Origin of the sequence: Rhodococcus sp. AD45-ID (assembly GCF_003023755.1) — a bacterium.
In the GTDB taxonomy this organism is placed as follows: Bacteria; Actinomycetota; Actinomycetes; order Mycobacteriales; family Mycobacteriaceae; genus Rhodococcus_F; species Rhodococcus_F globerula.
The window spans coordinates 527829-585499 of the sequence record NZ_PYHL01000002.1 but is presented as its reverse complement, the minus strand read 5'-3'; the positions used below and the strand labels follow the sequence as shown (position 1 = coordinate 585499).

General features: G+C 62.6%; 50 protein-coding genes and 2 tRNA genes (2 of these 52 cut by a window edge). 19 read left to right on the top strand and 33 right to left on the bottom strand.

Annotation, left to right across the window (positions count from 1 at the left end; translation table 11 throughout):
* The 3 genes in view from C7T36_RS18960 to C7T36_RS18950 are tightly spaced (at most 9 nt apart) and all read right to left on the bottom strand, a layout consistent with a single transcriptional unit that may run on beyond the window.
* On the bottom strand, positions 1-160 hold the 5' portion of the coding sequence (locus C7T36_RS18960) for a uracil-DNA glycosylase (protein WP_033236570.1). 533 nt of this gene lie to the left of the window's left edge; only the first 160 of its 693 coding nucleotides appear in the window; it begins with the start codon at positions 158-160; its stop codon lies off the left edge, out of view.
* The gene (locus C7T36_RS18955) at positions 160-681 is read right to left on the bottom strand and encodes a gamma carbonic anhydrase family protein (protein ID WP_045067171.1); all 522 of its coding nucleotides are present in this window, start codon (positions 679-681) and stop codon (positions 160-162) included. Before C7T36_RS18955 ends, C7T36_RS18960 begins: the two co-directional genes overlap by 1 nt.
* A gap of 9 nt (positions 682-690) precedes the next feature.
* A complete protein-coding gene (locus C7T36_RS18950; protein ID WP_258190632.1) occupies positions 691-1701 on the bottom strand; it encodes a thiamine-phosphate kinase in 1011 nt (336 codons plus the stop codon).
* Positions 1702-1828: 127 nt separating this feature from the next.
* Between C7T36_RS18950 and C7T36_RS18945 the strand changes: the two genes are divergently transcribed.
* On the top strand, positions 1829-2425 hold the full coding sequence (locus tag C7T36_RS18945; RefSeq protein WP_045067923.1) for a DUF3515 domain-containing protein: 597 nt from the start codon (positions 1829-1831) through the stop codon (positions 2423-2425).
* Between the two features lie 49 nt (positions 2426-2474).
* Here C7T36_RS18945 and C7T36_RS18940 read toward each other — a convergent pair whose 3' ends face one another.
* Genes C7T36_RS18940 through C7T36_RS18930 form a run of 3 tightly spaced genes read right to left on the bottom strand, consistent with a single transcriptional unit; the run spans position 2475 to position 5783 of the window.
* Entirely contained in the window at positions 2475-3581 is a 1107-nt protein-coding gene (locus C7T36_RS18940; RefSeq protein WP_045067170.1) for a D-alanine--D-alanine ligase family protein, read from the bottom strand.
* A 55-nt stretch (positions 3582-3636) separates the two neighbouring features.
* Positions 3637-4788, bottom strand: a complete 1152-nt coding sequence (locus C7T36_RS18935) for a cystathionine gamma-lyase (protein WP_045067169.1) — start codon at positions 4786-4788, stop codon at positions 3637-3639.
* Entirely contained in the window at positions 4785-5783 is a 999-nt protein-coding gene (locus C7T36_RS18930; protein ID WP_033236574.1) for an NAD(P)H-dependent glycerol-3-phosphate dehydrogenase, read from the bottom strand. Before C7T36_RS18930 ends, C7T36_RS18935 begins: the two co-directional genes overlap by 4 nt.
* Positions 5784-5953: 170 nt before the next feature.
* Between C7T36_RS18930 and cofC the strand changes: the two genes are divergently transcribed.
* The 3 genes from cofC to C7T36_RS18910 all read left to right on the top strand — a co-directional run bounded on the left by cofC (position 5954) and on the right by C7T36_RS18910 (position 9917).
* The gene (gene cofC / locus C7T36_RS18920; protein ID WP_033236612.1) at positions 5954-6658 is read left to right on the top strand and encodes a 2-phospho-L-lactate guanylyltransferase; all 705 of its coding nucleotides are present in this window, start codon (positions 5954-5956) and stop codon (positions 6656-6658) included.
* A 215-nt stretch (positions 6659-6873) separates the two neighbouring features.
* A complete protein-coding gene (locus C7T36_RS18915; protein WP_230590374.1) occupies positions 6874-8982 on the top strand; it encodes an RNA degradosome polyphosphate kinase in 2109 nt (702 codons plus the stop codon).
* Positions 8983-8993: 11 nt separating this feature from the next.
* Positions 8994-9917, top strand: coding sequence for a bifunctional NUDIX hydrolase/histidine phosphatase family protein (locus tag C7T36_RS18910; protein WP_045067168.1), 924 nt, complete (start codon positions 8994-8996; stop codon positions 9915-9917).
* 111 nt (positions 9918-10028) lie between these two features.
* On the opposite strand, the gene C7T36_RS18905 is transcribed toward C7T36_RS18910, so the two are convergent.
* The 3 genes from C7T36_RS18905 to leuC form a co-directional block, all read right to left on the bottom strand.
* On the bottom strand, positions 10029-10712 hold the full coding sequence (locus C7T36_RS18905; RefSeq protein ID WP_033236577.1) for an HU family DNA-binding protein: 684 nt from the start codon (positions 10710-10712) through the stop codon (positions 10029-10031).
* A gap of 157 nt (positions 10713-10869) precedes the next feature.
* Complete coding sequence (leuD, locus tag C7T36_RS18900) at positions 10870-11478, bottom strand: 3-isopropylmalate dehydratase small subunit (RefSeq protein WP_033236578.1); 609 nt, start codon at positions 11476-11478, stop codon at positions 10870-10872.
* Between the two features lie 27 nt (positions 11479-11505).
* A complete protein-coding gene (gene leuC, locus C7T36_RS18895) occupies positions 11506-12918 on the bottom strand; it encodes a 3-isopropylmalate dehydratase large subunit (protein WP_033236579.1) in 1413 nt (470 codons plus the stop codon).
* A 182-nt stretch (positions 12919-13100) separates the two neighbouring features.
* On the opposite strand from leuC, the gene C7T36_RS18890 reads away from it, so the two are divergent.
* The 3 genes from C7T36_RS18890 to C7T36_RS18880 all read left to right on the top strand — a co-directional run bounded on the left by C7T36_RS18890 (position 13101) and on the right by C7T36_RS18880 (position 14632).
* Positions 13101-13802 carry an IclR family transcriptional regulator gene (locus C7T36_RS18890; protein WP_033236580.1) on the top strand — a complete coding sequence of 234 codons (702 nt, stop codon included), beginning with the start codon at positions 13101-13103 and terminating at the stop codon, positions 13800-13802.
* 77 nt (positions 13803-13879) lie between these two features.
* Positions 13880-14389, top strand: a complete 510-nt coding sequence (locus C7T36_RS18885) for a pyridoxamine 5'-phosphate oxidase family protein (RefSeq protein WP_045067166.1) — start codon at positions 13880-13882, stop codon at positions 14387-14389.
* 30 nt (positions 14390-14419) lie between these two features.
* The gene (locus C7T36_RS18880; RefSeq protein ID WP_033236582.1) at positions 14420-14632 is read left to right on the top strand and encodes a DUF5302 domain-containing protein; all 213 of its coding nucleotides are present in this window, start codon (positions 14420-14422) and stop codon (positions 14630-14632) included.
* Between the two features lie 142 nt (positions 14633-14774).
* Here the strand turns inward: C7T36_RS18880 and C7T36_RS18875 are convergent.
* The 10 genes from C7T36_RS18875 to C7T36_RS18830 all read right to left on the bottom strand — a co-directional run bounded on the left by C7T36_RS18875 (position 14775) and on the right by C7T36_RS18830 (position 25569).
* Positions 14775-14847, bottom strand: a tRNA-Glu gene (locus tag C7T36_RS18875).
* 122 nt (positions 14848-14969) lie between these two features.
* Positions 14970-15041, bottom strand: a tRNA-Gln gene (locus C7T36_RS18870).
* Between the two features lie 153 nt (positions 15042-15194).
* Complete coding sequence (gene gltX, locus C7T36_RS18865; protein ID WP_033236583.1) at positions 15195-16670, bottom strand: glutamate--tRNA ligase; 1476 nt, start codon at positions 16668-16670, stop codon at positions 15195-15197.
* Positions 16671-16762: 92 nt separating this feature from the next.
* The gene (locus C7T36_RS18860) at positions 16763-17923 is read right to left on the bottom strand and encodes an alkane 1-monooxygenase (RefSeq protein WP_045067164.1); all 1161 of its coding nucleotides are present in this window, start codon (positions 17921-17923) and stop codon (positions 16763-16765) included.
* Positions 17924-18271: 348 nt separating this feature from the next.
* The gene (locus C7T36_RS18855) at positions 18272-19045 is read right to left on the bottom strand and encodes a fumarylacetoacetate hydrolase family protein (protein WP_033236584.1); all 774 of its coding nucleotides are present in this window, start codon (positions 19043-19045) and stop codon (positions 18272-18274) included.
* 100 nt (positions 19046-19145) lie between these two features.
* Positions 19146-20159: a 3-isopropylmalate dehydrogenase gene (locus tag C7T36_RS18850; protein ID WP_033236585.1), complete on the bottom strand. Its 1014-nt coding sequence runs from the start codon at positions 20157-20159 to the stop codon at positions 19146-19148.
* Positions 20160-20231: 72 nt separating this feature from the next.
* Complete coding sequence (serA, locus tag C7T36_RS18845) at positions 20232-21824, bottom strand: phosphoglycerate dehydrogenase (RefSeq protein ID WP_033236586.1); 1593 nt, start codon at positions 21822-21824, stop codon at positions 20232-20234.
* Between the two features lie 250 nt (positions 21825-22074).
* Positions 22075-23076 carry a ketol-acid reductoisomerase gene (ilvC, locus tag C7T36_RS18840; RefSeq protein WP_172937779.1) on the bottom strand — a complete coding sequence of 334 codons (1002 nt, stop codon included), beginning with the start codon at positions 23074-23076 and terminating at the stop codon, positions 22075-22077.
* A gap of 52 nt (positions 23077-23128) precedes the next feature.
* Positions 23129-23632: an acetolactate synthase small subunit gene (gene ilvN, locus C7T36_RS18835; RefSeq protein ID WP_033236588.1), complete on the bottom strand. Its 504-nt coding sequence runs from the start codon at positions 23630-23632 to the stop codon at positions 23129-23131.
* Entirely contained in the window at positions 23629-25569 is a 1941-nt protein-coding gene (locus C7T36_RS18830; RefSeq protein ID WP_033236589.1) for an acetolactate synthase large subunit, read from the bottom strand. The genes ilvN and C7T36_RS18830 overlap by 4 nt, the downstream gene beginning before the upstream one ends.
* A 267-nt stretch (positions 25570-25836) precedes the next feature.
* Here C7T36_RS18830 and C7T36_RS18825 point away from each other — a divergent pair, with 267 nt between their 5' ends.
* Together C7T36_RS18825 and ilvD are read left to right on the top strand one after the other, a co-directional pair.
* Positions 25837-26364: a PH domain-containing protein gene (locus tag C7T36_RS18825; protein WP_045067163.1), complete on the top strand. Its 528-nt coding sequence runs from the start codon at positions 25837-25839 to the stop codon at positions 26362-26364.
* A gap of 114 nt (positions 26365-26478) precedes the next feature.
* On the top strand, positions 26479-28320 hold the full coding sequence (gene ilvD, locus C7T36_RS18820; RefSeq protein ID WP_045067162.1) for a dihydroxy-acid dehydratase: 1842 nt from the start codon (positions 26479-26481) through the stop codon (positions 28318-28320).
* Positions 28321-28380: 60 nt separating this feature from the next.
* Here the strand turns inward: ilvD and C7T36_RS18815 are convergent, their stop codons facing one another.
* From C7T36_RS18815 to C7T36_RS18795, 5 genes are read right to left on the bottom strand one after another with little or no spacing between them, the layout of a single operon-like run.
* The gene (locus tag C7T36_RS18815; protein ID WP_045067160.1) at positions 28381-29277 is read right to left on the bottom strand and encodes an STM4011 family radical SAM protein; all 897 of its coding nucleotides are present in this window, start codon (positions 29275-29277) and stop codon (positions 28381-28383) included.
* The gene (locus C7T36_RS18810; RefSeq protein WP_045067158.1) at positions 29274-30614 is read right to left on the bottom strand and encodes an STM4012 family radical SAM protein; all 1341 of its coding nucleotides are present in this window, start codon (positions 30612-30614) and stop codon (positions 29274-29276) included. Before C7T36_RS18810 ends, C7T36_RS18815 begins: the two co-directional genes overlap by 4 nt.
* On the bottom strand, positions 30611-31465 hold the full coding sequence (locus C7T36_RS18805) for an STM4013/SEN3800 family hydrolase (protein ID WP_239654711.1): 855 nt from the start codon (positions 31463-31465) through the stop codon (positions 30611-30613). Before C7T36_RS18805 ends, C7T36_RS18810 begins: the two co-directional genes overlap by 4 nt.
* On the bottom strand, positions 31462-32604 hold the full coding sequence (locus C7T36_RS18800) for an STM4014 family protein (protein ID WP_239654710.1): 1143 nt from the start codon (positions 32602-32604) through the stop codon (positions 31462-31464). Before C7T36_RS18800 ends, C7T36_RS18805 begins: the two co-directional genes overlap by 4 nt.
* Positions 32570-33523 carry an STM4015 family protein gene (locus C7T36_RS18795; protein WP_045067921.1) on the bottom strand — a complete coding sequence of 318 codons (954 nt, stop codon included), beginning with the start codon at positions 33521-33523 and terminating at the stop codon, positions 32570-32572. Before C7T36_RS18795 ends, C7T36_RS18800 begins: the two co-directional genes overlap by 35 nt.
* Before the next feature lie 395 nt (positions 33524-33918).
* Between C7T36_RS18795 and C7T36_RS18790 the strand changes: the two genes are divergently transcribed.
* Positions 33919-35454, top strand: coding sequence for an amino acid permease (locus C7T36_RS18790; protein ID WP_106939774.1), 1536 nt, complete (start codon positions 33919-33921; stop codon positions 35452-35454).
* A gap of 91 nt (positions 35455-35545) precedes the next feature.
* Here the strand turns inward: C7T36_RS18790 and C7T36_RS18785 are convergent, their stop codons facing one another.
* Positions 35546-36379 (bottom strand): DoxX family protein, encoded by an 834-nt coding sequence (locus C7T36_RS18785; protein ID WP_045067153.1) that lies wholly within the window; start codon positions 36377-36379, stop codon positions 35546-35548.
* An 89-nt stretch (positions 36380-36468) separates the two neighbouring features.
* Between C7T36_RS18785 and C7T36_RS18780 the strand changes: the two genes are divergently transcribed.
* From C7T36_RS18780 to C7T36_RS18770, 3 genes are all read left to right on the top strand, one after another.
* Positions 36469-37629, top strand: coding sequence for a sorbosone dehydrogenase family protein (locus C7T36_RS18780; RefSeq protein WP_045067152.1), 1161 nt, complete (start codon positions 36469-36471; stop codon positions 37627-37629).
* Positions 37630-37738: 109 nt separating this feature from the next.
* Positions 37739-39274 (top strand): HNH endonuclease signature motif containing protein, encoded by a 1536-nt coding sequence (locus C7T36_RS18775; protein ID WP_045067151.1) that lies wholly within the window; start codon positions 37739-37741, stop codon positions 39272-39274.
* A gap of 125 nt (positions 39275-39399) precedes the next feature.
* Entirely contained in the window at positions 39400-40446 is a 1047-nt protein-coding gene (locus tag C7T36_RS18770) for an NAD(P)-dependent alcohol dehydrogenase (protein WP_033233154.1), read from the top strand.
* 81 nt (positions 40447-40527) lie between these two features.
* Here C7T36_RS18770 and gatB read toward each other — a convergent pair whose 3' ends face one another.
* The 4 genes from gatB to C7T36_RS18750 form a co-directional block, all read right to left on the bottom strand.
* Positions 40528-42039 carry an Asp-tRNA(Asn)/Glu-tRNA(Gln) amidotransferase subunit GatB gene (gene gatB, locus C7T36_RS18765; RefSeq protein ID WP_033233153.1) on the bottom strand — a complete coding sequence of 504 codons (1512 nt, stop codon included), beginning with the start codon at positions 42037-42039 and terminating at the stop codon, positions 40528-40530.
* Positions 42040-42064: 25 nt separating this feature from the next.
* A complete protein-coding gene (locus C7T36_RS18760) occupies positions 42065-43096 on the bottom strand; it encodes an ATP-dependent 6-phosphofructokinase (RefSeq protein ID WP_033233152.1) in 1032 nt (343 codons plus the stop codon).
* A gap of 107 nt (positions 43097-43203) precedes the next feature.
* Positions 43204-43866 (bottom strand): response regulator transcription factor, encoded by a 663-nt coding sequence (locus C7T36_RS18755; RefSeq protein WP_033233151.1) that lies wholly within the window; start codon positions 43864-43866, stop codon positions 43204-43206.
* 9 nt (positions 43867-43875) lie between these two features.
* Positions 43876-45084, bottom strand: coding sequence for a sensor histidine kinase (locus C7T36_RS18750; protein WP_045067150.1), 1209 nt, complete (start codon positions 45082-45084; stop codon positions 43876-43878).
* Positions 45085-45251: 167 nt separating this feature from the next.
* On the opposite strand from C7T36_RS18750, the gene C7T36_RS18745 reads away from it, so the two are divergent.
* The 3 genes from C7T36_RS18745 to C7T36_RS18735 are packed head-to-tail and all read left to right on the top strand — an operon-like array spanning position 45252 to position 48092.
* Positions 45252-45935 (top strand): hypothetical protein, encoded by a 684-nt coding sequence (locus C7T36_RS18745; protein WP_106939773.1) that lies wholly within the window; start codon positions 45252-45254, stop codon positions 45933-45935.
* Positions 45932-47215 carry an alpha/beta-hydrolase family protein gene (locus tag C7T36_RS18740; RefSeq protein WP_045067147.1) on the top strand — a complete coding sequence of 428 codons (1284 nt, stop codon included), beginning with the start codon at positions 45932-45934 and terminating at the stop codon, positions 47213-47215. The genes C7T36_RS18745 and C7T36_RS18740 overlap by 4 nt, the downstream gene beginning before the upstream one ends.
* Positions 47216-47240: 25 nt before the next feature.
* Positions 47241-48092 (top strand): spermidine synthase, encoded by an 852-nt coding sequence (locus C7T36_RS18735; RefSeq protein ID WP_033233197.1) that lies wholly within the window; start codon positions 47241-47243, stop codon positions 48090-48092.
* Between the two features lie 8 nt (positions 48093-48100).
* On the opposite strand, the gene C7T36_RS18730 is transcribed toward C7T36_RS18735, so the two are convergent.
* The 3 genes from C7T36_RS18730 to C7T36_RS18720 form a co-directional block, all read right to left on the bottom strand.
* Positions 48101-51112 (bottom strand): bifunctional [glutamine synthetase] adenylyltransferase/[glutamine synthetase]-adenylyl-L-tyrosine phosphorylase, encoded by a 3012-nt coding sequence (locus C7T36_RS18730; protein WP_033233147.1) that lies wholly within the window; start codon positions 51110-51112, stop codon positions 48101-48103.
* Positions 51112-52452 carry a glutamine synthetase family protein gene (locus C7T36_RS18725; protein ID WP_033233146.1) on the bottom strand — a complete coding sequence of 447 codons (1341 nt, stop codon included), beginning with the start codon at positions 52450-52452 and terminating at the stop codon, positions 51112-51114. Before C7T36_RS18725 ends, C7T36_RS18730 begins: the two co-directional genes overlap by 1 nt.
* Before the next feature lie 107 nt (positions 52453-52559).
* The gene (locus C7T36_RS18720) at positions 52560-54143 is read right to left on the bottom strand and encodes an alpha/beta hydrolase (protein WP_033233145.1); all 1584 of its coding nucleotides are present in this window, start codon (positions 54141-54143) and stop codon (positions 52560-52562) included.
* A 196-nt stretch (positions 54144-54339) separates the two neighbouring features.
* On the opposite strand from C7T36_RS18720, the gene panB reads away from it, so the two are divergent.
* Genes panB through pip form a run of 3 tightly spaced genes read left to right on the top strand, consistent with a single transcriptional unit; the run spans position 54340 to position 56642 of the window.
* Positions 54340-55185, top strand: a complete 846-nt coding sequence (gene panB, locus C7T36_RS18715; RefSeq protein ID WP_033233144.1) for a 3-methyl-2-oxobutanoate hydroxymethyltransferase — start codon at positions 54340-54342, stop codon at positions 55183-55185.
* 54 nt (positions 55186-55239) lie between these two features.
* On the top strand, positions 55240-55671 hold the full coding sequence (locus C7T36_RS18710; protein ID WP_033233135.1) for a lipoprotein: 432 nt from the start codon (positions 55240-55242) through the stop codon (positions 55669-55671).
* Complete coding sequence (gene pip / locus C7T36_RS18705; protein WP_045067144.1) at positions 55671-56642, top strand: prolyl aminopeptidase; 972 nt, start codon at positions 55671-55673, stop codon at positions 56640-56642. The genes C7T36_RS18710 and pip overlap by 1 nt, the downstream gene beginning before the upstream one ends.
* Before the next feature lie 7 nt (positions 56643-56649).
* Here pip and C7T36_RS18700 read toward each other — a convergent pair whose 3' ends face one another.
* A protein-coding gene (locus tag C7T36_RS18700) for an RNB domain-containing ribonuclease (protein ID WP_045067143.1) crosses the window boundary here: on the bottom strand, positions 56650-57671 show its 3' portion. It continues 430 nt past the right edge of the window; the window shows 1022 of its 1452 coding nt (coding positions 431-1452); the start codon falls outside the window, past its right edge; it ends in the stop codon at positions 56650-56652.

The window sequence follows — 57671 nt, the reverse complement described above, 5'->3', positions numbered from 1 at the left end:
CCTCGAACGGATTCGTGAACGCGCGCAGCACATTCTCGCGCGCGGGCAGAAACTCGCGGCCCGCTGCGGTCTCGTTGTCGAGGAACTTCTGCATCAGAGCGATCTGCTCCGAAACCGGTTCCAGCGCTGTGGCCCAGCCGGATTCGATGTGAGTGTCCATCAGTCGAGCCTGCGTAGGGCGCCGCGATAATGTGCAGCGTTGGCAGAGTAGTTCGCGACATTCGCTTCGAGATGACCGAGCGGAACTTCGTAGCCTTCGCGAATCTTGGCGGGCACCCCCAAAGCCATGCTGCGCGGTGGCACTACGAATCCGCGCGCGATCACGGCGCCGGCTCCGACTATCGACCCTGCCCCGATCACCGAACCGTTGAGCACGATCGACCCGGATGCGATCAAGCACCCTTCTTCGATCGTGGAACCCTCGATATGCGCGTTATGACCCACAACACAGCCCGCACCGATAATCGTGGGTTCGGTAACCGTGCAATGAATCACGGTGCCGTCCTGAATGTTCGATCCAACACCCACCGAGATGGTCCCGTAGTCACCACGCAGTACGGCCTGCGGCCAGATCGACGTTCCCGCAGCGAGGCTCACATTGCCGATCACCACCGCGTCCGGGTGTACGTACGCGTCCGGATGAATATCCGGAACCTTGTCTCCTAGTGCATAAACAGCCATGAGGAGAACCTATACCGCGGTGGTGCCCGTGGCCGAAAAGCTGTGCCAGCCGCCGCCGGATTCACGCAGTTCTCCGTCCACAACAACTCCGGCGCCGGCAACGATCTCCCCGATGACCGTCCACCCCGACGGCAGGTCTTCACCGGCTGCAAAGGTCGCGGCAAAACCGTGATCTTCGCCACCGGAGAGAATCCACTCCAGCGGATCGAGTTTCAGCGCGGCCGCAGCTTTCGGTACGTCGGCCGACGTCGGTACAGCACCCGAATCGATGCGGACCTGGACTCCTGACGCAGACGCGAGGTGGCGAAGATCAGCGACGACCCCGTCCGAGATGTCGGTCATGGAGTGAGCAGTATCGGCCGCTGCCCATGCGGACTCGTACGGCGGGACCGGAACACGATGGAGCGCGAGAAGATCCGGAAACGATCGATCGCCGGCGAGCAGCAGCGCCAAACCTGCTGCCGAACAACCGAACAATCCGGCGACGGCAACACGGTCACCCACCTGGGCGCCGGCCCGCGTGACTGCCCGCCGTCCACCCAAATCTCCGAGTACCGTCACCGAGACAACAATGTCCTGCGACTGCACCAGATCCCCGCCGACAATGCCCGCACCCAGATCCGTTGCGGCATCCCAGATTCCGGCGGAGATTTCGTCCATGACGTCGACCGGAGTCGACGGTGGGCAGCCCAATGACACGGTGAAGGCGCTCGGCCGCGCACCCATCGACACGATGTCGGCAGCATTCTGTGCCACCGCTTTACGTCCCACGTCGCGCGGCGGCGACCAGTCCAGCCGAAAATGCCTTCCCTCGACCAGCATGTCCGAGGAAATGACAACCCGGCCGTCGGGTGCGGTCACGATCGCCGCGTCGTCGCCGGGACCCAACTCCGTCGTCAGCGGTTGAATTCGACCGACAAGGGAGCGGGCAATCACGTCGAACTCCCCCACCTGCGCAACCGTGCGGGGCGATGAAGATGCCTGTTCGTTCGAGGTCGATCCTGATGACGAGATGAGCACTCCCTTTTTCTCAGCGCAGATCGGACCAAAAGCGTCCTGCGGTACCGTCAAAGCAGTGGCAATTCTACCGATGCGCACGCGAGCTCCCCAGCAACAACCGAACCCGGAACCGAACGAAGAACTGAGCATGTCTGAGAACACGTCCCCCGAGACGAACGACCATGGCGATAACGACCTCGACGAGGTCGAGCGTCGTAGCCCGGCATTGATTGCCACCGCCATCGCACTGCCAGTGGCCCTGATCGTCGGGTTGGTGATCGCCGCCGTGGTCGCCGGAAAGAACCCGACGCTCGAACCGGTGGCACTCGGCCCGGTTCCGGCACCCAACGCGGAGTCCGAGACCTGCGTTTCGCTGCTTGATGCTCTCCCCGAGGACATCGGCGACTTCACCAAGGCCGAACTTGTCGAACCCGCACCCGCCGGCGCCGCTGCGTGGCAGCGCAGCGAGGGTGAACCGATCGTCCTGCGCTGCGGACTCGACCGCCCCGCCGAATTCGATCAGGCCGCGGCACTTCAGGTAGTCAACGGCGTCCAGTGGTTCCAGATCTCGGGTACCGACATCGGCCTGGCGGCCAGCACCTGGTTTGCCGTCGACCGCGGCGAATACATCGGGATCACCGTTCCCGACGGCACCGGCCCCACTCCGATTCAGGAAATCTCGGACACCATCTCTGCGACAATCCCGCAGCAGCCGCTCGACCCGGCGCCGATCCCGGTTCCCTGACGGACAGGGCCGGTAATCCCGGCCCCTGTCCGTCAGCGCAACACGTCCGTCAGCGCAATCCGGTCCCGCGGGCGAGCGCAGTGTCGACCAACGTCGAAAGCAAAGTGCCGTAATCGATTCCGGTCGCTTTCCACATCTTCGGATACATCGAGATGGACGTGAATCCTGGCATCGTGTTGATCTCGTTGATCACCGGCCCGTCCTCGGTGACAAAGAAGTCCACGCGTGAGAGCCCCTGGCAATCGAGTGCGGTGAACGCGCGCACGGCCAACTCGCGAATCTGATCGCTGACAGCCGCGTCCACATGTGCGGGGACGTCGAATTCGCAGACGTCGTCGAGATACTTGGTGTCGAAGTCGTAGAACGCGTCCGAGTCACCGTCGTCGGCGGGCATCCGGATCTCTGCGACCACACTCGCCTTGACGTCACCGCTGGGGAATTCGAGCACACCGCATTCGACTTCCCGCCCGATGATCGCGCCCTCGATGATCACCTTCGGATCGTGCAGGCGAGCATGAGCGATCGCGCCCTCGAGGCCGTCCCACCCGGTGACTCGCGTGATGCCGATCGACGATCCACCGCGAGCCGGCTTCACGAAAACCGGAAGCCCCAACTGATCCTTCTGCTCGTCGGTCAGTGTCGCCGTTCCCGGGCGCAGGACCACCTGCGTACCGACCGGCAACCCCTCGGCGGCAAGCAGTTTCTTGGTGAATTCCTTGTCCATACCGGCGGCGCTAGCCAGCACACCGGGACCGACGTAGGGAATTCCGGCCATTTCCAGGAGACCCTGGATGGTGCCGTCCTCGCCGTAAGCACCGTGCAGGACGGGAAATACGACGTCGACAGTTGCCAGGACAGAACCCACGTCGGTTCCGTCGAGCGCCAGCAGCGCACCGGAACGCGTCGGGTCAGCAGTCAGTGTCAGCGCCGTCCCGTCCTTGTCGACTGTGGGCAACTCGCGACCGTTGATGGCCAGCGATTCCGGATCGGTGGAACCGAGAACCCAGGCCCCGTCGGCGGTGATGCCGATCGGCACGACGTCGTAGCGTTCCGGATCGAGGTGCGCGAGGACGCTCCCGGCGGATACGCACGACACGGAATGTTCATTGCTCCGGCCACCGAAGATCACGGCTACCCGGGTGCGGCTGTTATTCACGCGTCAAACCGTACCGTCGAATCGACTTCGGCACGCGCTCGGGCCAGTGGATAATTTACCGACCGGACGTCAGTCCACCGAGGGCGCGCTGTATATCCGTCAACAAATCTTCGGTGTCCTCGATGCCGCACGAGATCCGGACAAACCCTTCGCTGACCTGATCTCCCCACCGAGCTCGCCGATCAGCTGTGGTGTGGATGCCACCGAAACTGGTCGCAGAAGTAACAAGTTCACTTGCCGAGACAAAGGAATGGAAAGCCGCCGCGGATTCCAATTCGATGCTCACCAGACCGCCGAACCTGTGCATCTGCTCCGACGCAACGACGTACGACGGATCGGTGTGCAGCCCCGGGTAACGGACGGACATGACAGCCGGATGGCCGGACAACATGTCGGCGAGCGCCTGAGCATTGTCACAGTGTCGGCCGAATCGCAGGCCGGCCGTTCCGAGACTGCGATGCGCCAGCCATGTTTCGAATGGACCGAGCACCGTCCCGGACAGCAGACGCTCGCGCTCGACCTTCGCGGCTATGTCCGCGTCGGCCGTGGCGATGTAACCCATCAACAGATCGCTGTGCCCGCTCAGCGCTTTTGTTCCGCTGGCCACCACGACGTCCGCTCCCAGTTCGAGAGGACGTTGACCGAGCGGAGTCGGGGTCGTGTTGTCCACCACAAGGATTGCTCCGACGCGGTGGCACACCACGGCCAACGCCCGAAGATCGACAACGTCGAGCATCGGATTGGACGGCGTCTCCGCGACCACGACAATGCGTCCCGGCAACCCAGACAGCAACTCCGGGAAACTCGCATCACCCATGCCCGTCGTCGACACCTCGCGAACGCCGATGCCCAGTAGAGCCAGGGCTTCCTCCGCGTAACGACGCACCTGGTAATAGCCGTCCGACGGAACGACGACGGTATCGCCGGCCTGAAGTAGGCTGCGCAACGTCACCGTGACGGCCGACATTCCTGACCCTGTGACAACGACGTGATCTGCACCTTCAAGGATGCCGAGCGCCGCCTCGAGGCCACGCCACCCCGGATTCGATGCCCGGGCATACGTGTCGCTCTCGCTCCCCTCGTCCTCCGAAAGCTGGTACGGCGCAGCAAATACCGGACCCAACTGCATGGGCTGACCAGGGCTGTGCGCACTCCCGACGCTGCTCACGCACCGGGTGGAATCGCCGTAGCCGTCTGCTGACGTCATTCCGGCTTGGTCCGCCGGCCGAGCAGTTGGCCGATCGCCTCGCTGACCGCTATCCCCTCGTGGCAGACGCGGTGGACGGCATCGGTCAACGGCATTTCGACGTCGTATCCGGCAGCGAGTGCGCGCACGGACGTGCACGATTTCACGCCCTCGGCTACCTGACCGTTGGTGGCCTGCTGCGCCGATTCCATGGAGCCGCCGCGGCCGAGGTGCTCACCGAACGTCCGGTTTCGTGACAGCTCCGACGTGCACGTCGCAACGAGATCGCCGACGCCGGCCAACCCCGAAAACGTGGATGCCTGGCCACCGAGCGCGACGCCCAGTCGGATCGTCTCGGCCAGTCCGCGCGTGATGATGCTGGCAACAGTGTTGTCGCCGAAACCGCTGCCTGCCGCCATGCCGCATGCCAACGCGATCACGTTCTTGCACGCGCCGCCGATTTCACAACCGATCACGTCGGAGTTGGTGTACGGCCTGAAATATCCTGTGGCACAAGCATCTTGAAGTGCCAAGGCACGGGAAGAATCGGTGCAGGCGATGACCGTCGCCGCCGGTTGACGGCTCGCGATCTCACGCGCGAGATTCGGTCCGGACAGCACGGCGACACGGCCGGGTTCGACGCCGGTAACCGACACGATCACCTGGCTCATCCGCATCAAGGTGCCGGTTTCGATGCCCTTGGCCAGACTCAACAGGGTGGCATTCGGACCTATCGAATCCTTCCACTGCTCGAGGTTCCCCCGCAGCGACTGCGACGGGACCGCCAGAACGACGAAGTCTGCTCCCTCCATCGCTTCCTCGTGACGATCCGTCGCACGAATCGACTCGGGCAGCGCGATACCGGGTAGGTAGTCACTGTTCTCGTGCGTCGCGTTGATCCTGTCGGCGACTTCCTTCCGGCGAGCCCACATCGTCACCTCGGTGCCGGCCTCGGCCATGACCTTCGCCAGCGCCGTTCCCCATGAGCCTGCACCCAATACTGCTGCCTTACTCACACAGTCACCTCGTCTACCCCTCGTGACGTTCGCCAAGACGCCGGTTGTGTTGCGACCCGGCAATGAAATCGCCTGCACAGACTATCGCCCGGACCGAACTGGAGTCGCCAGACGCCCCGGTGAGACAGGCAGAGACAGACATGTCGGCAACCGACTGGCAAGATCGAAGGATGACCAGTGCGAGGCCGAGCGCAACCAGATCGGAACGTCCGCGCCCGATGCATGCCATTGTCGCGGTGAAGGACCTCCGATCCGCGAAGTCCAGGCTGGCCGCCGAACTCGACGTCGACGCCCGTGCCGATCTTGTTCTCGCGATGCTTCACGACACTCTCACCACGGTTACGGGTGTACCTGCCATCGACGGCGTCACTGTCGTGACTCCGGATCCGACAGTCGCCGCACTCGCGTACGCCGCGGGAGTAAACGTGTACGCCGATCCAGATTCGAGTAGGTCCACCGAGAATTCACTCAACTCTGCCCTCGACGCAGCGGCCACGCACATCCGCACCGAACATGGCACTGTGGATCTTGTTGTCATCCAAGCGGATCTTCCGTCGCTCCAACCAGACGAACTGCTCGAAGCCCTCGACGCCGCCCGCGCCGGTGGCCGTTCCATCGTCGTCGATCACCACGGAACCGGGACCGCGGCCCTGTTCTCGTGTGATCCCGATCTGCCGCTCGATCCACGATTCGGCCCCGAATCCGCGCGTGGCCACACGGATTCCGGCGCCAGGCGTCTCACCGGAGAGTGGCCGGGCCTTCGCACCGACGTCGACACCGCAACAGATCTCGACACCGCCCGCGCACTCGGCGTCGGACCGGCAACACTCGCGTCGTTGACACGCTTCCATCGCGCCACGTCCAAAACGCATTGACCTTTTTCGATCATCAATTGTCGAAGCGCGCAATTGTGGGGGATGATCGACAGGTGAGCAACGGCGAAGCACTCGAGCACCGCAAGTCCGCAAACAACGTAGAGACCACACCGCCAGAACTTGGCGACACCAACACCGCAAAAACCGGTGACGGGCAGCAGCCTTCGACACCGCAGCCTTCGGCGCGACCACCGGTCAGTGGATCGCCGACGCACATACCGAGTGCGCCGCCGGCAGCCACGAAGGCAATTCCCGCAGTCCTTCTCGGTGGCTTACCCGAAGACCGCTACCTCAACCGTGAACTCAGTTGGCTCGACTTCAACGCCCGCGTTCTCGCGTTGGCAGCCGACGAGTCACTCCCCCTCCTCGAACGCGCAAAGTTCCTCGCTATCTTCGCGTCCAACCTCGACGAGTTCTTCATGGTTCGTGTTGCCGGTCTCAAGCGCCGCGACGAAACCGGTCTGTCCGTCCGCTCTGCCGACGGACTCTCACCGCGCGAACAGTTGGCTCTCATCGCGCAGCGGACACAGGAACTTGCCGACAAGCACGCACACGTCTTTCTCGATTCCGTTCGCCCTGCCCTAGCGGCAGAAGGAATCTCGATCGTTCGCTGGTCCGACCTCAGCGACGACGATCACGAACGCCTCTCGGTGCATTTCACCGAACAGGTGTTCCCCGTTCTGACTCCACTCGCCGTCGACCACGCGCACCCCTTCCCGTACATCAGCGGGCTGAGTCTCAACCTCGCAGTGACGGTGAAGGATTCCCTGACGGGCGGTGAGCACTTCGCCCGAGTGAAGGTTCCCGACAACGTCGGCCGCTTCGTTCGCGTCAAGAGCACCACCTCGTCGATCGACTCGTTCATCCCGTTGGAAGAGCTGATCTCGGCGCACCTCGATGTTCTGTTCCCCGGAATGGAAATCGTGGAGCACCACGCCTTCCGGATCACACGCAACGCCGACTTCGAGGTCGAGGAGGATCGCGACGAGGACCTCCTGCAGGCGCTGGAGCGCGAACTTGCCCGTCGCCGTTTCGGATCACCGGTCCGTCTCGAAGTTGCCGACGACATGACCGAACACATGCTCGACTTGTTGCTTCGTGAACTCGACGTCGACCCCGCCGACGTGATCGAGGTTTCCGGTCTGCTCGACTTGTCCTGCCTCTGGCAGGTTTACGCCGTCGACCGCCCGGCCCTCAAGGACGCACCTTTCGTTCCGGCGACGCACCCGGCGTTCGGTGAACGCGAAACACCCAAGAGCGTGTTCTCCACTCTTCGTGATGGCGACGTACTCGTCCATCACCCGTACGACTCGTTCTCCACCAGTGTTCAGCGATTCATCGAGCAGGCGGCCGCCGACCCGCAGGTTCTCGCGATCAAGCAAACCCTCTACCGAACGTCCGGTGATTCACCGATCGTCAACGCGCTCATCGACGCCGCTGAAGCCGGCAAGCAAGTTGTCGCTCTCGTCGAGATCAAGGCTCGCTTCGACGAGCAGGCCAACATCAAGTGGGCTCGCAAACTCGAACAGGCCGGCGTGCACGTCGTCTACGGCCTGGTCGGACTCAAGACTCATTGCAAGACATGCCTCGTGGTTCGGCGTGAAGGCTCGACTATCCGGAGGTACTGCCACATCGGTACCGGCAACTACAACCCCAAGACTGCGAGGTTGTACGAGGACGTCGGATTGTTCACAGCCGCACCGGAGGTCGGCGCCGACCTCACGGACCTCTTCAATTCGCTGACCGGCTACTCCCGCAAGACCAACTACCGCAACCTTCTGGTCGCGCCGTACGGTGTGCGCCGCGGAATCGTCGAACGTATCGAAGCCGAGATCGAGCACAAGCTGGCCGGGCGTGACGCTGCCATCCGCATGAAGGCGAATGCACTTGTCGACGAACAGGTTATCGACGCGCTGTACCGGGCATCCAAGGCCGGCGTGCCCGTGGAGATCGTGGTTCGCGGAATCTGCGCGCTCAAGCCCGGAGTACCGGGACTGAGCGACAACATCGAAGTACGTTCCATTCTCGGACGATTCCTCGAGCACTCACGCATGTTCCATTTCCGGGCCGCCGACGAATTCTGGATCGGCAGCGCAGACATGATGCACCGCAACCTCGATCGCCGAGTGGAGGTGATGGTTCAGGTTACGGATCCCAAGTTGGCGAAGCAGTTGGGCGACATCTTCGATTCCGCGCTCGACCCACGCACCCGTTGCTGGGTACTCCATCCCGACGGAAGTTGGGTCGCCTCCCCCGAACACGGCGAAGATGTACGCGAGCATCAACATGCGTTGATGCGCAGTCGCACATCCAGCGGATCCTGACGGTCGCTGCCATGGCTGACAAACCTGTCAAAGCGAATATCTTTGCCGCCGGCGCAGTGTTATGGCGAAAGGCTCCCGATAATCCGGAGGTCGTCGAAATCGCCGTTGTTCATCGCCCTAAATACGACGACTGGTCTTTTCCCAAAGGCAAACTCGACCCGGGTGAAACATTCCTGACGGCCGCTGTTCGTGAAGTGCAGGAAGAAACGTCGATCACCGGCCGCTTCGGACGTCACCTCGGTGGTGTCACCTATCCGGTTCCTGGGCACCGCAAACTCAAGCGCGTCGAGTATTGGGCCGCAGAAGCCGTCGACGGAGATTTTGGTCCGAACAGCGAAGTGGACGTTCTGCACTGGCTTCCGATCGACGAAGTCCCTGACCATCTCTCGTATCCGATGGATCGGATGATCCTGCGCCGCTTTGTCTCCGCACCACCCGATACCCGAACCGTGCTGCTGGTCCGTCACGCAAAAGCGGGAAGTCGCAAGCGGTACAAGGGCGACGACACACTTCGCCCCCTCGAGGCCAAAGGCAAGGAACAGGCTGCGGCCTTGGCGTCGCAGTTACGCATTTTCGGTGCGGACACCGTCTATTCTGCCGACCGAACTCGCTGCATCGAAACTGTGATGCCGCTCGCCGAGGCTCTCGGAGTGGAGATCGGGATCGAACCACTTCTGAGCGAAGAAGGATACGCGGAAGATCCAGAAGCTGCCCGTGCGCGGGTACTCGAGATTGCCTCTGCAGGCGGCACACCGGTCATCTGCAGCCAAGGAGGCGTCATTCCGGATCTGATGGCCTGGTGGAGCGAATCAGCGGGTGTAACACTGCCCTCAGCGCGCAACCGCAAGGGCAGCACCTGGGTTCTCTCGCTCGTGGGCGACCGACTGATCGCGGCTGATCATCTCGACAGCCCGCTCCCGAAAGTCACCAATTAGAAAAGAGTACTGAAAACAACGCAAGAGGCGCGGCCCGCGATCGTCATCGCGGGCCGCGCCTCTTGCTTTTACTGCTTGCTTTCCAGCGTCAGGCTTTTCGCCCGAGCGCGACTACTTGGAAGCGCGCTTGGCCGGAGCCTTCTTGGCCGGAGCCTTCTTGGCGGCCGGAGCCTTCTTGGCGGGAGCCTTAGCGGCAACCGTCTTCTTGGCTGCGGTCTTGGCCGGAGCCTTCTTGGCGGGAGCCTTAGCGGCAACCGTCTTCTTGGCTGCGGTCTTGGCCGGAGCCTTCTTGGCGGGAGCCTTGGCGGCAACCGTCTTCTTGGCTGCGGTCTTGGCCGGAGCCTTCTTGGCGGGAGCCTTAGCGGCAACCGTCTTCTTGGCTGCCGTCTTTGCCGGAGCCTTCTTGGCTGCCGTCTTCTTGGCTGCTGCCTTCTTAGCTGCTGCCTTCTTGGCTGCTGCCTTGGTGGCCGGTGCTGCTACGCCGCGCTTGACTGCCGGGCCGCTGGCCGGAAGCTTCTGGCCGCCAGCGATAACCGCCTTGAACTGTGCGCCCGGACGGAAAGCCGGAACCGACGTCGGCTTGACCTTGACGGTCTCGCCCGTACGCGGGTTACGTGCGACACGTGCCGCACGACGACGCTGCTCGAAGACACCGAAGCCGGTGATGGTCACGCTCTCGCCACGGTGGACGGCGCGGACGATGGTGTCCACGACGTGCTCCACTGCATCGGTTGCTGTGCGCCTGTCCGAACCCAGCTTCTCAGTCAGAACATCGATGAGCTCTGCCTTGTTCATTGAAATTCCTCCGCAAATAATGGTCCACCGTAGGACCGACTGAGAACTACGGTAAACCTGATAACGGCAAGAGTCTATGTGCCACGCCAATTCTCAATCAACGTAGCCCCGAAATCGTGACCTATTTCTCTTCTTGCCCGCTATCCCTGACTTCCGTTCAGCCCTGGGAAATTTGGGCCGGGAGGGTAGTCGGTTTCCATGACGGCCTTGACTTTTCGAACTCGGAAATCGCCTCTACCTGGCGCAATGTCAGTCCGATGTCGTCGAGACCCTCGAGCAGACGCCACCTTGTGTAGTCGTCAATACTGAAGGGCACCACCGTTGTTCCGGCACTCACTGTCCGGTTCTCGAGGTCGACGGTCAATTCCAGTCCGGGCTGTTCTTCGAGCAATTTCCACAGCAGTTCGACGTCGCTCTGCTCCACCTGCGCGGCCAGCAGGCCCGCTTTTCCGGCGTTGCCGCGGAAGATATCTGCGAAGCGCGACGCGATCACAACGCGAAAACCGAAGTCGGATAGCGCCCAAACGGCATGCTCTCGCGACGAACCTGTTCCGAAATCCGGACCGGCAACCAGGACACTGCCCTTGTCGTACGGCGCGTGATTGAGGATGAAGTTCGGATCGGTGCGCCAGCCGGCGAACAATCCGTCCTCGAACCCGGTGCGCGTCACGCGTTTCAGATAAACAGCCGGAATGATCTGGTCGGTGTCGACGTTCGAGCGCCGCAGCGGTACGCCGATTCCCTTGTGCGTGCTAAAGGATTCCATCAAAATTCTCCTCGAGTGTTAGGTACGTCAGACCAGATCGGACGGTGCCGACAACGTTCCACGGACGGCGGTGGCGGCAGCGACGAGCGGAGAAACCAGATGTGTCCGCCCGCCTTTGCCTTGACGGCCTTCGAAATTCCGGTTCGACGTCGAAGCCGAACGCTCGCCCGGCGCCAACTGATCCGGGTTCATACCCAGGCACATCGAGCAGCCGGCCTGGCGCCACTCTGCTCCTGCGGCAACAAAGATGTCGCCAAGGCCTTCACTTTCGGCCTGCGCGCGCACCCGCATCGAACCGGGAACGATCAGCATCCGAACACCTTCTGCGACATGGCGACCCTCGAGAACGCCGGCGACCTCACGCAGATCTTCGATTCGACCGTTGGTGCAGGAACCGACGAAGACGGTGTCGACCGAGACCTCACGCAGCGGCATTCCGGCGTCGAGTCCCATGTAGGTGAGCGCCTTCTCGGCTGCCTGACGTTCGTTCTCTTCGACGATTTCTTCCGGATTCGGAACACGGTCACCGAGCGGCGCACCCTGTCCCGGGTTGGTTCCCCACGTGACAAAAGGCGTCAGAGCACTGGCGTCGATGTGGACTTCGTTGTCGAATTCCGCTCCGTCGTCGGTCTTCAGCAGTTCCCAAGCAGCCACTGCTGCATCCCAGTCCGCGCCGGTCGGCGCGTGCGGACGTCCCTTGATGAACTCGTACGTGATCTCGTCCGGGGCGATCATGCCGGCACGTGCACCGGCCTCGATCGACATGTTGCAGATGGTCATACGCGCTTCCATCGACAGTTTCCGGATCGCCTCGCCGCGGTACTCGAGGACATATCCTTGGCCACCGCCGGTGCCGATCTTGGCGATGACAGCAAGAATCAGGTCCTTACTCGTGACGCCAGGCGGCAATTCACCGTCGACGGTGATCGCCATCGTCTTGAAGGGGCGCAACGACAATGTCTGCGTTGCCATCACATGCTCGACCTCGCTGGTGCCGATTCCCATTGCGAGAGCGCCGAAAGCGCCGTGGGTCGAGGTGTGCGAATCGCCGCACACGACGGTGGTTCCCGGCTGAGTCAGTCCGAGCTGTGGGCCGACCACATGCACAATGCCCTGATCCAGATCGCCCATGCGGTGCAAGCGAACTCCGAACTCTTCACAATTTCGGCGCAGAGTGTCGACCTGTGTCTTGGAGACAGGATCGGCGATCGGCTTGTCGATGTCGATCGTCGGGACGTTGTGATCCTCGGTGGCGATCGTCAGATCGGGACGGCGCAACTTCCGTCCGGCCAACCGCAATCCGTCGAATGCCTGCGGGCTTGTCACTTCGTGGACGAGGTGGAGATCGATGTAGATAAGGTCGGGATTCTGTCCCTCGCCTTTCACTACAACGTGGTCGTCCCACACCTTCTCGGCGAGAGTGCGTGCTTTCTGTGCCATGTCTTCCACCTCTGTACGTAGCCTCGCGTCGGCGAACTACGGGCTGGCCCGCCGCGCGTGAAATGTAAGTCCGACAGCCCAACAGTTCTCATGCTGCGCATCAAATTCTCGAAAGTGGATGCTGCTGACCTGTCGAAGATCATGCGCTACTATCCCACTATGCGAGAACTTGGTATCGACCTATGAGACAGCATAGCGGCATCGGCGTGCTGGACAAAGCAATGGGCGTGCTCCATGCAGTAGCCGAGGAACCGTGCAGCCTCTCCGAACTCTGTGCGCGCACAGGCCTGCCAAGGGCCACCGCACACCGCCTTGCCGTCGGCCTCGAGGTCCATCGACTTCTCGCCCGCGACTCCGACGGCCTGTGGTGCCCCGGCCCCGGCCTCGCCGAATTGGCTGCCACTGCCAATGATCCTCTGATCGCCGCGGCGGGGCTCATCCTCCCCCGCTTGCGTGAGATCACCGGCGAGAGCGTGCAGCTGTACCGACGCGAAGGTACGGCACGCGTCTGCGTCGCATCGATGGAACCGCCGACCGGCTTGCGTGACACCGTCCTGGTCGGCGCGCGCCTGCCGATGAATGCCGGCTCGGGTGCCAAGGTCCTTCTCGCATGGGCAGATCCGCAGACTCAGCGCGCGGTTCTGGCCGACGCGACCTTCGGAGAGCGCGTACTTCTCGAAGTTCGCCGGCGGGGCTGGGCACAGAGTGCGGCCGAGCGCGAACCAGGAGTTGCCAGTGTGGCGGCGCCGGTACGGGACAGCTCCGGCACTGTCGTGGCGGCGATTTCGGTATCCGGACCGATCGACCGGATGGGTAGGCGCCCGGGCGCACGGTGGGCAGCCGACCTTCTCGCGGCGGCAGAAGCGCTGCACAAGCGCCTGTAATCGGACACGTAATCATGTAATCCGTGCCACAGTAAGAACTTCAGGAGTACCCGCAGCCCGAGGAGATCACTGCCGTCATGACCGGAAAACAACGCAGCCAGATCACGATGACGGAGTCCGAAATCTCGGACTTCGTCGAAAAGAGCCGTACTGCAACGATGGCCACGCTGAGCGGCGACGGCATGCCGCACCTCATCGCGATGTGGTTTGCGATCGTGGACGGCGAGATCTGGTTCGAGACCAAGGCCAAATCCCAGAAAGCCGTTAACCTACGACGCGACCGGCGGATGTCGGTCTTGATCGAGGACGGTCTCACGTACGACACTCTCCGCGGCGTCTCGATGGAGGGCGTCGGAGAAATAGTCGACGACCCCGACGCCTTGTTCGCGGTCGGCATCAGCGTCTGGGAGCGGTACACCGGGCCTTACTCCGACGATCTACGACCAGCAGTCGACGCCATGCTCCACAAACGCGTCGCGGTACGCTTCATCCCCGAGCGCACACGGTCCTGGGACCACCGCAAACTCGGAATGCCGGCGATGCCGTTGTCCGGGTCTACAGCTCCCGCTCCTGAAGGCGTAGCTTGACCACAGGCCCAAAATCCAAGGAGCACACAGATGAGCGAGCAGGACAGTACCAATCCGGAATCCGAAACGACGTCTGAATCGGAAACACCGGCGGAGGCCAACAAGCGCAAGTTCCGCGAAGCACTCGAGCGCAAGAACCACAGCAACGCCACTGCAGCCGATCATCGCGACGGTCAGTCGAAGGTCCACAGCACGCATGGTTCCGCTGATCACAAACGCGAATTCCGTCGCAAGAGCGGATAGGCACGCGGCCATCCCGAAGATGAGATGACAATCACCCCAGTCGATTTCGACTGGGGTGATTGTTTTGTGGCGCCACTGTTCACTGATTGAGCGCATAACAAGAAAGACCCTCCGATCAGATGATCGAAGGGTCTTTCTTTTGTAGCCCCGACGGGATTCGAACCCGCGCTACCGCCTTGAGAGGGCGGCGTCCTAGGCCGCTAGACGACGGGGCCAGGACACGCTTTAAGCATGTTCTATTTTTTCGCACTTCAAGAACTTCCCTTTCGGGCTGTTCTCTGGAAGCTCAGCAAGCTTAGCTTGTCTGAGTCCGGCTGCAAAATCGACCGGATTTTCGCTGGGGTACCAGGACTCGAACCTAGAATGGCGGTACCAGAAACCGCTGTGTTGCCAATTACACCATACCCCAAAGGTCTTGCTTGGCCTTGCTCGCTCCGCTTCGCTGTAATGCTTGGCGGCTCGTCTCCGGCCGAAAAGAAGATTACCAGTACCCCCGCCCCAAATACCAAATCGTATGGTCACGGGACGTTTTTACTTCATTTCCGGCCGGAGACAATCCTATTTAGGCGCTTACTGCTGCCCTACCGGCACGCAACCGGGCAAGAGAGACGTCGCGACCGAGCAATTCCATCGACTCGTACAGCGGAGGGCTGATGTGAGAGCCCGTAATCGCCACCCGGACCGGAGCGAAGGCCTTACGCGGCTTGAGCTCCAGATCCTCGATGAGCGCCTTCTTGAGGGCTTCCTCGATACTTGCCGCCGTCCACTCCGAGACAGCGTCGAGTGCAGCAAGAGACGCGTCCAGTACCGGACCCGCATCTTCCTTCAGGTTCTTGGCCGCAGCAGCAGGATCGAGAGCAAACGACGCCTCGTCGACGAACAGGAACTTCAGCAGATCCCACGCGTCGGACAGAACGACGATGCGGGTCTGCACGAGGTCCGCCGCAACAGTGAACGTCGCTTCGTCCACGTCGGCACTGATGTGGCCGTGCTCGACCAGGAACGACTTCAGTCGGGCCGCGAAGTCGGCCGGCTCGAGCAAGCGAATGTGCTCGGCGTTGATCGCGTCGGCCTTCTTCTGGTCGAACCGTGCCGGATTGGAATTGACCTTGGAGATGTCGAACGCCGCAACCATCTCGTCGAGCGAGAACACGTCGTGGTCGTCCGCGATACTCCATCCGAGCAGAGCCAAGTAGTTCAACAGCCCCTCGGGGATGAACCCGCGGTCACGGTGAATGAACAGGTTGGACTCGGGGTCACGCTTGGAGAGCTTCTTGTTGCCCTGACCCATCACGAAGGGAAGGTGACCGAAGGACGGCGTGAAATCCGCAACACCGATCCGGATCATCGCCTCGTACAGAGCCAACTGCCTCGGAGTGGACGAGAGGAGGTCCTCACCGCGCAGAACGTGCGTGATCTTCATCAACGCATCGTCGACGGGATTGACCAACGTGTAGAGAGGAATGCCGTTGCCGCGCGTCAACGCGAAGTCCGGCACCGTTCCGGCCTTGAACGTGGTCTCGCCGCGAACGAGGTCGTTCCACGTCAGGTCGTGATCAGGCATCCGAAGGCGAACTACCGGCTTACGTCCGTCTGCGATGTACGCCGCGCGCTGCTCGTCGGTGAGATCCCGATCGAAATTGTCGTAGCCGAGCTTCGGATCGCGTCCGGCTGCCTTGTGCCGCGCTTCCACCTCTTCGTTGGTCGAGTACGACTCGTAAGCCTCGCCCGCCGCAAGCAACTTTGCGACGACGTCGAGATGCAGATCACGACGCTCGGACTGGCGGTACGGCGCATGCGGCCCACCGACCTCGGGGCCCTCATCCCATGTCAGACCCAGCCAGCGCAGGGCGTCGAGGATCGCCTGATAAGACTCTTCGCTGTCCCGTTGAGCATCGGTGTCTTCGATGCGGAACACGAAGGTTCCACCGTGATGTCGTGCGAACGCCCAGTTGAAAAGGGCGGTGCGCACCAAACCCACGTGCGGGGTTCCGGTGGGTGACGGACAGAAACGGACGCGTACTTCGCTGTTGGTCATGGCTCACTTGGCTCGGCGATGATGGATGGTCGTACTACAGATTAGTCCCGCCGACTCTTCGTTTTCCCTGAAAGTGGTGAGCGCGCCAACCGTCAGCGCCCGGGGAGCACGTTTATCCGGCTCATGTCGCCGTCGTAATACGCAAGAAGTCGCTTGTCCATGATCGAGCGCCACAACGGCGGGACCCACGCACAGACGATCATGACCGCGTATCCCGCCGGCAACTGCGGTGCGTCGGCGGCGCTGCGAAGGCTCTGGTAGCGCAAACGCGGATTGGCGTGATGATCACTGTGACGCTGCAATTGATAGAGGAACAAATTGCTCACGACATGGTCGCTGTTCCAACTGTCCTCCGGTGAGCAGCGAACGTAGGTACCGTCGTCACGCTTGGCACGGAGCAACCCGTAATGCTCGAGGTAGTTCGCTGTTTCCAGGAAGGTGAATCCGGCAATGGCCTGCACAACGAGCCACGGCGCGATCTCCCAGCCGAATACCGCGATGAGCGAGCCGAACAACACCACACTCATCGCCCATCCATTGAGGATGTTGTTCTTGTAACTCCAGGTGCTCACTCCCGCACGTTCGAGGCGAGCGCGCTCGATCTGCCACCCGGAGCGCAGCCCCCCGATAACGCTCCGCGGCAAGAAGAACCAGAAATTCTCGCGGTACCGCGAACTTGCGGGATCTTCGGGTGTTGCCACCCGCACGTGGTGACCGTGATTGTGTTCGACAAAAAAGTGGCCGTAGAAAGACTGCGCCAGTGCGATTTTGGCCAACCACTTTTCGAGCTTCTCACTCTTGTGGCCCATTTCGTGCGCCGCGTTGATACCAACGCCGGCAACGACTCCGACGGTCATCGCGAGCGCGAACTTCTCCCCCGACGCCATCGGCGAATTCACCCAGCACCAGCACGCAAACACGAGGCCGATGTATTGCAACGGCAGAAACAGGTACGTGCACCAGCGGTAGTAACGATCGGCCTGCAACTCCGGAATCTTCTCGTCCGGCGGACTGTTCCCGTCCTCACCGGCAAGCAGATCGACAAGCGGAATCACAATCACGATCAACCAGGCCCCGACAGCCCAGAACAGACCCAGCGTCAGCTTCTCTACCAGGAACCATGCCGCGAACGGACTGAGCGGTACCAGTAGACCTAGCGGCCACAGATATCGCTTCTTGTCGCGCCACTTCGGTGCTGCGGACTCACTCGGCCCGATCGACCGAGTGCGCCGGTACGCAGTAAAGGCGCCCATGTGCCACAGCCTCCATTTTCCGAAATCTCATTAATACCCCACTGGCATCACACCAGTTATCGACCAGAATACGGATGAACGTTACATTGGCAAACCCAGGGTTATCATCTATACGATTTGCCCTTTTAGTCGTATTTGTTCCTATTCTGGCGATAAACATGCAGGTAAAAATACGCATTCAGGAACTTCTCATTGCGCGTCCGTAACGCTGATTGGACGCAATTGTGATGATAACTACCTCATAACTATTTCACTCGTCTGCAAGGCGGGACAGACAGTTATCAAACCGACAAGAAATCGAAAAGGGGCCTCACCCGTACGGATGAGGCCCCTGATCGAACGTGATGGTCAGCGTTTTGCGATCACCGGGTTGGTGAGCGTGCCGATCCCGGACACCGTGACCGAGACGGAATCGCCGTCAACGATCGGTCCGACCCCGGCCGGGGTGCCCGTGAGGATGACGTCGCCCGGGAGCAGAGTCATGACAGCCGAAATCCACTCGATGATCTTCGGAATGTCGTGCAGAAGGAAAGCAGTGCTGCTGTCCTGCTTGACTGCGCCGTTGACCTCGGTCTTGATGTCGACGTCCGACGGATCCAAAGCCGTTTCGATCCACGGACCGAGCGGGCAGAACGTGTCATGACCCTTTGCTCGGGTCCACTGACCGTCGTGGCGCTGGTGATCGCGCGCAGACACGTCATTGGCAACGGTGTATCCGAGAACAACACTCAGGGCCTTTGCGGCCGGAACGTCCTTGCACGGCTGCCCGATGACGATCGCGAGTTCACCCTCGAAATGCACTTCGGTTGAACTGGGCGGCAACACGATCGGCGCACCGGGGCCGACGATGGATGTGTTGGGCTTGAGGAAGATCACCGGATCTGCCGGCGCCTCGCCGCCCATCTCGGCAACATGATCCGCATAGTTCTTGCCGATGCAGATCACCTTGCTGGCAAGGATCGGCGCCAACAGGCGCACATCGGCTAGTGGCCAACTACGGCCGGTAAAGGTGGGGTTCCCGAACGGGTGCTCGGCAATTTCCTTGGCGACGAGGGCATCCTCTTCACCTTCGATACTGACAAACGCAACACCATCGGGACTGGCAATTCGACCAAGACGCATGTTGGCAAGTCTATCGGGATGCCGGAAACGACTGACGCGCGCAAGCCGTAAGGCTTACGCGCGTCAGAGCCGTGAGACGAATCTTACAGAGCGGCGGTGCTTACAGTGCTGCAGTAATGCGGTCGCCGATCTCGGTGGTGGAGATCGGGCCGTCGCCGCGGGTAGCCAGGTCAGCAGCGACCACAGCCTCGACGCGAGCGGCGTCGTCCTCGCGTCCGAGATGGCGAAGAAGCAGTGCGGCAGAGAGGATCGCGGCGGTGGGATCTGCGATTCCCTTGCCGGCGATGTCCGGGGCACTGCCGTGAACGGGCTCGAACATCGACGGGTTGGTACCGGACGCATCGATGTTTCCGCTTGCGGCCAAACCGATTCCGCCGGTCACCGCGCCGGCCAGGTCGGTGATGATGTCACCGAACAGGTTGTCCGTCACGATGACGTCGAAGCGCGACGGGTCGGTCACCATGTAGATGGTGGCAGCGTCGATGTGGCAGTACGCCGTCTCGACGTCCGGGAACTCCGCTCCGACGGTCTCGATCGCACGCGTCCAGATCGCTCCCGCGTTGGAAAGCACGTTGGTCTTGTGGATCAGCGTGAGGTGCTTGGAACGCGTCTGCGCCAACGCAAATGCGTAACGAACAACACGCTCGGCGCCGAACCAGGTGTTGATCGACACCTCGGTCGCGATCTCGTGATCGGTGCCGACGCGGATGGCGCCGCCGTTACCGGTGTACGGGCCCTCGGTGCCTTCACGAACCACGACGAAGTCGATCTCGGGCTGCGCCGCGAGCGGCGACGTGGCACCCGGGTACAGCTGCGCCGGACGGAGGTTGACGTGATGATCGAGCTGGAAACGCATGTTCAGCAGCAAACCGCGCTCGAGGATGCCCGGCGCAACGATCCGCGGATCGCCGATGGCGCCCAACAGGATTGCGTCGTGCTGACGGATCTGGTCCAGCTCGTCTGCAGGCAGCAGTTCACCGGTGGCGTTGTAGCGACGGGCACCGAGATCGTATTCGGTGGTTTCCAGATCGGGGACCAACTTGCCGAGCACCTTGAGTGCTTCAGCTGTGACCTCGACACCGATTCCGTCACCGGGAATGACCGCAAGCTTCATTGAATCCTCATTCGGTAGAACTGTGCGCCTTCATCAACCGCAAGGGTTGACAAAGGCGCACAGTGAAAACAATCAGGAAAGGTCGACCTGGGCAACGCGGGCGTCGAGCTGCGAGACGATTGCCTCGACATCGGCGTCGGAGACAACCTTGTCGACGCGCAGGATCGCCGTTGCGCCTTCGCCTTCGGCGTCCTGGCTCAGTGCTGCGGCGAGGATGTCGATGCCGGAGTTACCGAGGACGGTACCGAGCACACCGAGAACACCCGGGCGATCGCCGTAGTGGACAACGATGTTGTGACCCTCGGCGCGCAGGTCGAAGCTGCGGCCGTTGATGCTGACGATCTTCTCGACCTGCTGCAGGCCGGTGAGTGCGCCCGTGACGGAGGTGACGGTGCCGTCGGCGGCAACTGCACGAACCTCGACTGCGCTGCGGTGAGCGAGTGCCTCGGAGTGCTTTTCGACGGACACGGTGACGCCGCGCTGCTCGGCGAGTGCCGGAGCGTTGACGAACGTGACAGCCTCGTCGCTGCTTGCGGAGAACACGCCGCGCAGAGCAGCGAGGCCGAGGATGTCGACGGTTTCAGCGGACAGCTCGCCGGAGGCGACAACCTGGACCGTCTGAACAGCTTCGGGAGACAGCGTCGCAGCAAGGAGACCGAGCTTGCGGACGAGCTCGAGCCACGGAGCAACTTCTTCGCCGACCGGGCCACCGGAGACGTTGACTGCCTCGGGGACGAAGTCGCCGGCCAGAGCCAGGAGAACGCTCTTGGCGACGTCAATGCCTGCACGGTCCTGAGCTTCGGACGTCGAAGCACCGAGGTGCGGGGTGACGACGACGTTCTCGAGGCCGAAGAGCTTGGAGTCGGTGCAAGGCTCGGTGTTGAACACATCGAGACCGGCGCCGCGAACCTTGCCGGAGACCAGAGCGTCGTACAGCGCATCTTCGTCGATCAGTCCACCGCGAGCGGCGTTGACGATGATGACGCCGTCCTTGGCGCGGGAGAGACGCTCGGCGTTGATCAGGCCGGCCGTTTCCTTGGTCTTGGGGAGGTGAACGGAGATGAAGTCCGCACGCTCGACGAGCTCGTCGATGGTGACCAGTTCGATGCCGAGCTGCGCTGCGCGAGCTGCGGGCAAGTAGGGGTCGTACGCGATGATGGTGGTTTCGAACGCGGCGAGACGCTGTGCGAACAGCTGGCCGATGCGGCCGAGGCCGACAACGCCGACGGTCTTGCCGAGGATCTCGACGCCGTTGAACTTGCTGCGCTTCCAGGTGCTTTCGCGCAGGGTCTTGTCTGCGGCGGGGATCTGGCGAGCCGTCGACATGAGCAGAGCAACTGCGTGCTCGGCTGCCGAGTGGATGTTGGAGGTCGGTGCATTGACGACCATCACGCCGCGCTCGGTGGCTGCGGGGATCTCGACATTGTCCAGGCCGACACCGGCGCGGCCGATGATCTTCAGCTTGGTGCCTGCGGCCAGAACCTCGGCGTCGACGGTGGTGGCGGAGCGAACAAGAATCGCGTCGGCATCGGGCACAGCTGCGAGCAGGGCAGCGCGGTCGGGTCCGTCGACCCACCGCACCTCCACACCGTCGCCGAGTGCCTCGACTGTGGACGGCGCGAGCTTGTCTGCGATCAGAACAACGGGGCGGCCAGGCTGGCTCACGTGCAAACTCCCTGATTAGGTGGGTGTGGGGGTGGTTTAACCCCCAGTAGTTTAGTGCGCGCCGTCTCGGCGTCCACAACTCGGTAGGCAATACCACATAGTGGACACTTTTGCGGGCGAATTCTCAATGAGAATTACGGCGGGCTTCAGTTGGCCCGGCAAAGACCTCCGGCCCAATGCCACTCCGGTCCAAGATAATTGGACCGAAGCAGGCATCAGGCCGGAGTGAAGACAAGCTGAAACAGCTTGATTACGCCGTTTCGGTGATCGGACGATCGACCCAGCTCATCAGGTCGCGCAGCTTCTTGCCGGTGACCTCGATGGGGTGCTCGGCGTTAGCCTTGCGCAGGCCTTCGAGTTCGGTGTTGCCGTTCTCGACGTTGGCAACCAGACGACGGGTGAACTCGCCGGACTGGATGTCGGCCAGGATCGCCTTCATGCGCTCCTTGGTGCCTGCATCGATGACGCGCGGGCCGGACAGGTAGCCACCGAACTCAGCGGTGTCGGACACCGAGTAGTTCATGCGGGCGATGCCGCCTTCGTACATGAGGTCGACGATGAGCTTGAGCTCGTGCAGAACCTCGAAGTACGCCATCTCGGGTGCGTAGCCGGCCTCGACCATGACCTCGAAACCGGTCTTGACCAGTTCCTCGGTGCCACCGCAGAGCACAGCCTGCTCGCCGAAGAGGTCCGTCTCGGTCTCTTCCTTGAACGTGGTCTTGATGACGCCTGCGCGCGTTCCACCGATGCCCTTGGCGTAGGACAGAGCGAGAGCCTGGCCTTCACCCTTGGGGTCCTGGTCGATTGCGATGAGCGCGGGAACACCCTTGCCGTCGACGAACTGACGACGCACCAGGTGGCCGGGGCCCTTGGGCGCAACCATGCCGACGGTGACGAACTCCGGAGCCTTGATCAGGTCGAAGTGAATGTTCAGGCCGTGACCGAAGAACAGCGCGTCGCCGTCCTTGAGGTTGGGCTCGATGTCATTGGTGAAAATGCTTGCCTGGGCGGTGTCCGGTGCGAGCACCATGATGACGTCGGCCCACTCGGAAACCTCTGCCGGCGTGCCGACCGTCAGGCCTGCTTCTTCAGCCTTGTCGCGGGACTTGGAGCCCTCCTTGAGGCCGATGCGGACCTCGACACCCGAGTCGCGCAGGCTCAGCGAATGGGCGTGGCCCTGGCTTCCGTAGCCGATCACAGCAACCTTGCGGCCCTGAATGATCGACAGATCGGCATCGTCGTCGTAGAACATCTCGACTGCCACAGTTCTCAACCTCTCCTTGGATTATTACGTGTCTAAAGTACTAGCGGGTGGCCGTGATCGACTTCGGCCCTCGACCGACTGCCACGACCCCGGACTGAACGATCTCCCGGATACCGTACGGATCAAGCATCCGCAGCAGTGCATCCAGCTTGGACCGGGTACCGGTCGCCTCGATGGTGACGGACTCCGGGGAGACGTCGATTACCTTGGCGCGGAACAGGTTCACCGTTTCGATGACCTGGGTGCGCACGCTTGCATCTGCGCGCACCTTGATGAGCACAAGCTCGCGAGCGACGGAAGCATCACCGTCTTGCTCGACGATCTTGATGACGTTGATCAGCTTGTTGAGCTGCTTCGTCACCTGCTCGAGGGGGAACTCGTCGACCGTGACGACGATGGTCATTCGAGAGATCTCGGGGATCTCGGTGCCGCCCACCGCGAGGGATTCGATGTTGAATCCACGGCGGGAGAACAGGGCGGAGACGCGAGCGAGCACGCCTGGCTTGTCCTCGACGAGAACGCTGAGGGTGTGGGTGGTGCTCACTGCTGGTCCTCCCCTGTGCCCGCGGCGGGTCCGGCTTGCTCGCGCGACATGGCTTCATGGATGACGGCGGGCTCGGCTACTGCCTCGTCGTCGTCGAACAGCGGCCGGATACCCCGGGCCGCCATGATCTCGTCATTGCTGGTTCCAGCGGCGACCATCGGCCACACCTGTGCGTCGGCGGTGACGATGAAGTCGATCACGACAGGCTTGTCGTTGATGGACTGCGCCTCACGGATCGCAGCTTCGACGTCCTCTTCGCGCTCGACACGAATTCCGTGGCAGCCCAAGGCTTCTGCGAGCTTGACGAAGTCCGGGATGCGGATGGCGCCGTGCGTTCCCAGGTTGGTGTTGGAGTAGCGCTCTTCGTAGAAGAGTGTCTGCCACTGACGAACCATGCCGAGGTTGCCGTTGTTGATGAGGGCGACCTTGATCGGGATACCCTCGAGCGCGCAGGTGGCCAGTTCCTGATTGGTCATCTGGAAGCAGCCGTCACCGTCGATGGCCCACACCTCGGTGTCCGGCATGCCCATCTTTGCGCCCATGGCAGCGGGAACCGCGTAGCCCATGGTGCCGAGTCCACCCGAGTTGAGCCACGTGCGCGGCTTCTCGTAGCTGACGAACTGGGCTGCCCACATCTGGTGCTGGCCGACGCCGGCGCAGTAGATGGCGTCCGGTCCGGCGAGCTTGCCGACGGTCGAGATGACGAACTCGGGGCTCAGCTGACCGTCGGTGGGACGGTCGTAGCTCAGCGGGTATGTACGACGGATGTCGTTCAGGTACGCCCACCATTCGGTGAGTTCGAACGTGGTGCCCGTGGCCATGTCGGCACGGATGGCCTCGATGAGTTCGGTGATGACCTCTTTGCAGTCGCCCACGATCGGGACGTCGGCGTAACGGTTCTTGCCGATCTCGGCCGGGTCGATGTCGGCGTGGATGACCTTGGCATCGGGAGCAAAGGAATTCAGCTGACCGGTAACGCGGTCGTCGAAGCGGGCGCCGAGTGTGATCAGCAGGTCGCTACGCTGCAGTGCTGCCACTGCGGCAACAGTGCCGTGCATTCCGGGCATGCCGCAGTTGAGATCGTGGCTGTCCGGGAACGCGCCGCGGGCCATCAGCGTGGTGACCACGGGAATGCCCGTCAGCTCGGCGAGTTCGAGCAGCTCGGCAGAGGATTCGGACTTGATGACGCCGCCACCGACGTAGAGGACTGGAGACTTGGCGTCGGCGATCAGGCGCGCAGCTTCGCGGACCTGCTTGCCGTGCGGCTTGGTGACCGGACGGTATCCGGGCAGGCGCATCTCCGGCGGCCACGAGAACGTGGTCTGAGCCTGGAGGATGTCCTTGGGGATATCGACCAGGACCGCGCCGGGGCGACCGCTCGATGCGAGGTAGAAAGCCTCGGCCATGATGCGCGGGATGTCGATACCGTCGGTGATCAGGAAGTTGTGCTTCGTGATCGGCATGGTGATACCGGAGATGTCGGCTTCCTGGAAGCCGTCGGTACCGATCAGCGAACGCGCGACCTGTCCGGTGATGGCCACGATCGGAACGGAGTCCATCTGAGCATCGGCCAGCGGCGTGACCAGGTTGGTTGCACCGGGACCCGAAGTGGCCATGCAGACGCCGACCTTGCCGGTGGCCTGCGCGTAACCGGTGGCGGCATGGCCTGCACCCTGCTCGTGGCGCACAAGTACGTGACGGACCTTGACCGAATCGAAGAGCGGGTCGTACACAGGCAGCACGGCACCGCCGGGGATGCCGAATACCGTGTCGACCTCGAGCTCTTCGAGGGCGCGAACGACAGACTGCGCGCCCGTTACCCGCTCCGGGGGGAGCTGGCGACGGGTAGCCGTCTGCGATGCGGCAGCCGCGGTAGTCGGGCTCGGTGTCCCTGACTTGCGCGGCGTGGGTTGAGGCCGTGCTGTTGGTGCGCTCACTGGGAAATCCTCTGATTTGGCTCCGGGCAACAAAAAACCCCCGTCAGCATCTGCTGAGCGAGGGTGGCGCGTCGTTATCTGGTGAGTTGAAAATTATCGACTCAGGCGACGACGCGCCGGTCGATTACGAGCAACTCATTCTGTTTCACGCACTCGACAGTAGAGGCGCTAGTCGCGAACGGCAAACTTGGTGAGTCAACCGTCCCAGAATCTGAGATACATCGGCTGCAATGCGAAGATGTAGAGGTGTCAACTTCGCAGCAGCCCGTGCCACCGGTTCAATCATCCCACACGCCGAAACCACTTCGGCACGTCATCCGCATTTCGCAGCTCGCCTACATGGCGTGCGCCTTCCTGCTCTTCGCGGTCAGCTTCCCGATCTTCGGCTGGCCCGCAGCATTCAGCTGGTTGCTGATCCTGCCGATCATCGCCGTCTACTTCGTCGCCCGGGTCCGCACCACCGTCAGCCCCGACGGCCTCGAGGTTCGTTCGATGTTCTCCAGCCGCACGCTGAGCTGGGACGAGGTCAAGGGCTTCCGTTTCCCGAAGCGCAGCTGGGCCCGCGCCGAACTGACCGACGGAACAGAGGTGACACTGCCAGCCGTCAGCTTTGTCCGGCTCCCCGAAATTGCGATCGCCAGCGGTGGTCGCATCACCGATCCCTACGCGGCAGCGGCAGACGCCTTCGACGCCGAAGAAGCGGAACGGGCCGAACAGTCCGCAAGCGGCAGCGCCCCTGAGCCCGAATCCGAATCCGAGCCGTCGAACGACCAGCCCGAATCAGAACAGAAGTAGCACGCGAGTAGCGTTGAATCGCCCTCGCTTCAATTCTTTTCGCCGCGTAAGCACACAGCCCTGTTGTTCGCGCAGCAGAAGTAGATCAGCAACGATCACATAAGGAACACGCCCATGCCCCCGTTGAGGTCACGCACCACCACCGTCGGACGTAATGCTGCCGGAGCCCGTTCCCTGTGGCGCGCCACAGGAATGACGGATTCCGACTTCGGTAAGCCGATCGTCGCCGTAGCGAACTCGTACACCCAGTTCGTACCCGGCCACGTGCATCTCAAGAACGTGGGCGAGATCGTTGCCGAGGCCATTCGTGAGGCCGGCGGCGTCGCTCGTGAGTTCCACACCATCGCCGTCGACGACGGTATCGCCATGGGCCACGGCGGAATGCTCTACTCACTCCCGAGCCGCGAGATCATCGCCGACTCGGTCGAGTACATGGCAAACGCCCACACGGCCGACGCATTGGTGTGTATCTCCAACTGCGACAAGATCACTCCCGGCATGCTCAACGCCGCGATGCGTCTGAACATCCCGACGGTCTTCGTGTCCGGCGGACCGATGGAGGCCGGTAAGGCAGTGGTTGTCGGCGGCGTGGCCCAGGCCCCCACCGACCTCATCACCGCAATTTCCGCCTCCGCCAACGACGCCGTGTCGGAAGAAGGCCTCGACGAGGTCGAGCGCAGTGCGTGCCCGACATGTGGATCCTGCTCGGGCATGTTCACGGCCAACTCCATGAACTGCCTCACCGAGGCCCTCGGTCTCGCCTTGCCGGGCAACGGCTCCACGCTGGCAACCCACAAGGCTCGTCACGCACTCTTCTCTCGCGCGGGCACCACCGTGGTCGAGGCTGCCCTGAAGTACTACCGCGACGGCGACGAGTCGGTTCTGCCGCGCAACATCGCGACCCCGGCAGCGTTCCGCAACGCGATGGCTCTCGACGTCGCCATGGGCGGTTCCACCAACACCGTCCTGCACACACTGGCAGCGGCACAGGAAGGCGAGGTCGACTTCGACCTCGACACCATCGACGCGATCAGCCGCAAGGTGCCGTGCCTGTCCAAGGTCTCCCCCAACTCGGACTACCACATGGAAGACGTCCACCGCGCCGGGGGAATCCCGGCGCTGCTCGGTGAGCTTCGCCGCGGCGGACTCCTCGAAACCGACGTCTCGACCGTGCACACCAAGAGCTTCGACCAGTGGCTCGACGATTGGGACATCCGCTCCGGCAAGGCAACAGACGAAGCGATCGAACTGTTCCATGCTGCTCCCGGCGGCGTGCGCACCATCGAACCGTTCTCGACGGACAACCGGTGGTCTGCCCTCGACACCGATGCTGCCGGTGGCTGCATCCGCGACGTCGAGAACGCCTACACCGTGGAAGGCGGCCTGGTCGTCCTGCGCGGCAACATCGCCGTCGACGGCGCAATCCTCAAGACGGCCGGCATCGACGAGGAACTGTTCTCGTTCCAGGGCCCGGCTCTGGTCGTCGAGTCGCAGGAAGAAGCCGTCTCGGTGATCCTGCAGAAGAAGATCAAGGCCGGCGACGTCCTGGTCGTGCGTTACGAAGGACCAAAGGGCGGACCGGGCATGCAGGAAATGCTGCACCCCACCGCTTTCCTCAAGGGCGCAGGCCTCGGCAAGGAATGCGCGTTGATCACCGACGGCCGCTTCTCCGGTGGCACATCCGGTCTGTCCATCGGCCACATCTCCCCCGAGGCTGCTGCCGGCGGAGTTATCGGCCTGGTGCAGAACGGCGATCAGGTTCGCATCGACGTCGCGTCCCGCACGCTCGAGATCCTGGTCGACGACGACGTACTCGCCGATCGTCGCGCCAAGATGGAAGCCTCGGAGCGTCCGTGGCACCCCGTTGACCGTCAGCGCACCGTCACCACCGCCCTGCGCGCCTACGCTGCGCTGGCAACGTCGGCTGACAAGGGCGCGGTTCGGTACGTCCCGTAGATAGCAGAAGCTAGCGAAGATCCCTGGCAGCGTTGATAACGCGGCCGGGGATCTTCTGTTTCACCGCACTACGTGCAGGGGTAACTGCCTGCTCACACGCGCACTCGTCAGCGTGGCCGGTATGCGCTCGAGCACTCCCCCGGCGAAAGCGTCGTAGAGCGGCAGCGATTCGAGATGCACGTAGCCGATGTGACAGTCACACATCGTTTTTGGACATTCTCGTGCGGTCAGTGTTTGCTCGAGACTGCCGTCGTAGAGATTACCGATCACCTCGGGAACAAAGTGGCACCGCCGAATGGTGCCGTCACCGTCGACGGAAATGACGGATTCTCCGGTTCTGCAAGCTTTTCCGACGCTCGGATGCGGGTTCCGGCTGTAGGGAAAAAGCGGGTCCAGTTCGGTCCAGACCTGCGCTTCATCATCCGAATACACCCGCCCCTCGGCTGCATTCACCCACAGGTAGACATTCTCGGGCAGTTTCTGGCGCAGCTCACGGGCAAGATCGAGATGCTCCGGGAATCCGACGACTCCAACCGAATAGCGGATGCCACCTCCGTCGAGTTCCCGGCATTTCACAAGAAATCTTTCGAGCGAGATCTGTCCCGGATGAAATGTGCACCACAGCGCCAGCGTCGACGGGTCTGCGTCGGCAAGCCACGTGGTGCGAGCGCTGAGATTGGTTTGTATCGCGACCCGTTCGACGTGGGGCAACCAACTCAGTTCCGCGAGAGTGCGCCGATACCAGGACCGCACCAGTGCCTCACCCCACGGTGTGAACAGCACCGACAACCGTAGATCCGTCCGCTCGGCCACCCAAGCTGCAAACCGCTCCAATGATGCTCTGTCCGAACGTAAATCGGCTGGCGGATCACGGCGTTTCGCGAACGGGCAGTACGGGCAGTCGTAATTACAACTCGCCAACGGACCGCGGTAGAGAATCGACAACGAGGAGTTCATTTGGCCTCGTACTCTGCCATGTCCCGGTGGACACTCGCTGAGAACAACGCCGGGCCGATCGCGTCGGAGTGCGCCAGGCCTTCGGGCGAGAGTTTCAGTCGATCGGACTGTAGATCACCCGCCAACCACCCGGCCGCTTCGAAGGCCTTCAATTCCTCCGGAAAGTCGTCGGTAGGCAGTGTTCCGAACCGCGCGAGATAGTCGGACAGATCCATCCCTTCGGCCTGAAGCACCGACTGCACGAGATGCCTGCGACGCGTCTCATCGGGAGTCATGAATCGACCGACTTCCGCGTAGGCGAACTCGCCGGCCGGCCGGGCGATGAACGTGTCGATGATCCCGCGGATCTCCCGCATGTCCACCGCATAATCGAACGAATAGTGAAGGTCAGCGGTGTACGAGCGTGCGCCGCAACCCAATCCGATCATGCCGTCGGTCTGGCACGCGTAGTCGGCCGCCCCGTCGATGACCGCGCCCTCGCGCTGGAACATACGCATCGAGACCTGCCGATACCCGGCCTGCTCTAGGTAGTCGCGGCCGAACCGATACAAGCGCAGACGCCGCTCGTCCCACTCGGCATCGGATTCCGTGACCGCTGTTTTCTTGCCCAAACCCGTGAGCGCTCGAACGTAGAGCGGATACAGATACAGCTCCTCCGGTTCCCACGCCAACGCCGCGTCGAGGGATTGCCGCCAGGTCTGCTCGGTCTGACCGTCGATGCCGTAGATGAGATCGATGTTGAGCACGGGAATTCGAGCGTCCCGGATCCGCCCGAGCGCGGCGTCGACATCGGCCCGCTTCTGCGGCCGCGCTGCCGCCCTCGCCTCGGAGTCGATGAAGCTCTGCACTCCCAGACTCAGGCGAGTAGTTCCGCGGGATGCCAGCACGGACATCCGATCGGCGGTTACCGTCGACGGCGACGCCTCCACCGAGAACGGAACAGACGAAAGATCCGCGCCCATGCGGAGTTCCGCGATGTCGCACAATCTGTCGAGTTCAGAGGCATCGAGAAAGGTCGGGGTGCCGCCGCCGAAGGCCACGGCGTCGTAGTGAGTTCCGTCGCCGACAGCGTCCGACACAACACGTGCTTGGCGCTCGAGTGCGTCGAGGTATGCGGTGGTCATCTCACCCGGCGCGCCGATACGAGTGAACAAATTGCAGAATCCGCAGCGAACCTCGCAGAACGGAATATGTAGGTACAGCGACAGTGCGTCTTTCGGCTCTGACGCCCACAATTTCTGCAACGACGGGCGAGGCTGTAGCGGCCGGTACGCCGTCTTGTGCGGATACGCATAAACGTAATTTTGGTACGGACGTACCGTAACTGCGAGACTCATTGCTGTGGCCCTTCCACGAAGAAATGTGCATAGGGAACTGTCCACACGCTGTCGTGACCCAGCCGGTGCCCGGTCCAACCGTCGTCGCCGTACGCTGTGCCGTGATCGGAACAGACGATGGCAAAGCACCGCCGCCGTGAACTCATGGCCTGCAGCAGTCGTGCGATATGGCGGTCGATGTATTCGAGTGCGGCAGCATGGGACTGGAGGGTGTCTCCCGACTCGGCGCTAGCACCTGCAAGGTGGAACCAATTGGGTTGATGCAGCGCAGCGGCATTGACGAACAGGAAAAGCTTCTGGTCCGGTTCGAGACCGGCCACCACCGTCTCGGCACACTCGACTTGCGCTTCGAAGGATTCCGGAGACGTCACACCGAAGCGCGATTCCCAATAGCTCTCGTCGAACATCGAGGGCATCACCGAACCTAGGGGCGCGGCTTTGTTGAAGAACCCGACCCCGCCGATACACACAGTGCGGTAGCCGACCTGCCGCAGGCCGTCCACCACATTGGGGCCCTCGAACACAAACGTTCCGTCGGCGGTGGATTCACTCCCGGCGAATCGAGCGGCGAACAATCGGGGATGCGGACCCTGGCTGGCGGGCGTCGGAAGAAAACCCGCAAAGATCGCCTGATGAGACGCGTACGTGAAACTTCCCGGCGCGTGCCGCTTCTCCCACGCTCCCCCTGGCAGATACGACGCCAGAGTCGGAATGCGCCCACTCGCGGCCAGTTCGCAGGCGACGTCGTAGCGGAGCGTGTCCAACGTGAGCAACAGGATGTCGTCCTGACCTACAACCTCATTCATGTCGGGGTAGCTCATGTCGACGTCGTTCATGTCACGGTTGTTCACCGGGCATACTCCATGTTTTCCGATTTCTGTAGCGAATCTACTTGTGCTTGATACGTAGTCATTCCCTCGGCGGGGCTTCCGGGCAGACCGGTAAGCCCCGGCAGGAGATCTCCGAACGCATTGACCTCTCCCACCGTGAAGCGTCGCCACCCGACGCCGGGCAAGACGTCGATTCCGACATGGGGTGCCGCCGGAAAACACGCTGCTGCCCGCTCACTCAATTCCAGAAGCTGTGACCAATTCCGGCCTGCAACAGCCATCGCGTCGACGAGTGCACCGCGGGTACCGCCAAGATGCAGATTGGTAAGCGGAGAAGCGCTGGTCCGCACTACGGCATGGGTGGCAACACCCCCGACAACCACCACACGAACGTCGGCGGTGCGTCCGCCGAGCGATGCTTTGGGTATCCACGCTTCGACATGAAGTCCGTCGGGCGCGAGCCGATCGACAATTGACGCGATGGCTGCCCTCGTTCGATATGTGCGCACTCGAAGTGAGTTGTGCAGCGCACCATCAGCACTCACTTCCACCGACGTGACGGCCCGGACCTGCCCGCGCGGACCCCATTGCAGCGCAATCACTCCCGACGCCGACGAGCCGTGAGCAAGCTTGACGAACACTCGTGGCATGTGCGCGTCGGCTGCTAGTTGCTCGAGTTCGGCGTAGCTTCGGGGTGCAGTCTCCAACGCCGCGGGGACCCGTACCCCGGCAGCGTCGAGGTGGCGATGGCAGCGCCGTTTGTCGAACATCACCGCAATCTCGTTCGCATCACCGAGAACCCGAGCACCGACGCGATCTGCTCGATCGGTAATCTCGCGAATCTCGGTAGTGAATCGTCGATACCACTTGCCGGTGCCCTCAACCCGTGTCGACTCGTCCGTACCGCGAAGGTATCGGTCCACCACGGAATCTTCTCCGGGCGAATCGATTCGAACGATCTCGCCAGCGTCGAAACCGTAATCTCGACCGATAATCTCACGCCAACCCAGAACACGCGGAGTCGGCAATCCCGCTGCCGTGACCGCGTCGACAAACCCGGAAACTCGACGATTGCCCGTAACCCCGATAACCACGAACCGCGAATGGAATGGCGGCAACGAGGGATTACTCGGAGACTGCAACATATCGACAGATCTCATCGTCGTACTCATCCGCGTCGGTCTGCTCGGACAGATCGACCCGAACTCCCAATTCGGCGCAATGCCGGGTCAATTCCGTGATCGCGGCATCACTGAGAAAATGGTAGTGCAGGTCGAGAAACTCGAGACCCTTGAAAGAACTGGTGTCGAGAAGCGCTTGGGCGCCGTCATCCGAGAGCGTGCCCATCGAAAGATCCACCGTGGTGAGCTGCCCGAGAATCGGGGCGGTAACAATCGCCTTGGCGATATCGTCCTGAATCTCGCTGTTACGCAGGCCCAGGTGCCGCAACGACGGCAATTTCGTACCGCCGAGAATGACAGCCAGATCCTCGATGGTCGCGTCTCCGCCGTAATTGTCCGTCCCGAGCCACAGATCGAGAAACTCGAGCGCCGGGAAGTTACTCGACGACACTCCGTGGACAACTGCGGCGGGTAGTCCACCCGACTCGATGGTCAATCGTCGCAAAGCGGCGTGGCCTGTTTCCGGGAACTGCAATTCCGTGCCACCACGAATGCCGAACTCGACCAACTCCGGAAACGCCCCGAGGACAGGGGTGACGTCGGATTGCTGAATCCAGGAAATCTCCTGCTGCTCCTGTGTGATGTCCGCGAGAAATAGCGCCCGCAGCGACGTCAACCGGTGACGTTGCTCGACAACCAGTTCCACGATCGACGACGAGTTGACCTCGTACGACTCACCCCACTGGCCGATGATCAGAGCCTGCACCGCCGACAGGTCCACCTTCTCGACAAACCGTGCCCAGGCCTCGGAAAACTCTTCCGAGTCATCCGAATACGGTTCCACCGAGATGCGCCACGCCACAGCACCCGCAGCGGGCAGTGCCGAATCAGTCGCCCCCGCAGCTGGGAAGTCGAAAGCCGGAAGCCCGTGCAACGCGTCGAGATGGGCCTGGATCATCACGATCTCCTTCAAGTCGGGTACCGCGAGCGTCGCGGTTGATCGCTTATTGATAGCAAGACCGACCGACAGGTACTGAAATGACGCGACACGACGCGCGGAGAGACTGACCGGAATGCGCTGCTGCTGCGGACAATTCGGACGCATTAGTACGAAATGTGCGTGATCGAATTCACTTCCCGTAGTGTGCACGGAGCCAGCTGATCAAAACAGATATGTACGGGGGGTTGATGGCGAGTGAAGTGATCATTTTATTTAGTTCAGTGGCCGCGACTTGCGCACTGCGCTCACCAATGGTTCCCTCATCTAGTCGATGAGACCCACATCACATTCGACAACTGTCAGCCACCTCCCGTCCCCCACAAGGTCGCCGGGAATCAATCAAGGAGCAATACATGCCCGGAGTCGGCATATGGCGCACCAAATCCGTCGAGCAATCGATCGCGGACACCGACGAGCCTGAAACCAAGCTCAAAAAGGAACTGACCGCGAAGGACCTCACGGTCTTCGGCGTCGCCGTTGTCATCGGCGCAGGTATCTTCACCCTCACCGCCAGAACAGCCGGCAACGTAGCGGGCCCCTCGATCTCACTGGCCTTTGTTCTTGCAGCCATCGCGTGTGCACTTGCAGCTCTCTGTTACGCAGAGTTCGCCTCGACGGTCCCCGTCGCCGGCAGCGCGTACACGTTCTCGTATGCGACCTTCGGCGAATTCGCAGCCTGGATCATCGGCTGGGACCTGATCCTCGAATTTGCACTTTCCTCCGCCGTGGTCGGCAAGGGGTGGTCGCTCTATCTCGGCAATGTGATCGGGGCGAGCGGAAGCACCACAGCTCACATCGGATCCATCAGCTTCGACTGGGGCGCACTGCTCATCATCGGAGCGATCACACTCATTCTCGCGATCGGCACCAAGGTTTCGTCCCGAGTCTCTGCCGTCATCACCGCGATCAAGATCGCAGTTGTTCTCCTTGTCATCGTCGTCGGTGCGTTCTACATCAAGAAGGAGAACTACTCGCCCTTCATCCCGCCCGCCGAAGGCGCAGAGAGCACGGCTAGCGGAATTCACCAGACACTGTTCTCCTGGCTGACCGGAGCCGGCGGAAGCAGTTACGGCGCATACGGTCTCCTTGCCGCTGCCAGCCTGGTCTTCTTTGCCTTCATCGGGTTCGACGTCGTCGCTACCACCGCCGAAGAGACGAAGAACCCCCAGAAGTCACTGCCGCGCGGAATCTTCGGCTCGCTCGCGATCGTGACCGTCCTGTACGTCGCTGTCACCCTGGTTCTGACCGGCATGGTCAAGTACACCGAACTCAAGGACGGTAGCCCACTCGTCGGCGACTCGAGTGCCACGCTCGCCACCGCCTTCGAAGCCAACGGAATCGGATGGGCACAAACTGCCATCAACTTCGGCGGCCTCGCCGGCCTGACCACTGTTGTCATGGTCATGATGCTCGGCCAGACCCGCGTCCTGTTTGCCATGTCACGTGACGGCCTGATGCCCAGGAAGCTTGCCAAGACCACCAGTAAGGGCATCCCGCTGCGCATCACACTGATCGTCGGCGGCATCGTCGCAGTGCTCGCTGCCTTCTTCCCCATGGGAACTCTCGAAGAGATGGTCAATATCGGCACGCTGTTCGCCTTTGTGCTCGTCTGCGTCGGCGTGATCGTGCTTCGCCGCACCCGTCCCGATCTGCCGCGCGTATTCCGCGTGCCGTGGGTGCCGTTCGTTCCGATTCTCGCGGTTCTCGCCTGCGGTTGGCTGATGCTCAACCTGTCGGTCGAAACCTGGATTCGATTTGTGGTCTGGATGGCGATCGGCGTTGTCGTGTACTTCGCGTACGGTCACCGCAAATCGGTACTCGGTCGCAAGCTGAAGGACGGCACGGCGATCCCGGCCGCCAATGCCGCACCGGTGCTCGTCAAGGATTGATCAACCCAGATCGACAAACAGCAGCCGCCGCCTTCCCTTTCGGAAAGGCGGCGGCTGTTTTGTTCTGCATCGGATTTTGTTCTACATCGGATCAGATGAGCGGGTTCGCCCCGTTCAGGAAAATCCACGTGCACACGCCGGCACCGATACCCAGAATCAGCACAACCAACGAACCGATGAATGGCCGCTTCGCCCAGCCTCGGCGGCCGTCCAGCGCGATTCGCCCTGGTCCCGTGAGGATGATCACACCAGCGCAGATCCCCAAGAGCATCTCGTACTCGGTTCCGTTTGGCGCAAAGTACTCGAGACCGGGCTCAGCCAACTGACGAAGCGCCCATGCATTGATCATCACGGCCAGCACCGACGCCGCGGCAATCGGAGTCAACAGACCCAAAATCAGCAGTGCGCCACCAGCCACCTCGCCGACCGCACCCAAAATTGCCAACAACTTGGCCTGTTCGAATCCCGCTTCGGCCAACATCGTTTCGAAGCCGCCCAGCCCCGGGCCGTTCCACAAACCCGTCAACTTCTGCAAGCCGTGCACCAACGCGGTGCCGCCCACCGCCAACCGGAGCGCCAAAAGACCGAGATCCAGTGTTCCTCGGCTCGGCCGCGGATCTTCGGCCACCGGAATCGGGTCTGCGACTGCGACCGCGACCGGATCGGCCGGCATCTCGTACGCGGTATCGCGTGTGAGCACCTCAGTCGGTTTATCAAGTAACCCCGGACGATATGCCGGGATTTGTTCGGTCACGGAATTTGCTTGCGCTGAACCGAAATCGAGATCGTCGTCGGTTCGCGGCAACGAATTGCGGGCATTCACCGGAGGAAACTGCTCCGTCGGTGAGTCGTAAGGACTGGACACTTTGCCCGTCGCCACGCCGGGTTCCGACAGTTCGCTGGGGTCTTTTCGCTCGTCAGTCACGTAGGAGAGCCTAAAGCGGTGACGCGACGAGGTCGGGGAACCTACTCCGGCGTGGCGGCGCAGGGCATCGGTTACGTAACGTCTTCACCATGACTACGGGTGGACGCAACACGTCGCGCAGAACACGACGCGCCGCATCGGCAACCTTGGCACTCGCCTTCGCTGCGTCCATCCTTTCCGGTTGCGCCGACTTCGACGAATCGACGGCAAGCCCGTTCACTCCGGAACCGACCATCCAATCGAACGCGGAAGTTGCGCCGCAGAACCCGCAACCCTCGACAACTACCGCTCCGCCCATAGCACCGCGCGGCCCCCTCGGCCCGTGTGTGGATGCCGACCCGGCGGTCATCGCAACGTGCCTCGACACCACCGGTGGACTGCTCACCCTGCCAGACGGAAACTCAGGTCTGGTTGCCGAACGCCGGACCGGCCGGATCCTGCAGGTCGCCCCCGGCCAAATCCCCGTCGAGGTCGCCAAGATCGACGTCGACGGAAGTGCTGACGGCGGACTACTCGATATTGCCCTGTCCCCTACCTTCGTCGAAGACAACCTGATCTACGCGTACGTCACGACGGGCTCAGACAATCGTGTGGTCCGCATTGCGCCGGGCGACACCGCAAAGGTAGTCCTCGGAGGAATTCCTCGGGGCGCCAACGGGAACCGAGGTTCCCTCGAGTTTGCCGCACCCGATCAACTCATGGTCCTGACCGGAGATGCCGGAAATCCAGCTGCTGCAAACGATCCCGCATCACTGGCCGGTAAGCTGCTTCGTGTTCGATCCCTCACCCCCAATGCCGCTCCCCCGCGCCCCGACGTTGTCCTGTCAGGTATCGGTAACGGCGGTGGCGTGTGCGTGGAACCCGGCATCGCGACGTGGGTCACCGATCGCACCGCACTGGAGGATCGCCTCCAGCGGGTAGGTGCAGACGGTACCGTGACCGCTCCGGCTTGGACGTGGCCCGACCGCCCGGGAGTGGGCGGCTGCGTGGCAGTACAAGGCGTTGTTGCAGTGGCTTTGGGCGCGGGTAAAGCCGTGGCTTCACTGGCAACCGACCCCGGTACCGGCGCCATCACCACACCGCCGGGCGCTGTTGCCAAGGATACTTACGGTCAACTCGAAGGCCTGGCCTTGGGCGCGGACGGATTGCTGTGGGTCAGCACCGTCAACAAGACGGCGGGCGAACCTGGCCCGAATGACGACAAGGTCGTCAAGATTCCCATGCCCAGCGGCGGTGGCGGAGTCGACTGATACTCGTCAAAAGCCAAGCCGCCCTGAAGTTTCCAGTCGATATTCAGACTTTTCCGACCGGTTTCGAATAGCTGTTCTATTCGAACAGGATTTCGATTAGGGTGAGAGCATGTTCGATCCGGGGGTGGGAAGTTTCGGTATCTCAGCACTGCTGAGTGGTACCGAAACCGATTGCGCCCTCGTCGATTTGATGGCCGAGTTGCATTCATGTGAAGCGATGTTGGTCGAGCGGAAACTGGCCGTGGTGGCGGAGTTCTTCACCCGCCGCAGCGCCGAGCATGTCGACGGTGGTACCTGGACGTCGTCGGCGCACGAGTTGGCCGAATCCGAGGTCGGCGCGGTCCTGACGATGGGGCGTGCCGCTGCCGGGAAGCTCATCGGGTTGGGTTTTGCGTTGAAGACGCGGTTGCATCGCACTCGGGCGGCGATGGCCCGCGGTGAACTCGATTTCTATCGTGTCGGGCTGATCGAGTCCGCGACCGCGAATGTCAGTGACGAGCTGATCGACGAGGTCGAACGCTTGTTGCTCGAGCAGGTGTTGGCTCCACCCGTGGACGGCGGTATCGGGTTGACGGGTCGGCGGTTGACGGCGGCGATCGACCGGATCGTCGCCCGCGTCGATCCGGAGGGGATGCGGGAACGACGACGCCGCGCCCTCGCCGACAGGTTTGTCGGAGTCAGTGCCGCCGAGGACGGGATGGCCCGCATCCTCGGCAGCATCCCGGCGGAGCAGGCCCGCGCGTTCGACGGCAGGTTGCGGGAGTTGGCGATGTCGGTGTGCCGCCGCGATTCCCGTACGTACGAGCAGCGCCGAGCCGATGCGTTGGGCGCTCTGGTGAGCGGTTCGACGGTGTTGGTGTGCGACTGCGACCGCACCGATTGCCCGCAGGACCGTAGCGGTGTTGTGATCATTCGCCGGCCACTCGTGCATGTCGTGATGCACGAATCCACCTTCGCCGGCAGCGATACTTCCGGAAGCGACGAGGCCGCGCACCTTGACGGGTACGGGGTGATCAGTGCTGAGCATGCCCGCGACATCGCAAAAGACGCCACTGTGAGGGAAGTGCGAGTACCGGAAACACCTGAGCCCGACTCGGCATCGGTGTACCGCCCCCGGGCGACACTCGACACCTGGCTACGGGTCAGCGCGGGAAGCTGCCAATGGCCGCACTGCGATGTCCCCGCCTGGAACTGCGACCTCGACCACAACGATCCGTTCAACCACACCAACCCCGCGAAGGGCGGGAAGACGGTCGCATCGAATCTGAGCGCGTTCTGCCGCAACCATCACCGCCTCAAGCACTCCGGACACTGGAGGCTCCACCCGAACCCGGATCGCAGCGTCACCCTGACCTCGCAGACCGGTCATTGCTACCGCACCAGAGATGCCGGACTACTCGCCGGCCAACAGGAACCGCCGCCACCGGAAGGCGGCAAACCGCGACGCACACGGTTGGAGAACAAAGCTGCCCGCATCCGAGGTGAGCGGAAGCTCCGGCGTGTCAAGATTCAGCACCGCACAGCAAAACACGCGGAACGCAAACGCCGCCAAACCTTCCCGATCTCCACACGCCGACAGCATGTGCCCCGAAAGCGCACACCTAGCAAACACATCGACTACGGCAACGACCCACCACCGTTCTGAACAGACTCACCGATCCCGTGACCGAACATGCGCTGACGCGTACCCTTTTGTTAGCGGGACTAATCACCACGCTGCCAGGACCCGTTGACCAACCACGACAACGCAGTCGGGACAAAGGAGTCGGAATGAAGGCAATCCAGTACACGAGAATCGGCGCTGAACCCGAACTCACGGAGATTCCCAAACCCGAACCTGGTCCAGGTGAAGTGCTCCTGGAAGTGACCGCAGCCGGCGTCTGCCACTCGGACGACTTCATCATGAGCCTGCCGGAAGAGCAGTACAGTTACGGCCTGCCGCTCACTCTCGGCCACGAAGGTGCCGGCCGTGTCGCAGCGGTTGGCGACGGCGTCGAAGGTCTCGACATCGGAACCAACGTCGTGGTCTACGGCCCGTGGGGCTGCGGAAATTGCTGGCACTGCTCACAGGGACTCGAAAACTACTGTTCTCGCGCAGAGGAACTCGGTATTCGCCCTCCCGGACTGGGCGCCCCCGGCGCGCTGGCCGAGTTCATGATCGTCGACTCTCCTCGCCACCTTGTCCCGATCGGTGACCTCGACCCGGTCAAGACAGTGCCGTTGACCGACGCAGGCTTGACGCCGTATCACGCGATCAAACGGTCTCTGCCAAAACTTCGCGGAGGCTCGTACGCCATTGTCATCGGAACCGGCGGCCTCGGCCACGTTGCCATTCAACTCCTCCGCCACCTCTCGGCGGCTACCGTTATCGCACTGGACGTGAGCGCGGACAAGCTCGAACTGGCAACCAAGGTGGGCGCTCACGAAGTTGTCCTGTCCGACAAGAACGCGGCCGAGAACGTCCGCAAGATCACCGGAAGTCAGGGCGCCGCACTGGTTCTCGACTTCGTCGGCTATCAGCCCACCATCGACACCGCGATGGCGGTTGCCGGCGTCGGATCGGACGTCACGATCGTCGGGATCGGCGACAGCCAGGCGCACGCCAAAGTTGGATTCTTCCAAAGTCCTTACGAGGCTTCGGTGACAGTTCCGTACTGGGGCGCCCGCAACGAGTTGATCGAATTGATCGACCTCGCGCACGCCGGCATTTTCGACATCGCGGTCGAGACCTTCAGTCTCGACAACGGAGCGGAAGCGTATCGACGCTTGGCCGCCGGAACGCTCAGCGGCCGCGCGGTTGTGGTCCCTGGCTTGTAGATCGACAGCGGTAAACCACTGATGCCCAGCCGAATTCGATTCGGCTGGGCATCAGTGCTCAGTACTCGAGTGTGCGACAGACTAGCTGCACGCCTCCAGAACAAGTTCCTTCACCCGTGCGGCGTCAGCCTGGCCGCGGGTGGCCTTCATGACGTCACCGACAATCTTTCCGGCGGCCTGCACCTTGCCGCTGCGGATCTTGTCTGCGATATCGGGGTTGGCAGCGAGTGCCTCGTCGACAGCAGCCTTGAGCTTGGTCTCGTCACGCTCGACAACCAATTCGGGATGTGCCGCCAGAACCTGCTCGGGATCACCCTCACCGCCCAGGACGTGGTCCACAACCTGACGGGCGACCTTGTTGTTGAGCTTGCCGCTGTCGATGAGAGCAACAACCTGCGCGACCTGGGACGGCGTGATCGGCAGCGCGCCGAGTTCAACTCCGCGAGTGTTGGCCTGCTGTGACAGGTACGACAACCACCAGGATCGGGCGGCTTCTGGCGAAGCGCCGGCTTCGGTGGTGGCGATGACCAGGTCGATGGCACCGGCATTGACGAGGTCGCGCATGACCTCGTCGGAGATCCCCCAGTCCTTCTGGATCCGCGCGCGGCGGATCCAGGGCAACTCGGGCAAGGTGGCGCGCAGTTCTTCGACCCACTCGGCGCTGGGGGCAACGGGTTCGAGGTCGGGTTCCGGGAAGTAGCGGTAATCTTCCGCGGTTTCCTTACGTCGACCAGCGGAGGTGGTGCCGTCGGCTTCCTGGAAGTGACGCGTCTCCTGGATGACCTCGATACCGGCGTCGAGCACTGCCGCCTGACGACGCATCTCGTAGCGAACTGCGACCTCGACGCTCTTGAGGGAGTTGACGTTCTTGGTCTCGGTGCGGGTACCCAGTTCGGTGGAACCGATCGGCATCAGCGAGATGTTGGCGTCGCAGCGCATCGAACCCTGGTCCATGCGGACGTCGGAGACGTCGAGGGACTTCAGCAGATCACGAAGCGCCGTGACGTACGCGCGAGCGACCTCGGGGGCGCGCTCACCGGCACCGTGGATGGTCTTGGTGACGATCTCCACCAAGGGAACACCCGCACGGTTGTAGTCGAGCAGCGAATGGCTGGCACCGTGGATACGACCGGTAGCGCCACCCACGTGAAGGGACTTACCGGTGTCCTCTTCCATGTGGGCGCGCTCGATCTCGACGCGCCACGTAGTGCCGTCGTCGAGGACCACGTCGAGGTAGCCCTCGGTTGCGATCGGCTCGTCGTACTGGGAGATCTGGTAGTTCTTGGGCTGATCCGGGTAGAAGTAGTTCTTGCGCGCGAATCGACCCCACGGTGTGATGGAGCAGTTGAGCGCAAGACCGATCCGGATCGCGGATTCGACAGCAGCAGCGTTCACCACTGGCAATGAACCTGGCAGGCCCAGACAGACCGGGCAGACCTGGGTATTGGGTTCGGCACCGAACTCGGTGGGGCACGGGCAGAACATCTTGGTAGCGGTGCCGAGTTCTACGTGCACCTCCATACCCATCACAGGCTCGTACTTGGTCAGCACTTCGTCGTAATCGAGGATGTCGGGCGCATCGACAGCAGTCATGGTGACTAGTTTATGCGCCGGACGCTCAGCCGAAGAATGCGGCTGCCTCCTCGTAACGCTCCTTGGGCACGGTCTTGAGCTTGCGGGTTGCCTCGGCGAGAGGAACCAGGTCGATGGACGTACCGTGCAGGGCCACCATCTGGCCGAAATCACCGCGATGAGCTGCGTCGGTGGCGTGGACGCCGAAGCGGGTGGCGAGTATCCGGTCGTGCGGCGTCGGGGTGCCACCACGCTGGATATGGCCGAGAACCGTCGTCCGGACTTCCTTGCCGATACGGCGCTCGATTTCGTTGCCCAACTGCTGCGCGACGCCGGTGAAGATCTTGTGTCCGAACTCGTCGATGCCGCCTTCACGCAAAGTCATGGAAGCGGGATCGGGCATCGCGCCTTCGGCGACAACGCAGATGAAGTGAGAATCACCACGCTGGAAGCGCTTCTTCACCATGGCGCATACTTCGTCGACGTCGAACGGCTGCTCCGGAACCAACGTCAGATGAGCACCGGACGCCAATCCGGCCTGCAGTGCGATCCAGCCGGCATGTCGACCCATGACCTCGACCAGCATGACGCGCTGGTGCGATTCCGCTGTGGTGTGGAGGCGGTCGATCGCGTCGGTGGCAACTGCCAGCGCTGTGTCGAAACCGAATGTGACGTCGGTGCAGTCGATGTCGTTGTCGATGGTCTTGGGCACTCCGATCACCGGAACACCGCTCTCCGCGAGCCAACTGGCCGCGGTGAGTGTGCCTTCACCGCCGATCGGGATCAGGACGTCGATTCCGTTGTCGTCGAGAGTTTGTTTGATCTGATCGAGTCCGGCCCGCAGTTTGTCGGGGTTGACGCGTGCGGTTCCCAGAATGGTTCCGCCGCGCGTGAGGATGCGATTGATCCGGTCGTCGGCCGCGAGGGGAACCTTGCGATCTTCGAGCAGACCACGCCAGCCGTCGCGGAAGCCGACGACAGTACTGCCGTACCGCCCGTCCGACGTGCGAACCACCGCACGGATAACCGCGTTCAACCCTGGGCAATCGCCGCCACCTGTGAGGACTCCGATTCGCATTGTAAAAAGCACCTCTCAACAGTTGGGTGATTGCAGGATCTGCTGTCCATCTTCCCCCAGCAGGCGCGGTGGCGCAGGATTGTCACTTTTCAGATCAAGCCCGGTAATCATCCCGGTGTGACAAGTCCACTTTCGTATGCAACGACAACCGCTTGTGCTCGATCTCGCAGGTCCAGTTTCGAGAGAACCTTGCCGACGTGTGTCTTCACCGTCTGTTCCGCGACAAACAGGTGCTCGGCAATTTCGATGTTCGACAGCCCTCGTGCGATCAGTTCCAGCACTTCACGCTCGCGTGGGGTCAACATGTCGAGAGCGCTGGAACGAACCCGGGTGGGTGTTCTCCTACTCGTCACTTCCTCGATCAACCGCCGTGTCACGGTCGGAGCCAGCAATGCATGTCCTTCGGCGACGACGCGCACCGCCCGAATCAGTTCCTCGGCGGGGGCGTCCTTGAGCATGAAACCACTCGCCCCGATCCGCAGAGCCTCGTAGACGTAGTCATCGATGTCGAAAGTCGTGAGCATGAGGACCCGAACCGGTGGCTCCCCACCCGTTGCCAGAATCTGGCGCGCTGCATCGAGGCCGTTCATCTCCGGCATCCGCACGTCCATCAACACGACGTCGGGGCGCAGGCGCGCTACTTCGGCAACCGCAACCCTGCCGTCGGGGGCATCTCCGATGACGCTGATATCGGGTTGCGCGGCGAGCAGGGCTCCGAATCCCTGTCTGACCATTGCCTGATCGTCGGCGATGAATACTGTGATGGGCACTCCGACAGCCTAGGCGCCGACCGTCGGCAATACAGCGCGGACCTCGAACCCGCCGCCCGCCAGCAGTTGCGTGTCAACCATTCCGCCGACGGCGGACGCACGCTCGACCATCCCGCGGATTCCATTGCCACCGGCGGTATCCGAAGACTTGGCGACACTGGAAGTCGGGACACCGCCACCCGCCGGCGGTCCGTTCACCACCCGAACCTGCGTGGACGCTTGGCCGAACTCGACGGATACCTCGATGGGGCTACCCGGTGCATGCCGGACGGCATTGGTGATCGATTCCTGCACGATGCGATACACGACAAGACCGGTGGACGCCGACACGCGTGTTCGATCACCATCCACGTTCCATACCAACGGAATTCCCGCGCGGGCACTGCCTGCCAGTAGCTCGTCGAGTTGCAGCGCTCCCGGTTGCGGTGCGACCTGGGTGGCTTCGGCGTCGCTGCGCAGTACACCCAGCAACCCGCGAATCTCGTTGAGCGCAGCGCGCCCCGTGTCACCGATCGAATCGAACTCGGCGCGGATCTCGGGCGTCACGTCGCCGAGTCGGTACGGCGCACTCTGCGCCTGCACCACCACCATCGACATGTGGTGGGCGACAATGTCGTGCAGCTCGCGGGCTATCCGGGCCTTCTCTTCCAACACGGTTCGGCGGGCACGTTCGACTTCATTTACCTCTTCCTGCTTCGCCAACGCACGACGTGAAAGAACAAGCCACCGAATCAGGAAGCAAAAAACCACCAGCGCGGTCAGACCCACCGCCCACCCGGCACCGTCCTGGCCCGGAGTCTCGGCAAAGAACAACAGGACCGTCGAGATCCACGCAACCCCCACCACCGGTACCGCAGCAGTGAGACTGACCGCGGCAAGCAGAGCCATGATCACCATGATGTGAACGACCTGCCAGGGATATTCGTACCCGGGCACGAGATCGAATACGTGTGGAATCACCAACGCCGAGATCGCGGAAACAGCCCATCCCAGAGCGGGATTGATTCGGATCAGGACAAAGGGAAACGCGGCCAACGCAGCCACGAACGGCTGAATCGGCGGTGACACCGCATGCGTCAGGTGCAACGTCGGCCAGGCGACCGTAAAGAGAATCAACGTCACGACAACTACAGCCACGTTCGCGAACTGATCACCGGTCAACCGCCGCGACGCGCGGGTCACACTCGCCTGCGCCACTTTCATCTTTCCTGCCTTCATCACCTGTCCAGCCTAGGAAGCGAACCCTCGAAAGTCGTCATACTGCGGAGTGAGAAACCCCTAACTCCGCAGTATCAGTGGTCCAGGGTTCCTCTCACCCCAGAGCACAGACAAACCACTCTGCGGAGCGATGCTCAGGTGCGTCCGCCGTTCATAGCGTCGACAGTATGCGGATCACACGAGCAACGACGCTGCCCCGGCGCAGCGCTATCTGGGCGACACAGCGTAGCGCAACCTGGGCAGCGCTGAGTGTTGTCGCAGCGGCGACGGTCACCATCAGTGCCGCGCCTCGCGACGTGCAAGCGGCAGCGCCGGAGAATCACCTTGCCGCACAGGCCGTTGCAGCGGTCACCAGCTCTGATGCCGCACCAAGCGTGCCGCGCGACTTTGCCGCGTTCTCAGGCTACGAACCCGTCATCGTCGCCGGTCACCTCGCCAATCCGAACGGTGCCTGCTCGTCCCCCGTTCCCCTTCCCGACGAGTTCGACTCCGCCTGCAAGGCCCACGATCTTGGCTACGACCTGCTCCGCTACGCACAGTTCCACGGCGACGAGCTCGGCCCATGGGCACGGCAAGCGCTCGACGGCCAACTCGACCAGCGAATGCACGATGCCTGTGACACGAGGGAATCCCCGGCGTCGCGGTCCTACTGCTTTGCCATGGCCGACATCGCAACCACTGCCGTGAACGGGAATTCGTGGCGTCAGAACTACCTGACGCCGGTTCAGGAATCCGGGTTCGGATACGCCGCCGCTGGTGTGCTCGGCCTCTCCGCACTCGGACTCACCTTCCTTCGGCCACGGCGACCTGCCGCGGCCGGCGCCTACTCGCAGAAAGCCGTTGCAGCATGAGCGTTCTCGATACCGTCCAACCGTCGGTGCTCTCCCGGATCGCAGCGGTCCCGCTCCCCCGCATCTCGGCAACGGTAGCCACGGGTTCGATGGCCGCAGTATCTCTGGCACCCGGCCTGTTGCCGAGAACCGCCGTACTGCAAGGACTCTTCAGCGGTGTGCTCATGGCGGTGGGAATCTTTGTTGCCTGGGCACTGACGACTGCATGGCACGCACTGCCGCTGCGGACACGATCGGAACGGTTCGACACTCGATCCTGGCGCACCCGAATTGCGATCGTTGCCACCGCCGTTGTTGCGCTGTTCGCTACGTCTGCCAACGGCTGGCAGAACTCACTCCGCGTTGCAATGGGGGCGCCGCCGGTCGGAATTCGCTACTGGATCGAAGTCATCTGCATCGCTGCACTGACCGTACTGATCCTGACCACAGTGGCATCGGGCATTCGGAAAGTACTGCACCGCCTGGGTTTTGCCCGCACCATCGGCATAGCAGCGATCTGCGCCTTCGGACTTCAGCTGGCTTTCGGCAGCATCGCCACCGCGTCTGCGCAGTCAGTGGAAGGGCTGAAGTTCCTTGCCGCCGGGACCGATTCGGTGCGTGTCTACGCCGATCTCGACTCCGGACCGGACGCAGGATCGCGGGCCGACCATGCGGTGGCCGAACTCGACCGCGTCGGCGGATTTGCTCGCAGCGCCGTCGTTGTGGCCGTCCCCACCGGTTCGGGGTGGATCGACACTCGGGCCGTCGACGGTATCGAGCAGCGATTCGGCAGTGACGTCGCGATCGTCGGTCAGCAGTACTCCGCTGCACCGAGTTGGGCTGCATTTCTGTTCCAACGCTCCGATGCCGAGGAATCGGCGCAGGCAATGCTGACCGCGGTCGCCACCCGCATCGCGGAACTTCCCGCCACCGAACGCCCCGACCTCTATCTCTACGGCCAGAGTCTTGGCGCCGTGGGCGGCAGCGCTGCCCTGGCCGAGTCCCTTCCGACGCAGTTGTGCGCCGTCCTCTGGGCCGGACCGCCCGCCGGCGCTACCCGAGTGGACGGGACAACCGTTCTGGCCAACACCTCCGATCCTGTGGTGTGGTGGTCGCCGGCCCTCGCGACGACGCCACCAGACCTGAGCCGCGCGGTCCAGGACGCCCCGATGCCGCAGTGGATTCCGGTGGTCAGTTTCCTTCAGACCAGCGTCGACATGCTCGCCTCCCTCGACGTCCCCGCGGGTCACGGTCACCGATACGGCACCGAGCAGGGCACGCAACTCGGAACCTGCCACTAGAACACAAGCGCCTAGAGTGGGTGCAGTGGCCAAAGGAACGCGCAAGACCAAGACTCGCAGCACCACCCCCGACCGCCGAGACGACGGACCTGTTCCCGGCGTCTTCCCCATCGACACCGGCACGTGTGAACTTGTTCGTGATCAGTACTCGGACACGGGGTGGATTCTGCAGATCAACGGTGTTCCCAGCTCACACATCGATCTGGCCGACCCGAAGACCTTGGACTTCGAGTACATGCGCTGGATCGCCCACCTGGTCGATTCGGAACGCGATCCGAAAGAGCGTCTGCGCGTCCTGCACCTCGGCGGCGGCGCCTGTTCGATGGCTCGGTACATCTGCGCGACGTACCCCGACGCCCGTCAGGTTGTTGTCGAAATCGACGGCGCATTAGCCGAATTGGTTCGCGACTGGTTCGATCTGCCGCGTGCACCACTGCTACGCATCCGCGTCGGCGAAGCGCGCGCGGTCACGGAAACTCTCACCGATTCGACGCGGGACATCATCATCCGAGATGTCTTTGCGGGCAGCACAACTCCGGTTCCACTGACCACGGCGCAGTTCACCACCCACGTACGACGCGTCCTTGCGCCGGGCGGGATTTACCTCGTCAACTGCGGCGACACCCCGGACTTGCAGGGGGCGCGCGCCGAAGCTGCAACCATCGGTGCGCAGTTCGAGCACCTGGCCATCATCGCCGATCCCGCAATGCTCAAGGGCAGGCGCTACGGAAATATGATCATCGCGGGTAGCGACGTTCCGATCGCACAGTCGCCGGCCCTTGCCCGTGAACTCCTGGGCGGCGGAGTTCCCGCACATGTGTGGGGAGACGCCGAGGTCCGCAAGTTTGCAGCCTCGGCATCCGTCCGAGAAGACTGAAGTCGGCGTTACTCTCCGCCGAACACCCGTTCCACCACCGCTTTTGCCCGTCGCGTGATGCGGAGATAGTTGTCGAGGAACTCCCCCGAGTCATCTCCGTATCCCGCAACCTGCGCCACGGCGGACAGGACGCGTCCCGGTCCTGGCAGTTGATCGGTCGGCTTTCCGCGAACCAGCACAAGGCAATTGCGGGCCTTGGTCGCCGTGATCCACGCATCGCGCAGCAACTCCACGTCGGATTCACTGAGCAACTCGGCTGCACCGATCGCGTCCAGCGTTTCCAGCGTCGACGTATTGTGCAACGACGCAATCTTGTCGGCGTGACGCAGCTGGATCAGCTGCACGGTCCACTCGATATCGGCCAGTCCGCCGCGACCCAGTTTGGTGTGCGTAGCGGGATCGGCTCCACGAGGGAGACGTTCGGAATCGACGCGAGCCTTGATTCGGCGAATCTCGCGAACCGCCGTTTCGCTGACGCCGCCCTCTGGATAACGGGTCTTGTCGATCATGTGCAGGAATCGCAGACCCAGATCGGGATCACCGGCTACCGGGTGGGCGCGAAGCAGTGCCTGAATCTCCCACGCCTGCGCCCATTTTGCGTAGTAGGCGTCGTACGATTCGAGGGTGCGGACCATCGGGCCGTTGCGTCCCTCGGGGCGCAGTCCCGTATCCACCTCGAGCGGCGGATCCGTGCTCGGTGCACCGAGAAGCTTGCGCACCTTGTCCGCAATGCTGTTGGCCCACTTGACCGCAACGGTCTCGTCGACGCCCTCGACGGGCTCGCACACGAACAGAACGTCGGCGTCGGAGCCGTATCCCAGTTCGCCGCCGCCGAGTCGGCCCATGCCGATCACGGAGAACGCCGCAGGGGCGGGCGTTCCCAGTTCGGCAACACTGGCCTTGATCACGGCGGACAGCGACGCGTTGAGTACCGCGGCCCACACCGACGACAGCGCCTTGCACACCGCCGGAACGTCGAGCATTCCCAGAATGTCGGCCGACGCGATGCGCGCCAACTCGTGGCGACGCAACGAACGTGCCGCTGCGACAGCGCGATTGGGGTCACTGTGCCGCGCTGAGGCGGTGAGAATACCGCGCGAGACGTCCTCGGGTACCGGTTCGATCAGACGCGGGCCACTCGGCGAATCCGCATACAGGCGAATGACGTCTGGTGCCTTGATCAGCAGATCCGGCAAGTACGCGGAAGAGCCAAGCACCGTCATCAGACGTTCGGCGACGGCAGCCTCGTCGCGAAGCAACCGAAGGAACCAGGTCTGATCGACCAGTGCGTCGGACAAGCGTCGGTACGCCAACAGTCCGGCGTCGGGATCCGGTGTGTCGGCAAGACATTCGAGTAGCGTCGGCAAGAGCAGCGCCTGGATCCGGCCCTTGCGGGACGCTCCCGCTGTCAAGGCCGTGAGGTGCCCGAGCGCATTCTCGGGGGCGGTGTATCCCAACGCCGCCAACTGGCGAACGGCAGCTTCCGGCCCCAGCGCCAACGATTCCTTGTCCATCCGCGCCACGGACTCGAGCAGCGGACGGTAGAACAGCTTGGCGTGCAACCGGCGGATTCGATGGGAGTTCCGTTTGATCTCGGCGCGCAACACCCCGAGCGCGTCGAGGCGGCCGTCGGGACGCATGTGCGCGGCGCGGGCCAGCCAACGCAACGCCTCGTCGTCGTCCGGCGGCGGCAACGTGTGGGTGCGCTTGAGCTTCTGCAACTGCAGACGATGCTCGAGGAGACGCAGGAATTCATAGGACGCCGTGAGGTTCGCGGCGTCGTCTCGGCCGACATAACCACCGGCGGCCAGCGCTGTCAGCGCATCGACTGTGCTCTGCACGTGCAGAGTGTCATCGGCGCGGCCGTGCACCAATTGCAGGAGCTGAACGGCAAATTCGACGTCTCGCAAACTTCCGCGACCGAGTTTGAGCTCGCGCTCACGCATCTCGGGCGGAACCATTTCCTCGACGCGTCGGCGCATGGCCTGCACTTCGGGAACGAAGTCCTCACGTTCGGACGCCGTCCAGACCATCGGGCTCATGGCCTCGGCGTACTGACGCCCGAGTTCCATGTCCCCCGTCATCGGACGGGCCTTCAGAAGAGCCTGGAACTCCCACGTCTTGGCCCACCGCTTGTAGTACGCGATGTGGGAATCGAGTGAACGCACCAGTTCGCCGCGCTTACCCTCGGGGCGGAGTGCAGCATCCACTTCGAAGAACGCGGACGTGCCGATCCTCATCAACTCGCCCGCTACGCGAGAGGCAGTGGCGTCGGCCGGTTCGGCAACAAACACGACGTCGACGTCGGACACGTAGTTCAGTTCGCGCGCACCACATTTGCCCATCGCGATAACCGCAAGGCGGATGGGGCACGTGCCTTCGGGGCACACGGTGGCGATCGCTACCGACAGAGCCGCAGTCAGTGCCGCGTCGGCCAGATCCGAGAGCTGATGCCCGATGGTCTGATAAGGAACCACGGGTTCGTTTTCGACGGTGGCCGCCAAATCGCACGCGGCCAGCAACATCAGCTGATCCTTGTACGACTTCCGAAGCGCAACAACTGCGTCCGGACCGGTCATCGCAGCACGGTAAGTCTGCGAGCCTGGGGTTGCGCCCTCGTCCAACGTTGCGCCGACGGCGCCGAGCAGCGCCGTGGTGGCGGCGGCTTTGGTGGGCAGTGACGTGCCGTCGAGAATGCGCCAAGAGGACGGATCGGCAACGATGTGATCACCGAATGCCGCCGACGCTCCGATCAGCCCGAGCAGCCGTCCGCGCAGGCTCTTGTCCTTACGCAGCGCGTCGTCGAGGTCACTCCATCCGTCGCCCAGCGAATCCTTGATGCGCACCAACGTGCGCAACGCAAGATCGGCGTTGGCGGAACGCGAGAGTGACCACAGGAGTTCGATGCTCTCCGAGTCCACCCAGCCGAGTTGGCGAAGCTCGTCGGCTGCGGTGTTCTCGACCAACCCGAGCCGGCCCGGCCCGGGTACCACGGATCGTGCGGACGGCGGCTTGACCATCACAGGCCGAGGTAGGTCTTGAGCTCGAACGGCGTCACGTGGCTGCGGTATTCCTCCCATTCACGCCGCTTGTTCCGCAGGAAGAAGTCGAAAACGTGCTCGCCGAGAGCCTCGGCCACCAGCTCCGACTTCTCCATCTCGCGCAGAGCACCGTCGAGGTTGCTCGGCAATTCCTTGTACCCCATGGCGCGACGCTCGGCGGAGGTCAACGACCACACGTCGTCCTCGGCCTCGGGAGGCAAGGTGTAGCCCTTCTCGATGCCGCGCAGACCGGCCGCGAGCAGCACCGCAAACGTCAGGTACGGGTTGCATGCCGAATCTGGGCTGCGGATCTCGACACGACGCGACGACGCCTTGTTCGGCGTGTACATCGGCACGCGGATCAGCGCCGAGCGGTTGGAGGGTCCCCACGACGCTGCCGTCGGAGCCTCGCCGCCGTGGACCAGGCGCTTGTAGGAGTTGACCCACTGGTTCGTGACGGCACTGATCTCGTTGGCGTGCTCGAGAATGCCGGCGATGAATGCCTTGCCGGTCTCCGAGAGCTGCATCGGATCGTCCGGGTTGTGGAACGCGTTCGTGTCGCCTTCGAACAGGCTCATGTGCGTGTGCATCGCCGAACCGGCCTGATCGCTGAACGGCTTGGGCATGAAGCTCGCCCGCACGCCTTCGCCGATCGCGACCTCCTTGACGACGTACCGGAACGTCATCACGTTGTCGGCCATGGACAACGCGTCGGCGTAGCGGAGATCGATCTCCTGCTGCCCGGGAGCGGCCTCGTGATGGCTGAACTCGACCGAGATCCCCATGGACTCGAGAGCGTCGATCGCGTGACGACGGAAGTTGGGAGCCGAATCGTGCACGGCCTGATCGAAGTAGCCACCGGAATCGGCCGGGATCGGCGGAGTGCCGTCCAAGGGACCGTTCTCGAGGAGGAAGAACTCGATCTCGGGATGCACGTAGCAACTGAAGCCCAGGTCACTGGCCTTGCTCAGCTGACGACGCAGCACGTGCCTCGGGTCAGCCCACGACGGCGAACCGTCCGGGTTGGTGATGTCGCAGAACATGCGAGCCGAATGCTGCGCGCCGTCCTTGTGCGCCCACGGCAGGATCTGGAAAGTCGACGCGTCAGGGCGGGCAACGGTGTCCGCTTCGGACACTCGGGCGAATCCCTCGATGGCGGAACCGTCGAAACCGATTCCCTCTTCGAAGGCACCTTCGAGTTCCGCGGGGGCGATCGCCACCGATTTGAGGTAACCGAGAACGTCGGTGAACCACAAGCGGACGAACCGAATGTCGCGCTCTTCCAGGGTACGAAGCACGAATTCTTTTTGGCGATCCATGCACGCGAGAGTAAGCAAGCCACGTTAAATCTGTGTTACATCAGCGGCACGAGTTACCCGAGTGATGCGTCACTCTCACATAGCCCCTGCATGCGGGCCTACAGGCGCTAACATGTCAGGCCGTCCTCCGGGACCTTCAGGTAGACGAGGTAGTTGACGACCGCGTCGTCGACGCACGGTTCGCCGTCCAGAACAACGGTGTGCTGTGTTCCCTCGAACGTGATGAGCGCGGCCCCGAGTTGCTTCGCGAGATCCACGCCGGCCTGATACGGAGTAGCCGGATCCTGCGTCGTCGACACGACGACCAGCGTCGGGAGGCCGGCATCGGCCAGAGCCTGCGGATCGAGCTCATGCGGACTGCCCGTCGCCGGGACCGGCCAGAACGCACACAGATCCAGCGGCGCCTGACCGGTGCCTCGGCCGTCGTCGAGGAACGGTGCGGCCTCGCGATACCGCGTGTCGGCCTCACCGGCTTCTGCCCGATCGGTTGTAGCCGGATCGTCGACGCACCGGATGGCATTGAACGCATCGTTGATATTGGAATACGTGCCGTCGTCATTTCGCCCCTCGTACTGGTCGGCCAAACTCAACAGCGCATCACCCCGGCCGTCCGCCAGGCCGGACAGCCCCATCCGCAACGTGGTCCACAACTGCTGTGAATACAGCGCCTGCTGCACACCGGTGATCGCGTCCCCGTAGCTGAGACCGCGCGGATCCGTGGTGTCGGCAGGGTTGTCGATCAGCGGTTCCAGCAACGCCTGCAATCTCTCGCGCGCCTGCGCCGGATCACTTCCGAGCGGGCAGTCCCGCTGCGACACGCAGTCGGCGACAAAGGCGTCGAACGCGACCTGGAAGCCCTCTCCTTGCAGTACAACTTCGTCGACGACGTCCTGATTCGGATCCAACGCGCCGTCGAGCACCATCGCCCGAACGTTCTGCGGGAAGGTTTCGGCGTAGGTCGAACCGATTCGCGTCCCGTACGAGAACCCGAGGAAGTTCAACTCGGAATCACCGAGCGCACCGCGGATCACGTCCATATCGCGCACCACTTCATACGTGCCGACGTGGGCGAGGAAGTCGGTTCCGGTGTTCGCCACGCACGCGGCGGCGTAGTCCTTGCTGTCCTGCTCCGCGTCGGCAATCCCTTCGGGCGTCATGTCGATATCGACATCCGCGCGCTCGGCATCGAACTCCGCCGGCGTCAGGCAGCGCACCTGAGGCGTCGACGCACCCACGCCCCGCGGATCGAACCCGATCCGGTCGAAGCGCTCGGCGAGCTGTGTCCTGGAGCCCTGGGTTGCCATCGCCAGCCCCGATGCACCCGGTCCACCTGGATTGATCAGCAGCGATCCGATTCGATCCCCCGTCGCTGCCGCTCGCGAGATGACAACCTGCGCCGTGTCTCCGGTCGGATTCGCATAGTCGACGGGAACCGTCACCGCGGCGCAGTCGACCGAACTACTGAGCGGCGAATCACCTGGCGTGGCAAATCGTTCGCACGAACCCCAGTCGAGGGTCTGCTCGTAGAACTTCTCCAACCCTGCCGGAACCGAAGCGGGTGCCGCAGAGGTTCCGGACCCTGAAGAATCGGTGGAGGGATTGTCGCCGTCGGCAACAGTGCAACCGGCAACTAACAGGAGAGCAGCGACGCTTGCGGCACACACACCGGAGAGGCGAACTAACTTCGACATACCGTCGATGGTGCCAGGAAACAGCGGTTACCAGCCATTCGCTACTTCGGATGGCTGGTAACCGATGTGACCCATCGCACCAGGTTTTGCTATTCGCACCGACGGTTTCCGGTGGCAGACTGATCGTGTCATCACCCACACCCGGGGACCCGACGGCAATCAACGCCTAAGGCCTCGAGGCACGAAAGGGACAACGATGTCCGAGACTCCTCTGTACGGTTCTGCAGCTGCTACCCCGGCTGCTCCTATGCGCAAGACCCGCGTCCATCACCTCGCCGAGATGAAGCAGAACGGCGAACGTTGGTCGATGCTCACGGCCTACGACTACTCGACGGCCCGAATCTTCGAAGAAGCCGGCATTCCGGTTCTCCTCGTCGGTGATTCCGCCGCCAATGTCGTATACGGCTACGACACGACGGTGCCGATCACCGTCGACGAACTTCTCCCGCTGGTTCGCGGTGTAGTTCGCGGCGCACCCCACGCACTGGTTGTTGCCGACCTCCCGTTCGGCACCTACGAAGCCTCCGCCGAACAGGCTCTGGCAACTGCCACCCGCTTCATGAAAGAGGGCCTCGCCCACGCCGTGAAGCTCGAGGGCGGCGAGCGGATGACCAAGCAGATTGCCGCTATCACTGCTGCCGGTATTCCCGTCATGGCGCACGTCGGCTTCACCCCGCAGAGCGTCAACTCGCTCGGCGGATTCCGCGTCCAGGGCCGCGGCGACGGTGCCGACCAACTTGTGGCCGACGCCATTGCAGTGCAGGAAGCCGGCGCTTTCTCGGTGGTCATGGAAATGGTTCCGGCCGACATCGCGGGCCAGGTCACACGCAAATTGACCATCCCCACCGTCGGCATCGGGGCGGGCAACGAATGCGACGCCCAGGTCCTCGTCTGGCAGGACATGGCCGGCTACACGAGCGGTAAGACAGCCAAGTTCGTCAAGCGTTTCGGTAACGTCGGTGACGAACTGCGCTCCGCGGCCGCAGCCTATGCATCAGAAGTTCGCACAGGCGCCTTCCCGGCCGTCGAGCACAGTTTCTGATCCGAGACCGGCGAACGCCGCCTGTCTCTCGAAAAGAAATTCAGGGGTGCGTTCATGATCGGTAACCGTCGTCATTTCACAGCTGCCGTTGTTGGTTCGGCTGCTCTCGTGACGGTTCTGAGCGGATGCGCGGGAGGGACCACAACCTCTCCCGCGCCCAGCTCGGCCACACCGACCACATCGGCCGCGGCAACCACGACCGCTGCCGCGGCGGGCACGTTCACCGAAGCGCAGGTGCAGCAGCTGTGCTCGGACATGGAAGCCGAACTGCAGAATTGGCGAACAGTCACCCCGACGCTCGGCAAGGGCGCGCTCAACCTCCTGGTCGGATCCTGGGCGAGCCAGAACGGCATCAATCTGATCGACCTTGCGGCGCATCGTGATCGCGTCGACACGGCGATGGCGGCCACGTGCCCGGAAATCCGGGATGGCGCGTTGTACGCGCTGGAGATCCCCGACCTCGCTTCGGGCATGGTCGGTTTCTGATGACCGAAACCGGTGAACTCCGCGAACTCTATCCCCCGATCGAGCCACACACGTCGGGCTTTCTCGACGTCGGCGACGGCCAACGCATGTACTGGGAGATCAGCGGAAACCCCGACGGCAAACCCGTCGTATTCCTGCACGGCGGCCCCGGCGGTGGGACACACCCGTCGCTGCGGCAGTTCTTCGATCCCGACGCATACCGGATCATCCTTCTCGACCAGCGCGGATGCGGTCGGTCGACGCCGCACGTCGCCGACGGCGCCGATCTGTCGGTCAACACCACCGACAAACTGCTGCACGACATCGAAGCCCTGCGTGAGCATCTCGGAATCGAGAAGTGGATGGTGTTCGGCGGGTCGTGGGGTTCGACTCTCGCACTCGCCTATGCCGAAACCTTCCCGACTCGGGTCACCGAACTCGTGCTGCGCGGGATATTCCTCCTGCGCCGAAGCGAAATCGATTGGTACTACAACGGCGGAGCGGGTCATATGTTCCCCGAACGCTGGGCCAAGTTCCTCGAACCGGTACCCGAGAACGAGCGCGGCGATGATCTGGTTGCGGTCTACCACCGCCTCCTGCATTCCGACGACGCGGATGTGGCAGAGCGCGCCGCTGTCGCCTGGTCCGCATGGGAGGGTTCGACAAGCTTCCTGATCCCGAAACCGGAGAAGGTCGAGGAGAACTCCGAAGTACGCTTTGCCCTGGCTTTCGCGCGGATCGAGAACCACTACTTCGTCAATGCCGGCTTCATCGACGAAGCTCAACTGCTGACCAAGAGTTCGGCCCTGCACGGCATTCCCGGAACAATCGTGCAAGGCCGCTACGACGTCGTCTGCCCCGCCACCAGCGCCTGGGACCTCCATAATGCCTGGCCGGAGTCGAAGCTCGTCATCGTCGACGACGCCGGCCATTCCGCGATGGAACCCGGCATCACCCATCACTTGCTCGAGGCAACAGACTCCTACCGGTAACTCGGCTCTATGCCGGGAAGCTGAACTCCACAGTCCGCTTAGCTGTGTCGACGGCGGTGAGTCGCACCTTCACCCGCTCACCGTCGTCGGGAGTGCCGACGCACTTGGCGATCACGGTCACCGACGGTATGAACACCTCGGCAGCGCGCTTGCCGTCCTTGGATCGCATCACCACAGCATCGAATACCTCGCCGACGCGGCCCTCGAGCAACGTCACCTCGGTCAGATCGATACATGCGCGATCCACCTTGTTCGCGACGGAATCCGATCCGCTCATGATCGGCGGCAATTCAGGCAACGCGGTCCGCACCCAATCCGGTACGGGCGTACCAGCACTGATCGCCAGACATATCTCGGTACTGAATCGATCGGACAGCCGGCGCAGCGGAGCAGTCACGTGAGCGTAGGGCGCGCCGATGCCCGCATGCACTGTCAGATCGGGCAATTGGCCGTCGAACGCCGCATAGTCGGCGCCGCGCAGCAAAGACGGCGCTACCGACATCAAGGCCATCGTGGACGGCTCCTGCGCGTCGAGTCCGGCAAGAATCTGCCCCACCGTCTTGCCCGGCGGCCACGTAATACCCAGCGCAACCGCAGTTCTCCGCAACGTGTCCACTGCTGATTGCTCGGCCGGCGGCAACGTCCGTAACAATCCGACACCTGCGTCGATCATCATTCGGCCGGCGCACATCCCGGTCAGTAGCGACACTTCGGCATTCCAGTCGTCGGCTTCCGTCCGCGGTTCCAACACAATTCGCCACCGACCGGATTGATCCGGTCCGGCTTCTTCCCGCACCACGGACTGCTCCGGCAACTTCAACTCGATGGCACCGCGGGCTACCGCCGAGTCACCGCGGAGACGGCCGAATTCCGGTAGCGCCGCGATCGACGGGTGCAAGGTACCGGCATCGGCGTCGGCCTGAACCGTCGAATAGTCCAGACGCGCCACGGATTTCACGAGGGCTCGGGTTACGGACCACGACGTCGGCTCGGCGTTGACGTCGAGTTCGATTCGCCAGAGCGCTGCCG

Excerpts from the sequence above, each read along its gene's own strand:
- gltX (WP_033236583.1), bottom strand. The coding sequence starts at position 16,670 with ATGACCAACAGCGAAGTACGCGTCCGTTTCTGTCCGTCACCCACCGGA.
- C7T36_RS18710 (WP_033233135.1), top strand. The coding sequence starts at position 55,240 with ATGATCGGTAACCGTCGTCATTTCACAGCTGCCGTTGTTGGTTCGGCT.
- C7T36_RS18725 (WP_033233146.1), bottom strand. The coding sequence starts at position 52,452 with ATGGATCGCCAAAAAGAATTCGTGCTTCGTACCCTGGAAGAGCGCGAC.
- C7T36_RS18745 (WP_106939773.1), top strand. The coding sequence starts at position 45,252 with ATGCGGATCACACGAGCAACGACGCTGCCCCGGCGCAGCGCTATCTGG.
- C7T36_RS18780 (WP_045067152.1), top strand. The coding sequence starts at position 36,469 with ATGACTACGGGTGGACGCAACACGTCGCGCAGAACACGACGCGCCGCA.
- ilvD (WP_045067162.1), top strand. The coding sequence starts at position 26,479 with ATGCCCCCGTTGAGGTCACGCACCACCACCGTCGGACGTAATGCTGCC.
- C7T36_RS18750 (WP_045067150.1), bottom strand. The coding sequence starts at position 45,084 with ATGAAGGCAGGAAAGATGAAAGTGGCGCAGGCGAGTGTGACCCGCGCG.
- C7T36_RS18740 (WP_045067147.1), top strand. The coding sequence starts at position 45,932 with ATGAGCGTTCTCGATACCGTCCAACCGTCGGTGCTCTCCCGGATCGCA.
- pip (WP_045067144.1), top strand. The coding sequence starts at position 55,671 with ATGACCGAAACCGGTGAACTCCGCGAACTCTATCCCCCGATCGAGCCA.
- cofC (WP_033236612.1), top strand. The coding sequence starts at position 5,954 with ATGACCAGTGCGAGGCCGAGCGCAACCAGATCGGAACGTCCGCGCCCG.
- C7T36_RS18885 (WP_045067166.1), top strand. The coding sequence starts at position 13,880 with ATGACCGGAAAACAACGCAGCCAGATCACGATGACGGAGTCCGAAATC.
- C7T36_RS18730 (WP_033233147.1), bottom strand. The coding sequence starts at position 51,112 with ATGGTCAAGCCGCCGTCCGCACGATCCGTGGTACCCGGGCCGGGCCGG.
- C7T36_RS18800 (WP_239654710.1), bottom strand. The coding sequence starts at position 32,604 with ATGAGATCTGTCGATATGTTGCAGTCTCCGAGTAATCCCTCGTTGCCG.
- ilvC (WP_172937779.1), bottom strand. The coding sequence starts at position 23,076 with ATGTTCTACGACGACGATGCCGATCTGTCGATCATTCAGGGCCGCAAG.
- C7T36_RS18945 (WP_045067923.1), top strand. The coding sequence starts at position 1,829 with ATGTCTGAGAACACGTCCCCCGAGACGAACGACCATGGCGATAACGAC.
- C7T36_RS18905 (WP_033236577.1), bottom strand. The coding sequence starts at position 10,712 with ATGAACAAGGCAGAGCTCATCGATGTTCTGACTGAGAAGCTGGGTTCG.
- panB (WP_033233144.1), top strand. The coding sequence starts at position 54,340 with ATGTCCGAGACTCCTCTGTACGGTTCTGCAGCTGCTACCCCGGCTGCT.
- C7T36_RS18890 (WP_033236580.1), top strand. The coding sequence starts at position 13,101 with ATGAGACAGCATAGCGGCATCGGCGTGCTGGACAAAGCAATGGGCGTG.
- C7T36_RS18770 (WP_033233154.1), top strand. The coding sequence starts at position 39,400 with ATGAAGGCAATCCAGTACACGAGAATCGGCGCTGAACCCGAACTCACG.
- C7T36_RS18955 (WP_045067171.1), bottom strand. The coding sequence starts at position 681 with ATGGCTGTTTATGCACTAGGAGACAAGGTTCCGGATATTCATCCGGAC.
- C7T36_RS18880 (WP_033236582.1), top strand. The coding sequence starts at position 14,420 with ATGAGCGAGCAGGACAGTACCAATCCGGAATCCGAAACGACGTCTGAA.
- C7T36_RS18850 (WP_033236585.1), bottom strand. The coding sequence starts at position 20,159 with ATGAAGCTTGCGGTCATTCCCGGTGACGGAATCGGTGTCGAGGTCACA.
- C7T36_RS18760 (WP_033233152.1), bottom strand. The coding sequence starts at position 43,096 with ATGCGAATCGGAGTCCTCACAGGTGGCGGCGATTGCCCAGGGTTGAAC.
- C7T36_RS18860 (WP_045067164.1), bottom strand. The coding sequence starts at position 17,923 with ATGGGCGCCTTTACTGCGTACCGGCGCACTCGGTCGATCGGGCCGAGT.
- C7T36_RS18790 (WP_106939774.1), top strand. The coding sequence starts at position 33,919 with ATGCCCGGAGTCGGCATATGGCGCACCAAATCCGTCGAGCAATCGATC.
- C7T36_RS18795 (WP_045067921.1), bottom strand. The coding sequence starts at position 33,523 with ATGATCCAGGCCCATCTCGACGCGTTGCACGGGCTTCCGGCTTTCGAC.
- C7T36_RS18775 (WP_045067151.1), top strand. The coding sequence starts at position 37,739 with ATGTTCGATCCGGGGGTGGGAAGTTTCGGTATCTCAGCACTGCTGAGT.
- C7T36_RS18910 (WP_045067168.1), top strand. The coding sequence starts at position 8,994 with ATGGCTGACAAACCTGTCAAAGCGAATATCTTTGCCGCCGGCGCAGTG.
- gatB (WP_033233153.1), bottom strand. The coding sequence starts at position 42,039 with ATGACTGCTGTCGATGCGCCCGACATCCTCGATTACGACGAAGTGCTG.
- C7T36_RS18935 (WP_045067169.1), bottom strand. The coding sequence starts at position 4,788 with ATGACGTCAGCAGACGGCTACGGCGATTCCACCCGGTGCGTGAGCAGC.
- C7T36_RS18815 (WP_045067160.1), bottom strand. The coding sequence starts at position 29,277 with ATGAACTCCTCGTTGTCGATTCTCTACCGCGGTCCGTTGGCGAGTTGT.
- leuC (WP_033236579.1), bottom strand. The coding sequence starts at position 12,918 with ATGGCACAGAAAGCACGCACTCTCGCCGAGAAGGTGTGGGACGACCAC.
- C7T36_RS18810 (WP_045067158.1), bottom strand. The coding sequence starts at position 30,614 with ATGAGTCTCGCAGTTACGGTACGTCCGTACCAAAATTACGTTTATGCG.
- C7T36_RS18855 (WP_033236584.1), bottom strand. The coding sequence starts at position 19,045 with ATGCGTCTTGGTCGAATTGCCAGTCCCGATGGTGTTGCGTTTGTCAGT.
- C7T36_RS18720 (WP_033233145.1), bottom strand. The coding sequence starts at position 54,143 with ATGTCGAAGTTAGTTCGCCTCTCCGGTGTGTGTGCCGCAAGCGTCGCT.
- leuD (WP_033236578.1), bottom strand. The coding sequence starts at position 11,478 with ATGGAATCCTTTAGCACGCACAAGGGAATCGGCGTACCGCTGCGGCGC.